The organism is Zunongwangia sp. HGR-M22 (assembly GCF_027594425.1).
Classification (GTDB): domain Bacteria; phylum Bacteroidota; class Bacteroidia; order Flavobacteriales; family Flavobacteriaceae; genus Zunongwangia.
In genome coordinates this window covers 1,256,374-1,314,044 of sequence record NZ_CP115159.1, presented here as the reverse complement: position 1 = coordinate 1,314,044, position 57,671 = coordinate 1,256,374, and the positions used below count along the sequence as shown (strand labels likewise).

Genomic DNA, 57,671 nt, shown 5'->3' with positions numbered 1-57,671 from the left:
GTTTTGCATAATCTAAACTATCTTCTGAATTTGATAGAAGACTGGAAATAGCATTTTCAATTGCATTTTTCTCAACATAGAGCACTTCTCTTTCATTTTCTAATTGAGCTAGTTTAGTAAATGATTTTGTTTGGTCTGTGAGTATTTTTGGCGGAATAGGTAGATTAAGACCTATCTTTTTTAATTCTCGTAATGAAAGTCCTTCTTCTAATGTAAGATCTAACATTGTATAATAAATTTGTATTTGGTCTCTAATATTATCTATTTGATTTGATTTTTTTTCTTGAAGTCGAGCTAGGATTTTTTCTTCAGCTTTTATTTTCCTTTCAGTTTCTTTAATTAGTTTTACTAGCTGATAATATTCGCTATCTACTATACCTAATAAGACAGGTAAGGCTTGAATAACTCTTTTACGTTTGGCTATTTCATCAAATCTATAGAATAGTGAATGTTTATTTGCAATTAAGTTTTGATGTTGAAAAAGGAAAGAAACTGTGTCTCTAATCGATAATTTACCGAAATTCTCGTAATCTGATTCCAAATTTTTTAATGATAAACCAAGTATTTCTTCAAATTCAGTTTGAACATCATTTTTAATTGGTTTTAATGATATGTCATTAAAATAATCATACTTAATATCTTCAATTGTTTTATAGTCAGTTTCAATTTTTAAGTATGCACTTCTCATATTCCCTGTATTTGATCCGGGACGACCAATAACAATGTAGAATTCATTTACTTTATAAACAACTACAAATAAATTTGCAAAATCAGTTATCTTACCAACAGGAACACTTGACCTTGATGAAAATAAACAATAATCAATTATTTCAATAAGTGCACTTTTGCCAGTTTTAGAATCGCCAGTTATGATGTTTAGCCCATCATTGAAAGGAATGTGACGCTTATTCCCAGTATCATTAAAAATGACTATTTGTTTTATAGTTGTACTCATATTTCTATAATTCTAAGTTTTTTAAATACTGATAAATACTGTTCCTTTCCTAAAATAACACCTAAATTATAAGCTGATTTATAAATAGGCTTTAAGTAAATATCATTTTCTTCTCTATAGTGAATTTCAGTCTTTGGAATCAAAAATTCATTTATATCTAAATCGATTTCATTAGCAAGAAGAATAATAGAGGTGTTTGTAGTTTTACGATAGTCATTTATTCTTTGATTTAGAGAGCTAATGAAAATATCAAAATCTGCGTTGACAATAAAAGCATTGAATTTAGAATTTGCTTTTAAATTTTTTAGTTTACTTTGAATTTGATTATTGTAAATAAATGGTAATAAAAGATATACTAATTCGGTCTTTATACATTTTGAATTAACAGATTTTGCACCACTTAAAAAGTGATGTAAAATTTTACTAGTATGAAACGGTGAAAATACTAACCTTTCTATATCACTTGCTCTCATCTTCTGATTTTAGATTAATATCAATAGATTTAATTTCTACATTATGTAGTAATCGACCTTTAGGGTAATATGATCTTATATTTCTTACACCTTCTATTGTTGTTTTTGAAGAAATTTGACTAATACTATCATCAAAAAAACGTCTTGATTTTTCATTGGTGTCGCACTTATCAGTTAGTTGGTCTAAGTGACTATCTTTAAGTTCAAGAATAACATCTTTAATATCATCATCGTAGTTATCAAGATTTTCAGACAAACTGGTTCTTGCTTCAATCATTTTCATTTGGCTTTCAGAAGCCTTTAAATAATTACTCATTGAGTTACCAATTTTTATATCATATTGGATTTTTTCTAAAATTTTTACAAAATGAAAATTATCTTTTGTTGAAATGTCAGTAGTAGCTTTTGAAATTGGAAAATTCAAATCTGCAATTTTGTAGTTATTAGCAAACGCTCTTGAATTTTCTCTGAAGGAGTCTATTACAATTTCCCAAATGTAATCTGTTGAATTGATTAGCTGAAGAGAAATATAACCAAATAGAAAACATATAAATTCTTCTCTGTTTTTTGATTCTATATGACTTGTAACTGCTGGATGTTCTAATAAAATATCTTTGTAATATTCTTTTGCTGACTCTTGATTTGCTTTTATTTCAAATTTACTAAGAATGCTTTCTAACTTTTTTTTATCAAACGCATTTACAATGTCGAAATATGATTTTATGCTGTCATTTGATTTTACCGTAATAATTTTATTGATCTTTTCAGATTTGTTTAAATCATTCCATTTTTCAAAGATTGATCCTTGTTTTACTTCTGCTGTAGTGTGTAAAATGAATTTATCATAAAAACGAAACGTATCATATTCTGTTAATATATTAGATAGAGTTTTCCAGAAGTCAGTATGTGTGTCAATTAATTTTTTATCATCTTTAATCGAATGTTTAACTTCTAGAGATGTCGTTCCATCTGAAACATCTCCCAAACATTCTAAATAAATTTTAGTACCGTCTTTAGCTTCAAAACATTCTTTTAAAGCAACCATTTCTTGATATTTAAATCCTAATATTTTAGTAGAAGCATCAGATTTTGAACTCATATTGTGATTGGTTTCTTAAAATGTATACTACGGTTACGCAAGTTACGGGAGTAGGGATGTGAACTTGTCGGATTAACCATTTTCTTGCCTGGTTTCTAAAATTACACTTTTTATATAACACCTGTTATTTGTGATGAACCGACTTATGCAAAGTGCTTATTCCATTGTTCCACAGCATCATTGTAATCTTGGACATCATATTGAATTAAATCTCCCATATACTGTACTATCTCCTTTTGTTGTTTAGAAGCGTTTGTCATTGTTTCGGTGATTTTGGTTTCAAATATTTTATTCTTTTCAAGTTCCTCGTAAAAATCCAATACACTTTTAAAAACTTTATTGATGTTTATATCAATGCCCATCTTTTTAAAAAACTCACTTTGATTTAGATAATTTATAATATTTAGGTTTACAGTAAACAATCGAAGAAATGGATGCGGATGCTTATGTTCTTTGTAGTAAATATTTGGAAGGTCCTCATAAAAATTTGCTATATGGTTGAGTAGACAAGAGCATAGAATAATGATCGTAAGTTCTACATTTTCCTCACTAATATTATCTCCAAAGCTTTTTTTAATATATTGCTGGATATGGCTAGCTATTGCAATAGAAGCAAGAGTATCCGCATTTGTTTCCATATGTTGTTTAACTTGGTCATAAGTAGACGTTTCTACAAAACGTTCTTGTAATGATATATTCTCTCTCTTTTTTTCAAATTGAATCAAGTGAGCAAATTCGTGGTAATATGTAAATTGTGTCGCAATTTGAAAAGCTAATCCAGTTATTGGATTATCAAAATGCTTAATTATATCAGAATGATGTTTCTCTAGATATTCATCAAATTCCTTATTCTGTAAATAATTGTCTTGGCATTTTTTTATTAAGCCTACATTAATCTGTATTGAAAAAGCATCATTTTTATATTGCGCGCAAGCATTAGAGTCATAAAATCCAGTATAGACAAAAACTGTTGGTTCAATATTATATATTTCTATATTGTCGTTTAGATGTTGTCTGCAAAATTTATAATAGTCAGTGCATAAATCTTCAAACGGAGTTTCTCTAAAATCAAATATATCTCCGGATTTGATAGCGTCTTTTTCTTTTGCTAATTTTATTTCATTATCGTAATTCATAGTATTTTGAATAACAGTCATTATAAATAAAAAAGTGCCGATTTACCGGAGTATTAATCCGATTATCGACACTTTTTTCAAATCTTATATATTTTGTTCTTCACTATTTCTTATCTAAAAGTTTCTCTAAATAAGCCACTTTCTCCTTTTCAGCTTCAAGTAAACGCTCGTAAAGCTTTTCTTTTTCTTCATATGCGCTAACTAGTTTATCGATCGGATTGAATGTACAACCATAATTTACTGCGGAGGAATTATCTACATGGTATGTATTGCCAATAATATTTAAAATAGCTTCTTCACTAAAATTATCGATAGCTTCTTTACTTACCCCTAAAGCTTTAGCCACTTTTTCAAGCTTTTCATCTTCAATATGCTCGCTTTGTTCCAAACTGGATACACTTTGTTGACTAATCCCTAATTCTGCGGCAAGGGCTTCTTGCTTCATTCCTCGAAGTTCTCTGATTCGGCTGATTTTTCTACCGATATGACTGTTTTTTGTTGCTGTGCTCATAATCTCAAAGATAAACATTCTTTTTAAAAGTTTCGCTCATCACCCTTTGGAGTAAAAAACAAGCTCTCTATTGTTTTTTACTGGTCATTTTGGTTCGCTACGGTCGCTTCTTTTTAAAACTTGAAGGCTCATTGACCATCGTTGAAGTTTCACTTTAAAACCTTTTGATCTATGCGTACCAACTTGCATCCACCCAAAGTTATCGAATTTGCGTTAGCCCAAATTACGGAAATCCTCATTATCAACTTTAAAATTTACCGCTATGAAAAATTTACAGTCCTTAGATATTAAAAAGATCGTTACTGCAATTACCAGTATCGTTGAAACTTTATTTATCTATCAATATAGAGATTTCTTGATTATTATTTGCTCCTACAGTTATCAAGGTACCTGGTCAAAGAAAAAAAAGGCTTTATTGAACCTCGTGGAAAAAGAAAATTTTACATTCCAACTATTTTCGTTAGAGTATTATCAAGAGCAAATAAAACTAAACAATCCGTTTTTTCTTTTGCGCTGTATAAGCGAACAGCTTGTTTTAAAAAATGACACTAATCCTGAAGCAACTGTAGACCAACCATATTATTCAGCGGAGCTATTGGAATCTATAAAACTAAATTTCAAAATGGAATTAGAAAAGGCAATTTCCTTTAATAAGGGAGTTCCTTTTTATAAGGAGCAATCAAATTTAAAACAAGCCTGTTTTATGCTCCACCAATACATCGAATTACTTTATAGATCCGCTGGCTTATTTTTATTGGGAAAGGCTAAGGTATGTCATTCTATCGCTCAGCAACAGCAATATGTACTAAGATTCTATAGAGAGCTCCGTATTTTCAATATAGAAGATGAGAATGATAACAGAATCCTTACCCTATTGGACAAATCATATATAGCGGCACGTTATGAAGAATTCACTATTTCTTTAGAGGATTTAGAAGTGATTCAAACTAAAGCAGCAGAATTGGAGCAAAAGCTTCGAAAATCCCTTAATAATTGCTTTCATGAAATACAGGTGAAAAGTTTGACGTCGCCGGTTTTAAATAGCACTAATCACCCGACTTCAAGTGAACCGAAATTAGTGGCTGTACTCGAAACATTAAAACATGAACTTGATTTGCATACAGCCTACTTGATGGGAAGTCGCATGACGAAGATCGACAAACAAAATCATTTCAAACAAAAGAATAGTCAAATATCAGAAAAATCAATATTTACGCTGGTGGTAATTACCAATAATGATCTTGAAGATAGTATTTCAACTATTATGGATCGTATGAATTGCCAATTACAAGATTGTAAAGTTTTCCTTATTCAATACACTGTAATGGATGTATCCATTTTGCTTGATCGTGGCTATTATTTTTTACAACATTGTTTGGATAAAGCTTTACCAGTATATAGTGAGTGTAGCTCATCTTTTAAGAGGTATGAAATAACTTATTATAAAAAAACATTTGAAAAGATTCTGAAGGTTTGGCAAACACATTATGATCGCGCTTCTTACTTCATGGAAACTTTAGTGGATGCTTACGGTGAAATGCCGGAAGGAACAATTACAAAGCTTCAAATACTCCATACGGCAATCGAACAATTATGTTTAGGGATGCTTTATGTGTTCTGGGAATATAAGCCTGTCCATTACTCTTTAGATTATCTACTTCATTTATGCAGTAATTTTTCATCGGCTCCGGATGTATTCATATTCTCAGAGTCATTTTCAAATCAGTATTCGTATGAATTATTAAGAACTGCACCCAGACTATTAAAACGGACTACAAGCGAAATATTAAAAAAAGAGGATATAGAAACTGCCTTCAAAGTCACAGAAAATTTCATGGCTAAAGCGCATAGAGATGTAGCCATAGAACTAGAGCGTTTACGGAAAATTCACTGCGTAGAAGTAATTGTATAATTTTTTAATGTGAACTCTATGAAAAAGTCAGATAAAAAGGAGCTTATGAGATTACGAAAAATATCCAAAACAGCATTTGATAAGCTTCAAGTTTCGAATAAACATAAACATTACAAAACAGAAATTGAGTTTTTCAGTTACAACGAACTATTTAATACCATTCAGGACTTGCTCAAACTATCTATTAATGCCTTATATTATAACCCGAAAGATTCATCACCCTATATCCATCACGAACCAGATATTCAATTAATGCTGGAATTAATTTTACAATTGATTCCTTCGAAAGAAGGAGCTTTATTAGATGAAGTTCGAAGTTTTTTAGAAAAGAAGAAGTGTTGATTTAGAGGTTTTTAAATCTCAAATATTTTTGAAAACAAACAAATTGAGTGCTAATTCAAGATGTGTGTCTGTGGACACAATCTTGATTGCTCCCCCTGGTCGCAATTAAAAAAAAGAGATGTTTAAGGGAAAGGATTATTTGATTCCATTTACTTTTTTTATCCAGAGCATTTGCCTTTTTAGTTCCCTTGAAGCATTACCAAAGATTAAATGAAATAGGCTTTAGGATTATTTCATTTACTTCTTTTAGAGCCGTCACATTACCTTTTTGATATGGATTCTTCTACAGGATTTAGGATTAGGAAAAGGGCTATAAATAGGAAAGCGAAGCTGACCGGTTTATGCGCCCGCTAGTCCTAAATCCTGTTCTTTTGAGATCAAAAAGGTAAGGCTGCAAATTTCAAAGTAATCTTCTAGCTGTGAAATTTAGATCGGTCAACCATACCGAAATGTTGCTAAAGCGAACGTGAGCCAAAAGCAAATATTCCGCTTCAATCCAATAAAATTTTTGTTTGCTTTTGGCTTATGTTCAAGACCATTTCGACGAACCGTTTTGACTGCAACATGGTGAAGGGAAATAGGGTGAGGACTACCCAAATTATAGCTGAATTTTCCTTTTACGTCAAATTCGCTGCACCAAACTCTTTATTTATCGGACTTCCGAGAGCCTCTGTCGAAATTTGCGTCAAATATGTCGAAAGAGATATTTTTTAAATATCTAAATATGAGTATGTTATAAAACAACAACACCGCTTTGCGTGTTAGCCTCTTGCTATTCATTTTTTCGATTTTATCTCTCAAATGAATACGGAGGGTCAATTATAATTTATTAAATTCAAATCGTAGTTTACTCACCAAAGATATCAAATGACTATCGAGAATCTTTTAATCATTTATGATACTGATTTCAAGAAAAGAAATTGGTTGGATTGGATAATTTCGCATAGCATGTTTTCTCCTCCTATACATCGATATTCTGGAAGAGCAGAAATTCTCTCAGATCATTTCATCTTTAGAGGCTTTGATAAACAGAAAGATGAAAATGTAGAAATAGTATTATATAGGCATCTAATTACACAACTCTATTTAGGTTATGATAAAATCTATTCTCGTTTTCAAGTTCGGTCTTCTTTTTTTTGGCAGCCAATCAGAATACAATACCAAAATGGAAGCCAAGAAAAACCTGAATATATTTATCTGATAAGTAACTATAATCATTTCTCCACATCGAATAAAGAACTATTTGAAGCATTAAAAATTTGGCTTTCATAATAAATTAGATCGTGAGTTTCTTCAATTAAATCAGAATGCTGCTCAGGCGAACGTGAGCCAAAAGTAAATATTCCGCTTCAATCTATTAGCATTTTTGTTTGCTTTTGGCTTATGTTCAAGACCATTTCGACGAATCGTTTTGACTGCAACAGAGTGAAAGGAAATATGGTGAGGATTGTTCAATAGATACATACAATTTCATTTTTTACTAATTTTTACTGTAAAAAATTGCCTGTTTATAGGGCTTCCCAGAGTTTTTACTGGAAATTTAGTAAAAAACATTTAACGAATAAATCATAAAGTATTAAAAATCAGTATCATGAATAGTTATAACATCGCTCTGCGTGTTATCCTCTTGCTATTCATTTTTCATATTTTTTAAATGCCAATATATAAATTGCTTAGAATGATCTAGACCTGAATTATCTTTATAATCGTCCCATTCCAAATCAATATCATCCAATGAGTTTATATTATTCAATTCAGGAATAATACTTTTTATTTTATGATAAAATCTTTGACCATTTTGCTTTAATCTCTTAGTTAGATAAATGTAATTATCTTGTCTAAAAGCACCATATATTTTTTCATTCCAGAAATGAGGAAAAATTTTGAAAAATGAATAAATATTATCTTTATTGAAAAAGCTACTTATTAAATAGTCTTCTAACTCTTTATGATTATTTTCCGACCAAATTTTTAAAATTAAATGAGCAACATATTTTCTTTTATAAAACTGTTCACCTTCCTTTTTAATATCATGGATTAAGTTTATTTCTAGCTTTTTAAGTAGTGATATATTTCCACCCTGCTTAATAATATCGATAAAATATGTCAACTGGGAGCTATTGAAATAACTGGCAATTTTTAAAATATAATTTTCGTCTTGTGTTGGATCTGTAATTAACCTTTTAGCTATTGATCTAACTATTTCAATATCAAAACCGCCTTCACTATTTTCTATTGATGAAAACGTATTAATATTTTTAGCTAAGAATATTAGTAATTTATTATTGCTTTTATCAGCAACTTTTTCAATTTCTGTTTTGAATCTATAAACAACTTTTCTCTCCTCAACATTCGACTTTAAATTTTTAAAGAGAGATAGGCTTTTTTCTGTAAAATCTTGGTTTATATCTGAAAGTAATTTTGAAAAAGTAATTTCTGATATTTTACCTTTAGTGTGAAAAGAAAAGTATTTTTCAAAATGATCAACATGGTTGATACGTAATTCAGAATCTAATATGTGTAATGGTTTTAACCTCTGATTTTGAAATGATATTATTGTTCCATTTCTATTCATGGGAAATAAAAAATCAATCACTTTATATGCTTTACGCATTTTAGACAGCTCCATTCTTAAGCCTGATTCATTTTTGTTTTCAGATAAAAAATCATTAAAGTCTATAGTTTCCACAAATGGAAAATTCGATTCCAGATTATGAGCATAATTTTTGATCATCTGATATGCCTTAAAATATTTGATTTTTAAATATTCAATCCAGAATAAATCGTGCAAATTTACCTCTTCTCCAATCGCAAAATATGATACTGCAAATGAATTCAAAATTCTTATAATTTCACGAGGCGAGTTGAAATAGTCTCCTCTGAGACTATATATCAATTCATTCTTATTATCTTCATCAATAAATTTATTATCTAATATAGATTTCACTTTTTCTTTAACAAAGTAATCCAAATCAGATTTTTCTATTAAAGGTAGTTCTAATGGTATATTAATTATTTTTTCAAGAAAATCTATTCCAGATTGTTTTTTGCTTCCATATCTACTGTGAATCGCCTTTGCCACATAGTCGGGATCTAAGCATACTAAAAAAACTAAATTTTTAAAATCCGCATTGACTTTAATTAATTTGAATAAAGTGAAAATTTCATCCTTATCTAGGCGATCTACATCATCAATGAAAATTATAATTTTTTTTGATGACTGATCTAAAGAATGATTGACCTCATTTTTTAGATCATCTAAACTTTTCTCATTTCCTTCTAAGTCCTCACCTAATCTTTGTAATATTTCATAAGGTTCAATTGAAATTCCTGCGTTAAAAACTTTAGGAATACCAACAGAGGCTGATAATTTTACAGCCTTTAAATATCTACTATACTTTTTTATTAATTTACCTGCTTTTTTTAATTGCTCATCATCAGTATAATTAAGTTTTCTACTTAATGTATCGAAAAAATCGAACAACATTTCTTCTTTAGATTGATATAGCCAAGGATTATAATGAAATTTTATAAATGGCTTATCATCTTTATTTTTCTTGAAAAGTTCAATATCTTTTTCAATTAGTCTTAAGAGAGAAGTCTTTCCCGAACCCCACTTTCCGTATATTCCGATGGTGAGAGGTTCTGAATTGTAAGAATATCCTTGAATGATTTTCTTAATTTTTTGGGCAAAATGCTCAAAATTAAAAAAATCTTCTTCTGGATTATTTATTGGGTTGTTACTATTAAATGATATTTTCTTATTCAAAGTTGAGATATATTATTTTTTCAGAAAGTTGATCTTAAATTTTTAAAATAATTAATTTAACTTTTATTTCCGATCTATCAATGCTTCATATACTAGATATCTTAAATATTCTTTTCCGTCAATTTCTAACCCCTCTAACATTATTAATTTATTGAAGGTCTCCAATAACTCCGCAGTATTTTTTATTTGAACCATCAATAACTTTTTTAATTCTTCCTTGTTCTTTTTTATTTCCTCCGTATTTGAGTTCTCAATTTTAATTCTGATTAGGTGTAAAATCTGTCCATGGTCCTTTATTTTAGAGATAACTTTAACATCATCATATAAAGTTTCAAAAACTTCCTTTGATTTTGCGAAGTCATTTAAGTTATAAAAAGCCTTTTCAGGACCAGTTCCATGATTTATTGTTAGAACTTTTGTTTTTATATCCTTAGGTTTTATATAGATGTTATTATCCTCATTATTTTTATTTTTAAATGAAATAGATGCTACTGTTGAAAATTTGAGTGCTTCTTTTTTTGTTTCATCATTAGAGACCTGAATTGTATTTTGTAGATAACCAACACCTTGAATTTCCTTTAACTCAGTTGTTTTAAAGAATATTCTTATCGCAGATTCATTAAATTCACAAAATGCGATTTCATATTTAACATCAGAAATTAAACTTTCATAGTGGAGTTTAAGTAAAGCAATTACGAAGGCTATATCATTATTGTAATCAAAATATCTATCTTCAGATATAATCGCTCTTAAATAAAAATTATCCTCTTTGGTATCATGAATAAGTCTATATCTTTTAATATGCTCAGCTTTGGATTTTAAACGTTCTAAATTTTCGCTTAAAATGTCATTATAACCATTTCTGAGAAGACTTGAGGCATATCTATCAATATTATAAAGGTGCGAAAAAAAATCTCTTTCTCCTGAATGAATAGGGATAACTTTAATTGATTCTTTGCTAATCTCTTCAAAGTACTCATTCGTATTTAAATTGTTAAATAAGAGTCCAAATTGATCTTTGTAATCAAACTCAATATTTTTCAAATTACTTTTTAAATCGATTTTTGTAAATCTAGAGTTTAATGATTTGAGAATAGTAAAAAGAGTAGATGATCCTTTAATATTGATGAATTTTTCATCAAGGTTATTTAAATCAAAATATTCGTTTAAGTGGCTAATATATTCACTTTCGGATATTAATGTTAAAAGCCTATTTACATCAATCCCACTATCATCAGTATGAAAATCACTTGGGTTCAGTGTTCTTTTTTTAAAATTATCCATAATATCTAATTTATTTTTTTCCATTACTATCTTTTCTATTACTTCTTACGTGTTCTGAAACTTTTATAGTTTTTCCGTTTACAGTTTTCGTATAAGCCGGAATTCTATTGTACTTTCTTCCTTTTGAATCTTGAGCCATGCTTTTATTTTTTAAAAAATTTCACTTAATTTACATCAGACCCTACCGTTATAGAATTTAATTTGATATCATTTGATGTAAAATGAGGAACTTCCTCATCTATATACTGATAGTGATATATCCTTTTTGGTATATAAATGGAGACGTCTAAAAAAACTAAAATTGATTTTACAGCTATCAATAGTATAGAGCTGTTAGAGTATATTGGAATGAAGAAAGATTTTCCAACAGAAGCAGCTCAGGCATTTGTTGAATTTTGTGCTAGGTTTGAAAGAGATATATTAGAAAAATCAGAAATTTATTGTTCTAAATTTAATTATAACGAAGTTGTAGCTTTGAGAATTGCAAATTGCTGTTTTAGTAGAGTTTGGAAATATCCAACTTTTAATTCTAAAATAGCTAAATCTCGCAATCCAGAAAAAGCAATACTTATATGGATGTATCCAATTATATTTAGGCAGATAATTAAATTCGGAAATGAAAACAAATGTGAGGAAGATGAAATCGAACAGGAATACAAAATCATAACTTCCGTAGATGATTATATAGAATCTTGGGGAGTGACTGATATAGAAAGTAAAAGAGAGTTGAAAGCCAAATTAAGGACAATTGAAAGAACTTTAGATGGACTAAGTCATAAACATAAAGTAATTTATTTTACTTATAAGTTATATGAAAAAGATAACAAAAAACTTCCCCGTTTGCTTTTAGAAAAGTTGAGAGATAATCTTAATATTACCCAAAAATCAATCAACACCTATAAAAATCAGGCTGAAAAAAGAATTGAGTTTTATCTAAATTTTTTAAACAATGACTAAGTCTAAGCACATTGAAAAGATTAAACTTGATGACTTAGAGAGCTGGTTCCGTTCAACAGGGTATTTATGTCCCTTTAATGAACTTGAATTAAGAAGATTCAATAAATTATATGAAGATTATGATTTTAAATTAAAATCTGAAAAAATTGATCCGGCAGCTATTATTGAGCAATCCTTTTTAGATAAATTTATTGATAATAAAGGAAGAATAGTTCGGTTAGATTCTGAAATTGAAGAACTGAAAATGGTCGCAAGAAAAGGAACAAAAAATATACCTCAAAGTATCATCGATAAGATGCGCAAAAAGCATAAAAAAGATGATAATAAATAATCAAGAGATAAAGCAATTTGCTGAGGAAATTGCTCTCGAATATCCTGAAATTGAAACTAATCTAGAAAGAATTGTCGAAGAAGAGGGTATTAAGGTTTTTTATGATTGTTATGATACAGCTACATTTGATGGGATGACTATTTACGAGTATAGCCAGTTCTTTATTCATATTAATTTGGATAGAGGAAATAAACCTTCTACAGCTAGAGCAAGGTTTACCTTAGCACATGAACTGGGGCATTATTTCATTGATACTCATAGAATTGGATTAAAAGAAGGTATTCTCGAACCTCATCCGTCTAAATTAAACAATCACCAATTTACTCGAATTGAAAGAGAAGCCGATTATTTTGCATCTAATCTTTTAATGCCAGAGACTAGATTTAAGAAGTTTATAAATAAAAAACATTTTAATCCAGAACTGTTAAATGATCTTAAGCTGAATTTCAATGTTAGTTTAACTGCTTGTGCTATTCGTTATGCAGACATTGGGAATTGTCCCTTAATGATAGTTTATTCTGAAAATGGCAATGTAAAATGGAAATATTATAGTCTTGATTTTCCTTACAAATATTTATTATATGAAAAGAAAGTTCCTGAGAATACCGTTATGGGAGAATATTTTAATAAGGTTCATAACGACTCTTATAAGATAGAAAAAATTTGGGCAGTTGATATTTTTAATCATGTGTCCCAAAAAGATTTTAATTTATTGGTTAACGAGTACTGCATCTCATATAAAAGTAAAACTTTGAGTATCATTTGGTTTTAATTTTAGAGTTTCAATTTATAACTATTAATTTATTTAAATTCGAAAAGTGTGAAATTGTTTTCATTTAGTCAAGTCAATTGATATTAAATTAAATCATAATGTTTCTGTGACCTATTGATAGCAAATTTCGAAACATCCCGATTGGTAAGAAAAGGGATGAATAGCGTTATGCCAACTACATCACAATTTTCCCCTCAACTTGTCCATATCATTTGAAATTTTAGAATCAATCACTCGTGCATAAATTTGGGTAGTAGATAATTTGGTATGTCCTAAAAGCTTGGAGACTGTTTCTATGGGTACACCATTAGCTAAGGTTACCGTTGTGGCAAAAGTATGCCTTGCTGCATGAAAACTAAGTGCTTTATTGATCTTGACCGCTTTTGTTATCTCTCTTAAGTATTGATTTGTTTTTTGGTTGGAATACACCGGAAGCAAAATATCACTATTACTTACCCGTGGATGTTCTTTATACTTTTCTAGGATGCGTTCGGCTTCTTCCAAAAGTGGAATTCTAAGCAAGGTATTTGTTTTCATTCGCCTTGTATAAATCCATTTTTTCCCATCAATTCCGATTTGAATATGCTTTTTCTTTAGTTCCAATACATCACCATAAGGCAATCCGGTATAGCAGCAAAACACAAAAATATCACGGTTAATGCTAAGGGTAGAGCGCTTGAACTTCTTTTCCTTGATCTTCTGTAACTCTGCTTTCGATAAATACACCATATCGACATGATGAAAACGAAGCTTAAAACGTTTAGTAGGGTTCTTTTCAATCCAATCCAGATCTTCAGCAAGTCGCATAAGCTTTTTAAAACGTTCCATATGTTTCATGACGCCATTGTTACTTAGTGATGGTAGATCACGCAGAAATCGCTCGAAACCAAGCGTAAATTGGTAATCGATCTGTTTTAAATAAAGATCTGAGATGTTACGTTTTTCTTTTAGGTAATTCTTTAGATAAGTTTCTGTAGTCGTATAATTCTTTAATGTTCCATATTTCAAAACACCTTTCATTTTAGTGGAGTGGTAATCCAGTAATTGGATTAAGGTGTAATGTTTTTTATCAATGCCCAAATACCGTGACTTCACTGCACTGGCGGTAATCACCTGATCTTCCTTTTGCAGGCTATCATATGACTTATATAATAGTGCCTTGGTTTCGTCTATCTTTTTGTTGAGTTGTTGGCTTTCCATACTGCTGCCATTTAACTTGCAGGCTGATTGGTTCCAACGGCTTACTTCCAAGCTACGTTTTAGGCTCATTTCAATATAAATGCCGTTAACTGATATTCGGGCATAAAGGAGGGCTTCCTCCGGCTTGTTTTTTTTCTTGCGGATGAAAAAGGAAATCATAAATGTTTGAGTGGTACGCATCGTTTTGTTTTTTAAATGAAACAATAATTAAGGGTTGAAAGCCAAAACGATCAATATGTACTAAGGGGCATGAGGCTAATCAATATACAAAAAATAAGCTCACGATTAACTCACGAAAAAGCCCAAAACTCACGAATAACTCACATTATAGTTGGTGAAGTTTGGTAGAATTTAACGTATTAAAAAGGGTAACTAAATGAAAACCATATAATTACCCTTAATTAACCAAAATTTGGTAGTTTAAAAAGTCGGGATGACAGGACGATCCCCATCTCTCGTATGCCTTGCCAATCGGGAGTTTTCAAACTAAGTTTTTAAAAGGTCACCGAATCGGAATCATTTTTTCAAAATTAATTGACTTGTTTCGTCAATTTCACGGATTACTAAAATAAAAAATTAAATTTCATTAATGGAACAAATCATAAATTATTCCGCTGTATTATTCCATCTTGTAATACAACTGCAATACCATTATTTTCCTTATTATTATATTCTACTTCTACAAAAAATCTGAAAAGCGCGTAAACAGCAAATCGGGAATTCCCCTCTATAACCATATCCAAGAAATCCCCCTGGGTAAATAATAACTCGTATTGCTCATGATCCGATAATAGTTTATATTGGTAAAGCGTCAAAACCTTCATAATCAAAATCTATTAAAAGTAAAAGTAATGAAGCATGTTAATATCTGTTGCTATTAGCAAAATTTTCTAGCATTAATCCAAATCCAGGAGTGTAATGATTTGGTTATAATAAGCTATTTACGCATATATTCCTGCCATTGTACAATCAGATATTTATTTTTACCTGATTTTTTTAAATCTAGAAAACCATAATCATAAACAAAAAAGTATACATCCCCTCTGGAATTTTTCCAATAATGAGTGAAAAAACCGGGATTAAAACCGTCGTTTAGGAGTGCTGATTTCCTTACCGTAGTATACCCTTTGTAATTATAGGTTTTTAAAATCTTTCGGTTTATTTTTAGTTGACGATCGATCTCGATATAAAAAGCCTCTGTTTTTTGTCGTGTTTCATACTGGTGAACGGATTTACATTTGGTCGAACAAAATTTCTTATCCGACCTACCAATAATACGTGATTCACAAACCGGGCACCTCTTCATAGCAATAAACGTATATTATACGACTAATATACCGCTAATATTTTTAAAATGCTGTAATATTGAACAATGGGTTCGATTAAAAATATTACACTGTATAATCTGATGATCAATAATCAGAAGGTGATTGGTATCAGGTTCGCTCCAGATAAGGTTATACAGGCACTTATAAAAAGTCTGGATAGCCCAAAATGGAGCCCTAAGTACCATTTGGTCTATATTCCCAATAGCAAAGAAAATCTGGCACAATTGGATAATACGTTTAAAGGAGTTGCCTGGATCAATTATAATCGTTTCTTAACCAACAGGCCTATAAACACCGGTAATGAAAAGGTAGATGCGGATTGGTTTCGTCACAGAAGCCTCCCCGATAATTATCGCCGTTGTCCTGAAGATTACCTGCTTAAATTAGAACTGAAACGTTATGCCGTAAATACAGTACGAACCTATGTGACTTTTTTTGAACAGTTTATCAATTACTATCCCGATAAAGACCCATATACACTAAATGAAACGCATATACGCGCTTACCTGCAAAGGCTCATTCGCCAGGAAAAGTCAAACTCCTATCTCAACCAGGCCATCAATGCTATAAAATTTTATTATGAAGTGGTATTGGGTATGCCCAACCGTTTTTATGAAATCGAACGTCCCAGAAAAGCATATAGACTCCCACAGGTTATTTCGAGGGAGGAAGTGCTATCCATAATAGCCCATACCAACAATCTGAAACATAAATGCATAGTCCAGCTTATCTATGGTTCCGGCTTACGAAGAAGTGAATTACTGAATTTAAAAATTAATGATATCGATAGCAAGAGAATGCTGGTAAGGATAAAACAGGCCAAAGGGAATAAGGATCGACTAAGCCTATTATCCCATAATGCATTATTAAATTTACGCAGCTATTATAAAATCTGGAAACCCAAAGACTATCTCTTTGAAGGTCAAAAGGGGGATCGATATTCTGGCCAGGCCGTAGTAAATATCATAAAGAACGCGGCTCTAAAAGCTAAAATTGCTGTTCCAGTAACCCCGCATATGTTAAGGCATAGTTTTGCGACGCACTTGTTGGAGGCAGGGGTCGATTTGAGACAAATACAAGTTATACTGGGGCATCAATCCACAAAAACCACAGAAATTTATACGCACGTGGCTACAAATACTTTTAAAACAATAAAAAATCCACTAGATTAGTACTTTAACTAAAATGGATATAACACAACTTGTTGTGTTATCCGTACGTTGTGTGCAAGCTGAAAAAATGAAACCGATAATAAAAATATTGACCTTAGTTCTGCTATTCGGACTTCATAGTTGTGAATTCAACAATGAACGACAAGAATATGCTGAAATGCTAATTGAAAAGGTTGAGACATTTAAAAAGGAAAATAATCGACTTCCAAAAGATGTTTCAGAGCTTGGACTGACTGAAAAAATGGATAGTCCATCGTTTTATCAAATACAGACTGACTCAACTTATATGGTTTGGTATGGTCTAAGTGTTGGAGAATCGAAAGTTTACAGGTCGTCAACAAAAAAATGGACAGAAGAAGGATGAAAAAACTGTACATAATATTTGGCCTTTGTTTTTTAGGTTCTTGTGGGGCTGAACAACTCGATTTTGAGAAATCCAGATGGAATGAAAGCGTTGATGGATTTTATAAGTATAGAGAATCTATGGCAAAAGACCTGATGGAAAATCACTTGGAAAAAGGAATGACCTTTCACCAATTAACTGACTTAATCGGACAACCTGAAAACTTTGCCAACTTAAAAGAGAATACCATCGGTTACACTTTAATGGAAGATTACGGTTGGGACATTGACCCAGTTGAAACAAAGACATTAATGATTGAGTTGACCGCAGATTCTTTAGTTCAAAATTTTAAAGTAGAACATTGGGAAAAATAAAGCCAGCACACAACACGGTATATAGCAAATAGGGCGTTCAGTGGTTTACGAAAGTTCAGTGCTATCTACCAACACCGCCAAATCGTTGATTTGGCTTTTAAAAAATGAATAAGTTAAAAACAAAATACAACGCTTTGGCTCAGAGCAAACTCGAAAGTTTATCTCTTTCTACTGCCCTACTTGCCATATACTAAACGTTGCCCACAATATGAGAAAACTGCTTGCCTTAACATTAATTATTTCTTTAAACTCGTGTTTTTTCTATAAAAAAGACGGAATAGAAGTTAATATTAAAAATAATTCAAGCGAAACAATATCTAAAATTGAATTTACTACAAGCGAAAAAGTCAAGTTTTTAAATTTTGACAGTATAGAACCAAATAAATCTGTTAGAGAATTTTTACCAATGAGTAAGAACGAATCTGATGGAGCTTATTTGTTAACCTTTGAAAGAGCAGATGGAAAAAATGAAACATGCGGTGGCGGATATTATACGAATGGAAGTTCGCTTGACCATTGGGTAGATTTTTTTGTAGAAAATGATACGACTATTGTGAAATTCGATGCGCCAATTTATTAAACAAAATGAGAAAAATATTTTATACAGTACTAACAATTCTGATATTTCAAACTGGCATTTCACAAGAAATAACTGAATCTGATTTACTCGGAGAATGGACATTTATTGAATTGCAGGATGAGAATGGAGATAAACAAACAAAAATTCCTTTGACAAGATTTGGACGTGATATGGGAATTGAAAACGTAAATCGAGATAGTTATATTTTCAATGATGATGGAACTTATAAAAGTTTTAATCCTCTGAATATTTCATACGGAACATGGTTCTTAGACAAAGAAACAAATGAAATTAATCTCGAATTGCGAATTGAACCAGAAAGTCCTTATCTGCCTTCACTAAAAAAAGCTAAAATTGTAACTAAAAGAAAAGATGGCTTTTATTATCAAAAGCCAGTCAAGAAAAGAATTTTAATTTTTGAAATTGACTCAATGACAATTGCTGACAGGGAAAAATACGTATTGATTTATGAACGGAAATAAATACTGTGGGCAACAATGCGTATAGCCAATTGCGGCTAAATACTTAATCGATATTCGATCTTTTTAGCTATATTTATTTTAAGCGGATAAAACCTGGATAATCAACCCGCAACTGTCCATACTCAAAACCGTTGGCAACAAGCTGAAGAAAATCACGAATGAAAAAAATTTTTATACTTAAAGGAAAGTCTGAAACAGGAAAAACAACAAAAATTAATCAAATTGTTGATTGGATAATTTCTAATTATGGTTGTTCAAACACAGTAGGTTTTGACTCAACAAATCTTTTGAAAGACACTCACGGAGTTTTAAAAATTAAAAAACTATCGATAGGTATTAATTCATCTGGAGATACTGAATGGGAAGTTAAAAAAATTGATAACTTAAAAGTTGAAAGCTCTGAATTAATAAATTCACCTGATATAATTATTTGTTCGTGTAGAACTAAAGGAAAAGGAAGAAAGCATTTGATTGACAATTATAATTATTCTAAAGGCTGGTTGAGAGTTTTTATCAATGTTGAGGAATTCAACAAACTAGATTTAAAAAATCAAAAAGCCAGAGATACAAGGATATTGAAAGAAATAAAAACTTGGTTGACAGGATTAGAAAAATTATAACCTATGGAAAGAGAGATAAGAAATAAATTAATCGAACTTGCTAGAAATAAAACACCTTGGAGCTATTCTCAACTTAATGAACAACTATTATTAGGTCTAAACTTCAACAATGGTTACGACAGAGAAATTATTGGAGAATTTCTTGGAAATATATCTATACACGAATATCATAAAGGTAGACCGTTATTAAGTTCGCTAATAATTCATAAATCAAAAGATAGAGAACAAGGAGATGGATTTTATAAACTTTGTAGTGAAATCTACGGAAAAGACTGGGAAGAGTTGAAATCAGATAAAGATTTTGAATTGGAACGTATGAAAGAGTGTTATTCGTTTTGGAAAGACAATGACAATTACAAAAAATATAAAAATGATTATTAAAGCCAGTTGCCAACAATGGCTATAAGTAATTGCTTGTTCTCGCCTACTTCTGAAAATCCTCGCGGATTTTCAGTTTGGTGTGTACTTGCAAAGTTAAGTGCTAAACCACGCAACTACTCATAGCCGAGACCGTCAGACTGTCTCAAAACCTAAGAATTTTGTATTTTTAGGATATGGAATACCAACAAGGACAAGACCGCGAACAGCTCAGCCTTTATTCGACCTGTTTGGATGATATGATCCCAGAGGATAACAGCGTACGGCTTATTGATCAATTCGTCAACTTGATCGATTTATCACAGATGGGCTTTCAAACTATAGGAACTCAAGGGAGGCCGCCTTATGACCCCGCAGATCTGCTCAAACTCTTTATCTATGGCTATATGAACCAGATGCGATCGTCCCGAAGATTGGAGAAAGAGGCTTATCGTAACATTGAAGTGATCTGGCTGATTAAAAACTTAAAACCCGATCACAATACCATTGCCCGGTTTAGAAAAGAAAACCCAAAAGCCATCCGAAAGGTGTTCCGGCAAAGCGTGGCTATCGCCCGTAACTTCAACCTGATCGGGGGAACACTTATTGCCGGGGATTCTACCAAGCTAAGGGCGCAAAACAGCAAAAAAAATAACTACAACAAAAAGAAAATACAGCGGCACTTAGAGTACATCGATAGAAAGCTCGAAGAGCATAACCAAGAACTGGCCAAGGCTGATGGCGATCAGAAAAAAACCGAAGAAATTAAAGAACAAATTAAAGGGCGCAAACAGCAACAGACCAAATACCGGGCAATACAAAAACAATTAGACAAGGATGCTTCTTCTGAAAACCCACAACGATCGACCTCTGATCCTGATAGCAGACATCAAATTGTAAGGGGAACCGTTACCGAGGTCTGCTACACCGCGCAAACGACCGTAGATGCCAAACATAAGTTACTGATCGATTATAAACTCACCAATCAGAATGATAAAAAAGCAATGGGCTTCATGCTCAGAAGGGCCAAGTCCATTTTACGATCAAATTCCTTTACTGCACTCTATGATAAAGGCTATCATACCGGGAGCGAGTTCCATATTGCCGATAGTCTGGGTATCGATACCCTGGTGGCCATTCCGGCCATTGGACGTAAAAGTCAGGCGCCAGATCCTAAATACAATGCTAAAAACTTCATTTATAATCCTGATGATGACGCCTATACTTGCCCCCAGGGAAATACTTTATACAGCAATGGCTCCTGGTACAAAGCCCGAAACTATACGTTTAAACAATACAAGACCAAGGCCTGTAAGGAATGCCCGGTACGCAGCAAGTGTACCACGGCCAAAGCTAACGGTAAGATTATACAGCGCACTCAATTTACCCAGAACATCCAAGGCAACGCCAAGCGGGTCGAACAAAGCGGAGAGCTTTATAAAGAGAGGCAGGCGCTGGTCGAGCATCCCTATGGCACTATGAAGCGCCAATGGGGTTTTGATCATATCATGACCAAAAGGGGCATCAAAGCAGCTGCTGCAGATTTTGGACTCATCGCTCTGGCTTATAATTTAAGAAGATTATTCAATAGTAAAATCGCCTTACAGCAACTCATCGTAGCCCTGTTTTTAACCTTCAAGAAGTGTATAAAAGCCTCTATAAGACGGAATAAAGCTTTTACCGAATGCACAACAAAAAATACTGATCAGAGTATAAATTTTGTTTTCAATACTAATTTCAACTATTTTTAAAACCAAATATGGTAGTTTTGAGACAGACTGCCGTTGGCACCAATTATGAAAAAAATCCTGCAAATAACAATCTTTCTATTTTCAATTGGAGTTTTTGCTTGCGATTGCGATCCGCCGAAAATAACTGAAAAATATACTCAATCTGATTTTGTTGCTAATGTGACAATAATTAAAATCTATCCAAATCAAAAGAACGAACACGGATATAGAGCAGATATTAAAATTAATGAGCTGTATAAAGGCGACCGATTAAAATCAATTTATGTATATGGGAGAAGTGACAATGGAATTGGAACTTCTTGTGATATTTACATTCCAGAAAACACAAATTTAATTGCCTATGCAAGTAAAAACAAAGATGGAAATTACGGAATTGGAATGTGTTCTGGTTTACTTTATTTGAACAAAACAAATCAGAAACGACAGAAAAGAGAATTAGACATTCTAAAAACTTTCAAGTCAAAAAACATAAATTTTACGGACAAAATAAGTTATCGAGAAAAAGCGAAACTTCATAAAGAATTACAGCAGTTCAAAGGAATTGAACTTGAGAAAAAATATGGGATTTATGAAATAACTTTTGCATCTGACTTGAGTATTAAAAACGTGATTGAAATAAGTGGATTTCAAAACCCAATCGACAAAAAATTAATTGAGATAATTAAAAAAACAGAATGGACAAGTTTTGACAAAGGGGTAAATGACAAAGTTCCTGGTAACAGTAAATTATTAATAGGAATTTATTTTTACCCAAAAGAAAAAGAAAATCCGAGTTTTTTAAGTCAATACTATCTTTGAAAATAACTGGTGGCAACAACGCGTATGGTCAATTGTGGCTAAATACTTAATCGATATTCGATGCTTTTAGCTATATTTATTTTAAGCGGACACAACCTGGCAAACCAAACCACAACTGTCCATACTCGGAACCGTCAGACTGTCTCAAAACCTAAGAATTTTGTATTTTTAGGATATGGAATACCAACAAGGACAAGACCGCGAACAGCTCAGCCTTTATTCGACCTGTTTGGATGATATGATCCCAGAGGATAACAGCGTACGGCTTATTGATCAATTCGTCAACTTGATCGATTTATCACAGATGGGCTTTCAAACTATAGGAACTCAAGGGAGGCCGCCTTATGACCCCGCAGATCTGCTCAAACTCTTTATCTATGGCTATATGAACCAGATGCGATCGTCCCGAAGATTGGAGAAAGAGGCTTATCGTAACATTGAAGTGATCTGGCTGATTAAAAACTTAAAACCCGATCACAATACCATTGCCCGGTTTAGAAAAGAAAACCCAAAAGCCATCCGAAAGGTGTTCCGGCAAAGCGTGGCTATCGCCCGTAACTTCAACCTGATCGGGGGAACACTTATTGCCGGGGATTCTACCAAGCTAAGGGCGCAAAACAGCAAAAAAAATAACTACAACAAAAAGAAAATACAGCGGCACTTAGAGTACATCGATAGAAAGCTCGAAGAGCATAACCAAGAACTGGCCAAGGCTGATGGCGATCAGAAAAAAACCGAAGAAATTAAAGAACAAATTAAAGGGCGCAAACAGCAACAGACCAAATACCGGGCAATACAAAAACAATTAGACAAGGATGCTTCTTCTGAAAACCCACAACGATCGACCTCTGATCCTGATAGCAGACATCAAATTGTAAGGGGAACCGTTACCGAGGTCTGCTACACCGCGCAAACGACCGTAGATGCCAAACATAAGTTACTGATCGATTATAAACTCACCAATCAGAATGATAAAAAAGCAATGGGCTTCATGCTCAGAAGGGCCAAGTCCATTTTACGATCAAATTCCTTTACTGCACTCTATGATAAAGGCTATCATACCGGGAGCGAGTTCCATATTGCCGATAGTCTGGGTATCGATACCCTGGTGGCCATTCCGGCCATTGGACGTAAAAGTCAGGCGCCAGATCCTAAATACAATGCTAAAAACTTCATTTATAATCCTGATGATGACGCCTATACTTGCCCCCAGGGAAATACTTTATACAGCAATGGCTCCTGGTACAAAGCCCGAAACTATACGTTTAAACAATACAAGACCAAGGCCTGTAAGGAATGCCCGGTACGCAGCAAGTGTACCACGGCCAAAGCTAACGGTAAGATTATACAGCGCACTCAATTTACCCAGAACATCCAAGGCAACGCCAAGCGGGTCGAACAAAGCGGAGAGCTTTATAAAGAGAGGCAGGCGCTGGTCGAGCATCCCTATGGCACTATGAAGCGCCAATGGGGTTTTGATCATATCATGACCAAAAGGGGCATCAAAGCAGCTGCTGCAGATTTTGGACTCATCGCTCTGGCTTATAATTTAAGAAGATTATTCAATAGTAAAATCGCCTTACAGCAACTCATCGTAGCCCTGTTTTTAACCTTCAAGAAGTGTATAAAAGCCTCTATAAGACGGAATAAAGCTTTTACCGAATGCAAAACAAAAAATACTGATCAGAGTATAAATTTTGTTTTCAATACTAATTTCAACTATTTTTAAAACCAAATATGGTAGTTTTGAGACAGACTGCCGTTGTGAGCAATAAGCGCGGCTTTTACACCGATAAAGGAGTATTTTCTAGAATCAAAAAAGGACGTAGCCTTTCGGAAGTGTGAGAGTTGGGGAATACAATTCCTCAACCCAGGCTTTTCGATGAGATCGTATGAAAGTGCACTTTCAAATACGAGCGAACTCGTATAAAAGCCTGAGTTAAGGTAGTGGATTTTTTTGACAAAATCAAGTACCTTAATCACAGTGGAGAAAGGCTACGGACTCCCCTATTTCCCTTTGATCCTAGAATTTTGACAATAACAGCACATATCAGTCCCGACCTTGATAATGAGCAATTATTGTCAAAAACATACTCTTTAATGATTGCGCCGCGCTTACTCCGTAATTTTTTGAATAAAGAACTTTAAAATATTTAAAAAGGCTACTGCTAAGGTCGGTTCAAAAAATTACTGCACACAACAGCGGATCATCGAAAATAGCCAAGTAGAGGCCTATTCGAAAAGTTTTACTATTTTTACTCTTAACGGTGATAACAAACTAGCCAGTAATGTAATGTCTACTTTCGATATCCGCAGACGTTGGCAGCAAGCTGAAATTCCACATAAAAAATAAATGTGCCTAAAGATAATATCTTAACATATATAAATTACAATCCGATTATCCAAGTTTTTGGCCTTTTCCTCTTATTAGTATTTCTTCAAATTTCGTTATTTTTAGTGGTGAATACGACTATTGGCACTTATGATCATACTAGATTCGCAATGGCTATTAGTATTGATCTAGGATTGTTAATTGTGGTTTGTTTTTATACGTATTATTATAAACATAATCCTTTTGAAAATGTAAAAATTCCTAATTTAAGGAATATTATGGTTTGTATTTTTGTAACAATTTTAATTGTTGTTATCTGGCCATTTCTGGATTTACCTGACCTTATAGATAAAATTATAAACAAAGAAAAAATTTACAACTATTCTTTACAAAAGATAACTTGGGATATAACAGGTTTCGAACAATTCTATTATTATTTAAGGACTCTTTTGTTAATGCCTATATTAGAAGAAACTTTTTATAGAAAAATAATCTTTGAAAAAATCAATGAAAAATATAAAACTATTACTGCTGTATTAATTTCAAGTTTTTTGTTCAGTTTGGGACACTTGGATTATTCGTTTTTTTCAACAGCATTTTTTATAGGAATAATTTTAAGTTTGGTTTATATTAAAACAAGAAATCTAGCAATACCCGTACTAATACATTCACTAATAAATTTATCTAATAATTTCTTTAGTTAAGTAAAGTAATTTTAATTATTTTCTAAAATAGAAAGAAAAAAGCCAGCTGCCAATAACTAAGTATTCGGCCCGCCGATAGGCCAGGGCTGAATATCTTGTTGACGGATCCGTTTCCTCCTTTATGGGGAATACCTTTTTACCCTGTATTATTCTGGAATTTTATTGGGGCAGATGAGCCACAATTTTTGTTGAGTTTTTTAGGCTCCAACATTTTTCTAGTTACTTAAATCTAGTTACGTATCGATTAGCCTCCTTTTCCGGTCCCTTTTTGAATAAATCCTTGGCTTTAGGACATAACTCTCCCGCCCCGCATGGTGCAGGCCAGTTTTTAAAAGCTATTAATGGATAAAAGTAGTTTTCTCCATTTATCTGGCGGTCCACGCTTATCGAAAGTTAGAGCGGTGACTAGTTTTCCCTTTTTGCAACTTGGACATTTGCCCAAGAGCAATGGAGGCTTTTTTTCGACAGGTTTTACTGGCACCCCTGCAAGGATATTTTGTAGGGCCGGTAGTTTATGCTTTTTCCAACTGCTGCTTAGGATGCCGTAATGCCTTATCCTTGTAAAACCTTTGGGCAGTACGTGCAGTGCAAATCGGCGCACGAACTCACGGGTATCCAGTATTAGTTGTCCTTTTTGGCCCGCTTTCCTGTAGTCCTTAATCTGGAAGGTTACCCTCCTTTGGGAGTTGTTTATTTGTTTTATCCGGTGATTGCTTATTGCGATCTTATGGGTGTAACGGCCCAGATATTCTACTACATATTTTGGGGTGTGGAATTGCTGCTTTGCATAGACTACCCAGTTTTTAGCAAAGAGCTTATCATAGATTTCCTGTGGTATGGCTATCTTTTGCTCTCGAAGCAGTGCACTATATTTTGCGCGGAATACCTTCCCCATGGATTTCACGTTGAACAGGTATTTTCCCTTGTTCCTTGCAGGTTTCCATTTGCCTGACCTCTTTACCGCACCTCCAGGAACAATACAATGCAAGTGCGGGTGCAGGCTCAGGTTTTGGCCCCAGGTGTGCAGTATGGCTATCATGCCCATTTGCCCGCCCAGGTGCTTGGGGTTCTCCCCGAACTGTCTAAGGGTGGACCAGGCCGCTTTGAACAAGCTCCCATAAATTATTTTGGGATGGGATAAAGCAAACGCATTCAGTTCCGAAGGGAGTGTGAAGACTACATGAAAATAAGGAACATTGAGCAGTTCACTTTCCCGTGCCTGTATCCACTGTTCGCGTTTATGGCCTTGACAGGTAGGGCAATGCCGGTTCCTGCAACTGTTGTAACTGATGTGGAGTTTATCACAGCAATCGCACTTATCGATATGTCCGCCCATAGCAGGGGTGCGGCATTTACGGATGGCATGAAGGGTACGCCTGTGCCAGCTCGTAAATGCCCGTGAGGAGATATAATCCTGCTCCATCTCCAGCACATCGGCCACCTTAAGGTGACTGCGCATTATTGAAAAAGGGTATCCAGGGGGCTAAACTTGCGTGAACTCCCAGTGTTGGCAACGTGTAAATATACCAGCGTTGTCTCGATAAAGGCATGTCCTAAAAGTTCTTTCAGGCTCATAATATTGAGTCCTGCCTCCAGCAAGTGCGTGGCGTAAGTGTGACGCAGGCAATGGGCGGTAATAGTCTTGTGGGTATTTACTTTACTTCGGTTCTCTTTGATGACCCATTGTATTGCGGTGGGGGTTATGGGCCGGGGGGCGCCATCATCGGTTACCTGGCTGTTGAAGAGGAAGGTTTTTGGAGATTCCGTTGCAATGTATTTTTTAAGTCCACGTGCCAAGTGCTCGCTAAGTGGCACATAACGGTCTACTTTGCCCTTCTGCTTTTTTACAAAAACAGTCTGTCGGTCAAAGTCTACATCGCAGAGCCGTAGGGCACAGAGTTCATAGCTCCTTAGTCCACACCCATACAGCATCCCCAGGATCAATCGGTGTTTGAGATATTTGGGTGCTTTGAGCAAGGTACGTACTTCAGCTTTGCTAAGCACTACAGGGAGTTGGTTCTGTCGCTTTATTTGGGGAAGCTTGACCTGCTTATCATTCAAGCCCAGGATCTTGTAGATGGCCCGCAGGCCGAAAATAGTGTGCTTGAAAAAACTTTCGGATGGGGTTTTGTGCAGGTTTTGGCAATGAAAAAGATAATCATTGATCATTTCAGTAGAGAGGGTCTCCGGGCTTTGCTTGTAGTGCAGGCCCAGGTGAGCCAGGCATCGCTTGTAGTTGTTCAGGGTACTTGCGGCTTTCCCATTGATCGAAAAGCTCTTACCAAGTTGTAAGCATAGGTTTTCAAAGCCAGGAACTTCTGCGATAGCGGTCTCTACTATCGTTTTACTTTTTTTTATACATAACGGTAAATTTTAGTTTATCTTAAATATAAGAATTGTTGTATTTTGGCTTAGTAAGCTTCCGACCGGTAGGGAGGATTCGTTCAACAACGCGTATGGACAATTGCGGCAAAATACTTAATCGATATTCAATGTTTTTAGCTATATTTATTGTAAGCGGAAAAAATCTAGCATATCAACCCGCAACAGGCCATACTCAAAACCGTTAGCATTAATTTTTCAACTAAACTATGACCAAAACTTTTCACGTAATTGCAGACGAAGCAAAATTCACAAAAGATATGCTTGCTAGTGGTGTGACGCAACTAGGAAAAGCTAATTATGGACAAAAGGGTATCTACTTTCAAGCTTTTACGAGTCTTTCAACAGGACTTGAAAGATTAGGAAAGTTATGTTTAATCCTTGACTATTATATAATTAATAATGGTGATTTTCCTTCAGAGAATTATGTGAAAAATAAAATTGGTCATGAACTATCGTTGTTATTTGATAAGTCAGAATCCATCATAATAAATCACGATATTGTTTTCGAATTCCAGAAAGAGCTTGACGATGTAATACATTCTAGAATTATTTCTATACTTACTAAATTTGCAATGGGTGATAGATACTCTAATATTAATTATTTAGTTAAGAGTAAATTTCAGAGTGACCCAATAAAACAATGGAGCGAAAATGTTGATAAACTAATATTTGATAAGAGGGTTTCTACTAAAAAAAAAGAACAAATAAGAGAAAATGCAAAAATTTCAGATATACTAATTGGTCAATTTTCATTAGTAAAACATTTCGATGAATCAAGAAACGAAATATCAGATATCGAAACAGCAAGTTATTTAACTGGTATGACTGAATCAATTACAAAATATCGTCAATTATACGTTCTACAAATTATAAGATATTGGGTTGAAATTTTATTCAAATTACAATACAAAGCTATGGCATTGAACAAAGGTGATATTCCATATATGTCAGAGATATTTGCAATATTCTATAGTTCGGATTCTTACTTTAAAACAAGGAAAACCTACGAGAAAAACTAATGCTAACAACGCGTATGGTCAATTACGGCTAAATACTTAATAGATATTCGATGTTTTTAGCTATATTTATTTTAAGCGGACAAAACCTGGCAAACCAACCCGCAACTGTCCATACTCGAAACCGTTACCTGCAAGCTAAAAAATGAACTCAATTGACACATTAGTAAAAGAGATTGAAAATCAGAACTTATGGGAGAAAGATTTGGCTCTCACCCGAAATGAATATTTGAAAGTTCAAGGTAGTATAGACACCAATCTTTATTTTATCTTAAAAGGTAGTTTACGTATTTTTATTATTGATGAATACGAAGAGCATACGATAAGGTTTGGCTATAAAAACAATCTTATTGCCTCTCTTGACTCATATATTACAAGTAAACCATCAGATTTGTATATTCAGGCTATTAAAAAAACCGAATTAAAAGTTATTTCAAAAGAGAGCTTTACGAACTTCATCTGGAGTTCAGAAGAATATTTAAAAATATGGCTGGATATGGTAAATGGACTTGTTTACCAACAAATGGAGCGTGAACGAGACATTTTAACAACATCTCCATTGGAAAGGTATAAACGTGTTTTAAAAAGAAGTCCTCAGTTATTTCAAGAAATACCCAATAAATATATTGCTTCATACTTGAGAATGACACCAGAAACTCTTTCAAGACTAAAAAAATCTTGATTTCAATCAAGATTTCATAATTAATTTGTTTTCAATTTTGTAGAAAAACGAGTAATGAAGATAAAAACAGAATTCCTGATATTAGACTTAATTGAACGAACAAGAAAAAATATCAATCAAGTAGAAAAATTATACCAATTAACAGAAAAAGAACTCAACAAAAAGAAAAACCAAGAAACTTGGAGCGTTCTCGAATGCATTGAACATCTAAATTTATACGGTGAATTTTACATTTCCGAAATAGAGCAAAAAATAAATAAAAGTAAGACAAATCCCGAAACATTTTTTAAATCTGGAATCATAGGTAATTATTTCGCTAAGAGTATGCTGCCTTCAGAAAAGATGAAAAAAATAAAAACATTCAAAGATAAAGATCCAAACGGCACCAATTTAAACAAAAAAACGATAGATAAGTTTTTGGAACAGCAGAGACAAATTCTCGGACTTTTAAATAAATCAAAAAAAATAAGTTTAAGCAAAACGAAAACATCAATTAGCATATCAAAACTTATAAAATTAAAATTAGGAAACACTTTGAGAGTTTTAATTTATCATAATGAAAGACATATTGAACAGGCGAAAACAGCATTGGAATAAAGCCAGCAGGTAACAACGTATAACAACAATTGCGGCTTTTTGTCCTTCGGACACAGCCGCGCAAGCATAAAAGTCGAGAATTTTAGCTATCTTAGTTTTCAACCAACCCGCAACTGATTGTTATACAAGACCGTTACCTGTAATGTCGAAAATAATATGAGAGTAAAATATCGTAATCAACTTTATCGGATAATAACTGAAAACAATTTTGAACCTCAAGATTTTGAAATTTTAGAAAAAAGTATTGATAATTTACCTTCAATCATTTTAAAGTATAAAAATTCGCCATTCGAATTTGTTATAAGAAATTCAATGAATAGCTACGAATTGTTTGATTATCAATATACAGAATACGGTCCACAATATAATTTATCTGCTATTTATCCGAATTCAGAATTTACTGAATTTGAAACTGTTTTATCAGAATTTGAAGATTGGTTATATACTACATTAAAAGAATATATTGAAGACCAAAATGAAATTGATTTATGGTCACAAATAAAATTTAATAGAGAGTCTCTTGATATTAATTCAATTAATTTTGAAAATAAAGAGCGATTTTTAATCGAGGAAAGAAAACAAATTAGCCTAGCTATTAATGAACTTAAATTTTTAATCAATGAAAGATTTGAAACTAATGAGAATGAACAAAAAATAATAAATGACCGATTGGAGTATTTAATTGAAGCCACTGAAAGGTTAAATAAATATGATTGGAAAAGTTTAGTCATATCTACACTTCTAAGTATTTCAATTGCCTTATCATTAGATACTAATAAAGGAAAGTTGCTTTTTGAATTATTTCGGAAAGTATTTTTACAAATTCAAACTATAGGACAATAACACTACAGGTAACAACGTATATAACAAATAGCTACGTCTTTTCTAAACCGAAAATTTTGGTATATTTGGTAAGTCGCCAAATCTTTTGATTTGGCTTTTGAAAAGTAAAGATAAAAGCAAAATACAAAAGATTTGACTTGTTGCGTTGCGGAAAAATACTTGCTTATTTGTACGCTACTTGTCATATACAAACACGTTGTAAAACATTTTATGAAAAGTACATTTAGACTAATACTGAAAATACTAAAGTGGATTGGTAAAATTTTAGCTGGTCTAGTTATTTTATTATTAATATCAGGCCTGTGTTTTCGCTTATTTGGTAGAAAACCAGTTCCTCCAGGAAAATTAGTTGATGTAAATGGAACTAAACTTCATATAATAGCAGAAGGCCAAAAGAATGAATTACCAACTATTATACTTGAAGCTGGCGCAGGCAGTAATACAGATATGGCACACTGGATTGCAAAAGGATTAAAAAAGAAGATGAGAGTTATCCGTTATGATAGAGAAGGAAAATGGTTTAGCGAAAATAGTAAAAACAGTATTTCACCAGAATTCTATGCCAAGCAACTTCATCAGTTACTTGAAAATAATGGAGAAAATCCGCCGTATATTTTGGCCGGTCATTCTATGGGTGGGCCATATAATCTAATATTTAAAGATCTTTATCCTAATGAAGTAAAAGGAATGGTCTTAATAGATTCAAGCCATCCCGATCAATGGGAGCGATTAGAACAAGATGAATTGTTTAATGATACTCAAATTGCTTTAGTTAAAACTATTTCTTTTCTTGCTGATATTGGTATTGTAGGAGCTTTCAATTCAGTATTTAAGTCTGAACCAAAGAATGATGGCTTACCAAAAAATCTTCATATTCGATCGCATAATTTAACTGCTTATTCTGGAAAAGTCTTTAATAGGTATATCAAAGAAAATGAAATTAATGAAATGATTCTTAATAGAGCTAGTCAAATTAAAAGTTTAGATTCCTTACCTTTATTAGTGTTCACAGCAACTGAACAATATGAAGAATCGCAAAAAGAAAAATATAGAAACGAAGGTATCGATCCTAATGAGGAATTGCAAATATGGTATGAAATGCAAAAGGAACTTAAAGAACTATCTAGTAACGGTAAACAATTTATACTAGATGCCAATCACGGCTCTATAATAACAAGAAAAGAAAATGCTGAGATAATTAATAATCAAATACTTTTGATGACAGAAACAATTGATTAGAATAGTAAAAAACGTTTTACAACAACGCGTATGGTCAATTGCGGCTAAATACTTATTCGATATTCGATGTTTTTAGCTATATTTATTTTAAGCGGACACAATCTGGCAATCCAGCCCGCAACTGTCCATACTCGAAGCCGTTAGCATACATTACGAACGAATGAAAAGATTTCCAGTTTTAATAATTACAAATTCTGCAAGTGATTTAAGTAAACTTGAATTTCCTGAATTTAGAATAGTAAACACAAAATCTGAGTATTTCAAGAAGTTTTTAGCAGACACGGAAGTCCCTGAATTTAGTTTTGCTTTAGAAATAGAAGAAAGTTTCGAGGAAGATGGAAAAGAACGATATGCAATAATACACAAGGACTTATCTCAAAAATTTGGAAATAAAAAAATCTATGATGCATTTAATTTTCTAGTATTACTATTTCCAAGCAATCTAGCGGTAGACCATATTGTTGACTTTAATTTTATAAATGGAAAACTGGTACATCGAAGCAGTTTTAAAACTGACATTTTTAATGAAGAAGATGAGGGATTTTTAAAATTTAATGAAGACAAAAGTCATACTATCAACGAGTTCATCAAAAACTATGCTCAGACTTATAATGAAATTGGCTATTTAAAATCATCTGCTCAGAATTATATGAACGCTTTTGATAATACTCATTATTATCATTTCTCATATATAGCACTTTGCATAAGTCTTGAAAGTATTACAAATGGAAACACCGAATTATTATATCGGATTAGAAGAAATGTGGCTGTAATTTGTGGAAAAGATTCTGAAACAAGTCAAATAATATTTGACAACATAAATACCATTTATAAACTAAGAAGTAAAATTGTTCACGGTTCGGATTTTTCAGATGAGAAGGTTTATGAATATCTAAATTATCTTCAATCAATAGTTTCTAAAACTATAATTGAATTAATAATTCATAACATTCCTAACTTAGAGTTACTTAATAAAAAGATAACCTCTTTAGGTTTCGGAAATAGAGACAAGTTATCTGAGAATTGGACAGAAATCTTATTGAATGATAATATTGAGAAAATTATTTACGAAAAAATATAACGTATGCTAACAATGGCTATAAGTAATTGCTTGTTCTCGCCTACTTCCGAAAATCCTTGCGGATTTTCAGTTTGGTGTGTACTTGCAAAGATGAGTGCTAAACCACGCAACTACTCATAGCCGAGACGTTGTACGCAATAAGCGCGGCTTTTACACCGATAAAGGAGTATTTTCTAGAATCAAAAAAGGACGTAGCCTTTCGGAAGTGTGAGAGTTGGGGAATGCAATTCCTCAACCCAGGCTTTTCGATGAGATCGTATGAAAGTGCACTTTCAAATACGAGCGAACTCGTATAAAAGCCTGAGTTAAGGTAGTGGATTTTTTTGACAAAATCAAGTACCTTAATCACAGTGGAGAAAGGCTACGGACTCCCCTATTTCCCTTTGATCCTAGAATTTTGACAATAACAGCACATATCAGTCCCGACCTTGATAATGAGCAATTATTGTCAAAAACATTCCCTTTAATGATTGCGCCGACCTTACTCCGTAATTTTTTGAATAGTTGAAATAGAAGAACTTTAAAATATTTAAAAAGGCTACTGCTAAGGTCGGTTCAAAAAATTACTGCACACAACAGCGGATCATCGAAAATAGCCAAGTAGAGGCCTATTCGAAAAGTTTTACTATTTTTACTCAAAACGGTGATAACAAACTAGCCAGTAATGTAATGGCTACTTTCGATATCCGCAGACGTTACCTACAAGATGAAAGCAAAATTTTTCTTCCTATTCTTTTTAGTTATCCAACAATCATTTTCACAAAATAGATTAGAGGGAATTGTACTTGACCAAGAAACAAACAAGCCAATTGAATACGTGGACATTTACAATGATCAAGATTATACTTCGACCAACGAAGAAGGAAAATTTTTATTCGTTTCCAAAGGAGATTCTTTGAAAATAGGCGTTTTAGGTTATGATCCAATATTCACAACTTTTGAAATGCTAAAAAGTGATACGATTTTATTGAGCAAAAAAATTCAAAATCTTGATGAAGTTCTAATTAATTCAGATTCTAACCTTTTCACATCTGTACTAAAAAAATTAGATGAAAATTATCCTTTAGAATCCTATAAAGAAAAGTTCTTTTTGAGGAGTGTGCTAAAACGAAATGATGAAATAATCAAATTAGTAGATTTTAGTGGAAGAATAGAACGAAAGACACTTTTCTCTACTAAGAGCAATCCAATGCCAAAAAAGAACTATTTCATTGAAATTGAAAACTTGAGAAAAGCAGGAATTAAAGAAAAAAACATAAATTTTACACTTTCATCATTTGAAGAGCTTCTTAATAATTTCATTTCAATATATATGAGTCCTGAAATTTATGATTTTAAGTATATTCCTTATGATGATTCAAGATTGGTAAAACTTGAATTCTATCCAAATAGTACGAAAAAGGCAAATTCATACGGATATTATTTAGTGAATTTAGAGGATAAAGCTTTTAATGAAGTACAGATTTCAAATTCTCAGAATACAGATTACACTGAAAAAAGAAATATTAAGTACAGAACTACTGATTATGATATAAAAATAACTTTTAAAAAAGATCCACACGCAAAAAAATATTTTATAGATAAAGCTAGTATGTCGGCAACGGTAGAAGTTGTTCCTCAAGATGCAGAGAAAATAGTTTATACAGTAAGTTACAAATTATTAACTTTTGATAATTTTCAAAATTTTGAAATAGATAACAATATCAATTTAACCAAAGATATTTTTGATCTAAAAGAAGATTACGATCAATCATTTTGGGAAGCACAAGAATTTTTACTCTTAACAGAAGAAATGAAAGAATTTCTGAACAGTTTAAGCAACGAAAATAATGATTTTAAAAGTACCACCAACATTAAATCGTAATCCATACTGTAGGTAACATCGGTTCATCGCAAATAACGGGTATTGTAGAAAAAGTGTAATAATTTTATTAATCAAGAACAAAAATGGTTAAGCCGACAAGTTCTCGTCCCTACTCCCGCAACTTGCGATAACCGGAGCAGTTACCTACAATATGAAAAAATGTCAACTTTGTGGACAACAAAAAAATTTAATAAAAGCTCATATTATTCCTGAATTTATGTACAAGGAATTGTATAACGAAGAACATAGATTTTATGAATTTGCAAAAAAAGATATTTTAGAAGGGAAAAAACTAAAACCATTTGTACAAATTGGAGAATTTGACAAAAATATATTATGCTCTGAATGTGATAATGAAAGGTTAGGAAGTCTTGAAAAATATGCTCAAAAAGTATTATTTGGAGAAAAGCTAAAGGAAGCTGAAACTCCTAAATGCAAAAATTACAAAACAGGTGATTACGAATTTTCAGAATGTAAAAATGTTGATTATGGAAAAATTAAACTCTTTCTTTTATCAATTTTATGGCGTTCTGATATTACTACCAGACCGACTTTTGAATCAGTAAATTTAGGACCTCATTCTGATAAAATAAAAGATATGATTTGGAATTCTAATCCTGGAGACGAAAACGAATATCCAATAACGATTACAAGTTTTATTAGAGCAAATTATCACTATAAAGATTTAATACTTTCGCCAAGACGTATGAAGTCTAAAGATGGAATTAATTCTTATATATTCTCTATTGGTTCGTTTCAATTCCATTTTTATGTTAATTCATCTCAGCATAAACTGCCAGAATTTGTTTCTGAATTTACTTTAAAGAAGAACAACACTATGAAAACAGTCCATTTAAAAGACGGAATGGAAAAAGCATTAATTAATAAATTATCAGAATAAATACTGTAGGTAACACCGTATAACAACAATTGCGGCTTTGTGTCCTGCGGACACAATCGCGAAAGCATAAAAGTCGATAATTTTAGCTATCTTAGTTTTTAACCAATCCGCAACTGATTGTTATACAAGACCGTTGCCAGTAATTTGAAAAAGACCGTTTACATATTAATATTTCTAATAAATCTGACTTCATTTTCTCAAGAAAAAGATAGTCCTGACCGAATTTTGACTTATGGTACGCCAAACTATTCACATCAAAAAGCTAAAGAATTTGTTGGAAAAAGATGGGGAATTGAACTCTATCCTGTTGCCGCTTGTATCGTCTCAAGACAATTAGTAGATAGTGCAAATACGGCTAATTCCCAGCTTTGGAAAAAAATGGACAGTATTCACGGATTTGACTCTGAAAAAAAGTTTCGGGATGAAACAATAGCCGAAATGAAAAAGGTACTTGCAGTTGAAAAAATTTTTGAATCTGACAGACAAGTTAAAAAGCGGAAAAGAAAAATAGAGCGAATAAAAGAACAAACCAGCTCGAATCTTGAGGAGGTTTCTGCCGACGGAAATATATATTATTGGACCGTATACAGTTTTGAAAGTTACAATAATCCAGAATTTAAATGGAAACCCGAATTTAAAGTCGGAGTGAATTTAATTGAGAAGAAAACTGAAATAATTGAACTGGAATAAAAACTACTGGCAATAACTAAGTATTCGGCCCGCCGATAGGCCAGGGCTGAATATCTTGTTGACGGATCCGTTTCCTCCTTTATGGGGAATACCTTTTTACCCTGTATTATTCTGGAATTTTATTGGGGCAGATGAGCCACAATTTTTGTTGAGTTTTTTAGGCTCCAACATTTTTCTAGTTACTTAAATCTAGTTACGTATCGATTAGCCTCCTTTTCCGGTCCCTTTTTGAATAAATCCTTGGCTTTAGGACATAACTCTCCCGCCCCGCATGGTGCAGGCCAGTTTTTAAAAGCTATTAATGGATAAAAGTAGTTTTCTCCATTTATCTGGCGGTCCACGCTTATCGAAAGTTAGAGCGGTGACTAGTTTTCCCTTTTTGCAACTTGGACATTTGCCCAAGAGCAATGGAGGCTTTTTTTCGACAGGTTTTACTGGCACCCCTGCAAGGATATTTTGTAGGGCCGGTAGTTTATGCTTTTTCCAACTGCTGCTTAGGATGCCGTAATGCCTTATCCTTGTAAAACCTTTGGGCAGTACGTGCAGTGCAAATCGGCGCACGAACTCACGGGTATCCAGTATTAGTTGTCCTTTTTGGCCCGCTTTCCTGTAGTCCTTAATCTGGAAGGTTACCCTCCTTTGGGAGTTGTTTATTTGTTTTATCCGGTGATTGCTTATTGCGATCTTATGGGTGTAACGGCCCAGATATTCTACTACATATTTTGGGGTGTGGAATTGCTGCTTTGCATAGACTACCCAGTTTTTAGCAAAGAGCTTATCATAGATTTCCTGTGGTATGGCTATCTTTTGCTCTCGAAGCAGTGCACTATATTTTGCGCGGAATACCTTCCCCATGGATTTCACGTTGAACAGGTATTTTCCCTTGTTCCTTGCAGGTTTCCATTTGCCTGACCTCTTTACCGCACCTCCAGGAACAATACAATGCAAGTGCGGGTGCAGGCTCAGGTTTTGGCCCCAGGTGTGCAGTATGGCTATCATGCCCATTTGCCCGCCCAGGTGCTTGGGGTTCTCCCCGAACTGTCTAAGGGTGGACCAGGCCGCTTTGAACAAGCTCCCATAAATTATTTTGGGATGGGATAAAGCAAACGCATTCAGTTCCGAAGGGAGTGTGAAGACTACATGAAAATAAGGAACATTGAGCAGTTCACTTTCCCGTGCCTGTATCCACTGTTCGCGTTTATGGCCTTGACAGGTAGGGCAATGCCGGTTCCTGCAACTGTTGTAACTGATGTGGAGTTTATCACAGCAATCGCACTTATCGATATGTCCGCCCATAGCAGGGGTGCGGCATTTACGGATGGCATGAAGGGTACGCCTGTGCCAGCTCGTAAATGCCCGTGAGGAGATATAATCCTGCTCCATCTCCAGCACATCGGCCACCTTAAGGTGACTGCGCATTATTGAAAAAGGGTATCCAGGGGGCTAAACTTGCGTGAACTCCCAGTGTTGGCAACGTGTAAATATACCAGCGTTGTCTCGATAAAGGCATGTCCTAAAAGTTCTTTCAGGCTCATAATATTGAGTCCTGCCTCCAGCAAGTGCGTGGCGTAAGTGTGACGCAGGCAATGGGCGGTAATAGTCTTGTGGGTATTTACTTTACTTCGGTTCTCTTTGATGACCCATTGTATTGCGGTGGGGGTTATGGGCCGGGGGGCGCCATCATCGGTTACCTGGCTGTTGAAGAGGAAGGTTTTTGGAGATTCCGTTGCAATGTATTTTTTAAGTCCACGTGCCAAGTGCTCGCTAAGTGGCACATAACGGTCTACTTTGCCCTTCTGCTTTTTTACAAAAACAGTCTGTCGGTCAAAGTCTACATCGCAGAGCCGTAGGGCACAGAGTTCATAGCTCCTTAGTCCACACCCATACAGCATCCCCAGGATCAATCGGTGTTTGAGATATTTGGGTGCTTTGAGCAAGGTACGTACTTCAGCTTTGCTAAGCACTACAGGGAGTTGGTTCTGTCGCTTTATTTGGGGAAGCTTGACCTGCTTATCATTCAAGCCCAGGATCTTGTAGATGGCCCGCAGGCCGAAAATAGTGTGCTTGAAAAAACTTTCGGATGGGGTTTTGTGCAGGTTTTGGCAATGAAAAAGATAATCATTGATCATTTCAGTAGAGAGGGTCTCCGGGCTTTGCTTGTAGTGCAGGCCCAGGTGAGCCAGGCATCGCTTGTAGTTGTTCAGGGTACTTGCGGCTTTCCCATTGATCGAAAAGCTCTTACCAAGTTGTAAGCATAGGTTTTCAAAGCCAGGAACTTCTGCGATAGCGGTCTCTACTATCGTTTTACTTTTTTTTATACATAACGGTAAATTTTAGTTTATCTTAAATATAAGAATTGTTGTATTTTGGCTTAGTAAGCTTCCGACCGGTAGGGAGGATTCGTTCAACACCGTATATAAGCTATGGCTTGGTCAGTCCACACTTGGAAAATCCTGCGGATTTTCCAAAGCCAGTTTTTATCAGGAAAGGTCTGTGCCGAGACACGCCACAGCTCATATACAAAAACGTTGGCAACAAGCTAAAAAAACAATTGATCTATTTTCACATATCTAGATTTATAGATATATTTGTAATATGAATTTGAAGTCAGCAACTGAAATAGGAAAATGTTTATCTAATGAAACTAGGGTTCAAATAATGGAATGGTTGAAAGAACCCGAAAAAAATTTTCCGCCGCACGAAACATTAAAACATTTTAACGACGGTGTTTGTGTAACTTACATAAAAGAAAAATCGGGACTGTCTCAATCCACAATTTCCACTTATTTAACAAATATGGAAAAATGCGGGCTTTTAATTTCTTCAAGACACGGAAAATGGTCCTATCTAAAAAGAAATGAGGAAGTAATCAAACAATATTTAGATTTTATAAAATAAAAAAAATTAAAACAACATATCTATATTTCTAGAAATAAGGAAGTATAAAATTAATGATGTTTACCTAAAATGACCTATTAGTCACAAAATCTGATAATTATGGAATATAAAATTTTTCAAATAGACGCATTCGCTGATAAGGTTTTTTCAGGAAATCCGGCAGCGGTCTGTCCACTTGACCAGTGGTTGAATGATGACACATTGCAAAAAATAGCAATGGAAAATAATTTGGCTGCAACCGCTTTCTTTATAAAAGTAAACGAAAAATATGAAATAAGGTGGTTTACCCCCACGGCTGAACTTGAACTTTGCGGACACGGCACGTTGGCAGCAGCTTTTGTATTATTTAACTATGAAAACTACGACGGAAATACGATTAATTTTTATTCAAACAGAAGTGGGTCCTTAACGGTGACTAAGGAAGGGGAATTGATATCCTTGAATTTTCCGGCCAAAAATATCGAAAAAATAAAAATTTCAGAAGAAATAATAGCTGGATTTAATATAAGGCCCAAGGCTGCCTATAAAGGCAAAACAGACTTCCTGCTCGAATTTGAAAATGAAGATGAAATAAGAGGAATAATTCCTGTATTCAGCGCTATTTCAGAATTAAATGGCCGGGGTGTTATTATAACTGCTAAAGGCGATAAGGTTGACTTCGTATCTCGTTTTTTTGCCCCACAATCTGGCATTAATGAAGACCCGGCAACAGGTTCGGCACATACTACATTAATCCCCTACTGGGCAAAACAGCTTAATAAAAATGTTCTAACAGCAAGACAACTTTCAACTCGTAAAGGATATTTACAGTGTAAATATTTAAACGACCGAGTTGAAATACAAGGTCGGGGAAGATTGTATTTAACCGGTAGAATATCATTAACATAAAAACCAATAACTTAAAATATGAAAATTTTAATAATAGGAGGAAACGGAACCATAGGAAAAAAAGTAGTTTCTCATTTTGAAAAAGATAATGAGGTTTTAATCGCAGGTCGCACAAACGGAGATGTAACTTTGGAGATTTCCAACAGTAAATCGATTGGGGAAATGTTCGAGAAAACGGGAAAGTTAGATGCAATTATTTGCATTGCAGGAGAAGCAAAATGGGCTGATTTCAACGAACTGACCGAGGAAGATTACTATATTGGTTTAAAAAGTAAACTAATGGGTCAGGTAAATCTTGTGAGAATTGGTAAAGAGTTTTTAAACCCAAAAGGTTCAATTACGCTTACAACAGGTATTTTAGCTGATGAGCCGGTAGTTCAGACATCAAGTGCTGCAATGGTAAATGGTGCTGTTCACAGTTTTGTAAAAGCAGTAGTTCTGGAAATGGAGCATAATTTGAGAGTAAATGTTGTTTCTCCAGATATGGTAGAAGACGCTTATGAAAAATACAAGGATGTTTTTCCGGGTCATAACCCTGTACCGATGAGCAAAGTAATTAATGCTTATGTAAAAAGTGTAATGGGAAAAGTAAACGGAAAAATTATTCGGGTTAGTGCATAAAAAGCCAGTTGCCAATAACTAAGTATTCGGCCCGCCGATAGGCCAGGGCTGAATATCTTGTTGACGGATCCGTTTCCTCCTTTATGGGGAATACCTTTTTACCCTGTATTATTCTGGAATTTTATTGGGGCAGATGAGCCACAATTTTTGTTGAGTTTTTTAGGCTCCAACATTTTTCTAGTTACTTAAATCTAGTTACGTATCGATTAGCCTCCTTTTCCGGTCCCTTTTTGAATAAATCCTTGGCTTTAGGACATAACTCTCCCGCCCCGCATGGTGCAGGCCAGTTTTTAAAAGCTATTAATGGATAAAAGTAGTTTTCTCCATTTATCTGGCGGTCCACGCTTATCGAAAGTTAGAGCGGTGACTAGTTTTCCCTTTTTGCAACTTGGACATTTGCCCAAGAGCAATGGAGGCTTTTTTTCGACAGGTTTTACTGGCACCCCTGCAAGGATATTTTGTAGGGCCGGTAGTTTATGCTTTTTCCAACTGCTGCTTAGGATGCCGTAATGCCTTATCCTTGTAAAACCTTTGGGCAGTACGTGCAGTGCAAATCGGCGCACGAACTCACGGGTATCCAGTATTAGTTGTCCTTTTTGGCTCGCTTTCCTGTAGTCCTTAATCTGGAAGGTTACCCTCCTTTGGGAGTTGTTTATTTGTTTTATCCGGTGATTGCTTATTGCGATCTTATGGGTGTAACGGCCCAGATATTCTACTACATATTTTGGGATGTGGAATTGCTGCTTTGCATAGACTACCCAGTTTTTAGCAAAGAGCTTATCATAGATTTCCTGTGGTATGGCTATCTTTTGCTCTCGAAGCAGTGCACTATATTTTGCGCGGAATACCTGGACTTGCAATAAAAAACAGGACTTTAAGTTGAGTGACTATGCTGCTAGTTTTTGATTATACATATCTATTTCAAATTCTTTAATGGTTCTATTTCCTAAGTAGGAATGTCTTCTTCTGGTATTGTACCAGGTTTCTATCCACTGAAAGATAGATAACTCTGCCTGTGATCTAAGCTTGTACTTATGCCAATATACCCACTCTACTTTTAGAGATTTAAAAAAGGATTCCGCCACGGCATTGTCCCAGCAGTTTCCTTTCCGACTCATAGATTGTTTTACCAGGCCATTATAGCTTTTAAGTAGATTAGTAAATCTTTGGCTGGCATACTGAATACCTTGGTCTGAATGGAATATCAAAGGTTGTGTGAGTGTGGTATTTTTAATAGCCATCTGCCAAGCTTTTATAATAGTATCTTCGGTATTTAGGGTATCACTTAAAGCCCATCCTATAACTTTTCTGTTAAATAGATCAATGATCACTGTTAGGTAACTCCAACCTTGTTTGGTTTGAACATAAGTAATATCGCTTACCCATACTTGATTAGCCCTAGCTACATTAAAGCATTGGTTCAACAAGTTTGGAGCTGTGGGGTATTTATGATTACTATTAGTGGTCGTCTTAAACTTACGTTTCCTCTTTGCGTATAAATAGTTTGCCTTCATTATGCGAGCTATCCGTGGCTTTGACACCTTAAAACCTAAAGCTTCCAGTTCCGCTTTTATTCTAGGAGCTCCATAGCTTTGGTAACTATCTTCAAAAATATCTTTGATTAATGAAGAGAGCTTCTGATTATCTTTCCAGAGGTTGCTGGGACCAGATTTCAACCAGTGGTGGACTTGCAATAAAAAACAGGACTTTAAGTTGAGTGACTATGCTGCTAGTTTTTGATTATACATATCTATTTCAAATTCTTTAATGGTTCTATTTCCTAAGTAGGAATGTCTTCTTCTGGTATTGTACCAGGTTTCTATCCACTGAAAGATAGATAACTCTGCCTGTGATCTAAGCTTGTACTTATGCCAATATACCCATTCTACTTTTAGAGATTTAAAAAAGGATTCCGCCACGGCATTGTCCCAGCAGTTTCCTTTCCGACTCATAGATTGTTTTACCAGGCCATTATAGCTTTTAAGTAGATTAGTAAATCTTTGGCTGGCATACTGAATACCTTGGTCTGAATGGAATATCAAAGGTTGTGTGAGTGTGGTATTTTTAATAGCCATCTGCCAAGCTTTTATAACAGTATCTTCGGTATTTAGGGTATCACTTAAAGCCCATCCTATAACTTTTCTGTTAAATAGATCAATGATCACTGTTAGGTAACTCCAACCTTGTTTGGTTTGAACATAAGTAATATCGCTTACCCATACTTGATTAGCTCTGGCTACATTAAAGCATTGGTTCAACAAGTTTGGTGCTGTGGGATATTTATGGTTACTATTGGTGGTTGTTTTAAACTTTTGCTTTCTCTTTACATATAAGTAGTTTGCCTTCATTATGCGAGCTACCCGTGGCTTTGACACCTTAAAACCTAAAGCTTTCAATTCAACTTTTATTCTAGGAGCTCCATAGCTCTGGTGACTGTCTTCAAATATACCTTTGATTAATGAAGAGAGCTTCTGGTTTTCTTTCCAAAGGGTGCTGGGACCAGATTTCAACCAGTGGTAATAACCACTTTTACTTACTGCTAACATAATGCACATCTTACGGGCAGGAAATTTCATACGATGCTGTTTTATGAACCTGTATTTTTCTTGTCGCTCGCGGAAATGCGTAGCATTCACGAATACTTAAAATTTAAAATAATAAATGGTGAGCTAAAAGATGCCAATCGCCTTTTTTAAGATATCACGTTCTAATTCAGTCTCTTTAAGCTGTTTCTTTAAACGAGCTATCTCTTTTTGTTCATCAGTCATTTTAGGATTACCACGGCCGGGAAAACTATTCTTGCCATAATTCTTTTGCTCTTTACGCCAACGGTAAAGAACAGCAGGTAATATATCTAAGTCTTCACAAACCTGTGCTACATTGCCTTTGGCATAACTTAGTTCTACTGCTTTTTGCTTAAACTCTAAGGTGTAATGTTTGGCTTTACGTCTCATAATTGCTAAGTTAACAACTTGCAATAATATTCATTCAACTCTATGTCCAGTCTAATGTAGTAATTCCACTTGGCATAGCCTACATTTTACAATTCTACAATTGTTAAATCGAAGAGGTTGAGTACCTGCTTCAATCAATAGGCAATCAAAATTTATCTAATAAAAGTAAACATAATAATAAACCGATCGGTTTATTATTATATATTTGCATTGCAATGGCAAGAAAAAAAGAATTTGAATACGAAGAGAAATTAGATGTAGCAATGCATCTGTTTTGGGAACAGGGTTATCATGTAACTTCACTTTCCGATCTTGAAAATCGTATGAAGATAAATAGAAGCAGTATTTACCCTACTTATGGCGATAAAAAAGATCTTTTGCTCAAATGTCTTGATCGCTATCAAAAATCTAAGTTGTTAGAATACCAAACTTTTCTCCAAGACCATAGTGGCAATGCACTTAACGATTTAGAGGAAATATTAAATCTGTCTGTGGCGCAGAGTATTATTGATGATAAGGTTTGTTTGGCTATAAGAATGATTTTTGAAATTGCGCTAATTGACAATGAGATCAATCAAATGCTGGTTGCAAATGAGAAAAAAATAAAATATATATATGCAGAAATCTTAGATAGAGGTAGGAAGCAAAATTTGATTAAAGAGGGATTAGATATAAAAACTACCGCTTTATTTTTTTCAAGTTCATCTACATCACTACTTAAGAATTATGTATTGTACAGAAACAAAAGAGAAGTTACCGCAATGATTAAGTTTCTTATTCAATTGATTAAGAAATAACAATAGTAAAAAATTAACCTATTTTTTTTACCCTATTTTAAACCGATCAGTTTATTATGAAGATAAATTTAAATAAAAAAATTGCCTACATAGCATGCCTTGGTGTCATTGGAATTATTAGTACGGAATTTGGTATTATTGGGGTCTTACCTCAAATTGCAACACATTATCAAGTTACTATTAGTACTGCCGGTTATCTCCTCAGTGCATTTGCATTATTTATAGCTGTTACCGGACCCTTTACGGTATTATATGCTTCCAGTTTCGATAAGAAAACAATAATGCTATGCGCCTTAGGATTATTTTTTATATCTAATTTTTTCTCAATGTTTAGTCCGCCATTTTGGCTTTTAATGATCCTAAGGATATTACCAACAGTGCTTCATCCTGCATTTTTCGCGATGGCCATCGCAGCCGCCGTAAAAGGAACATCGCAAAATGATCAAATGAAATTGACCTCGATCATCATTGGAGGTATTGCACTTGCACAGGTGACGCTTATTCCTTTGACCACATTTCTTGCAAGTATATATACCTGGCAGATCACTTATGCGATTCAAGGGTTTATTATATTGGTAACCATATTTGTAATGCTTAAGCATATTCCTTCGATGCCGAATGAACAACCTACATCATTTAAAAATCAACTTTCTATTTTGATACAACCAAGATTTATTGCGGGAACTCTTTTAAATTTATTTTTGATCACTGCTTGGTTTTGTTCTTACAGTTATTTCGCAGATTATCTTGCTAAGGAAAAACACATGAGTGAAAAAGAAATAAGTCTATTATTATTATTGTTTGGCGCTATGGGTGTATTATCAAATCTCTTAGCGGGTAAATTATTGGGGAAATATATGTTTTGGACAACCTTAAGCTTTATACTTGGAGTGTTTTTGGTACCATTAGCCTTTGCCAATACAGGCGACACATTTATTATTGTAGCCATTGTTACTAGCTTTTGGGGAATTATGCACGGCCCGTGTTTTCTGATTGGAGTAGGGTATATGATTTCGGCAGCACCCAATGCTAAAGAGTTCGCAAACAGTTTACAAACTTCATTTGGAAATTTAGGAGTTTCATTAGGAACTGCTATTGGTGGTTTTTTTATTACGCAATACAGTATCTCTATTACGCCTTGGGTTGGTGTTGTTTTTGCATTTTTAGCAATTATAACTATTCTTTGGAGAGCTTATCTGGACAGAACAAATGAAAATGAATCTCTTTAAATGAAGATGTCATATTTATTAATCTTACTAAAAATAGTTGATGGAATATTTGCGCTTCTTGTGGTATTTCTTGTTGCTTCATCTAATTCTATTCTTAAGTCGTCAATTTTGTCTTCTACTAAGTTAATCGCATTTCTCAATGATTGTCGTATAGTATTTTGATTCGTAGATTTTTGTAAATCTGACTGCCAAGAATAAAATATAGTTTGATTTTTTATCATTTTAAAAATTAAATACAACGATCTCGCATAACTGAAGTGATTAGGTGACCTCCTCCCATATTTAGGTACTGGTCATAACTAGAGAATCTGGGCTATTTTCATTGATTTCTATGTACTCATTGGGTGACATGTCACCCAATGAACTGTGTGGTCTAAACCCGTTATAGTCTTCCCTCCAAATATCGAACTTTTCCTGAGCATCTTCCAAAGAGAAGAACCAGTTTGTATTTAAACATTCATCTCTGAAAGACCCATTGAAGCTTTCTATAAATGGGTTATCAGTGGGTTTTCCGGGTCGTGAGAAGTCTAATTCAACATTGTTTTCATAAGCCCATTTATCCAATACTTTACTGATAAATTCACTTCCATTATCGACTTTTATGCGTTTAGGGTAAACTCTTGCACTAGTAACTAAATTATCCATCACCCCAACAAAATCACTTCCTTTAAGGGATTTTCCTGCATATATAGCTAAACATTTACGACTATAATTATCTACTACAGTTAAGGCTCTGAAACGGCTTCCATCGTAGAGTTGATCTGTCACAAAATCCATACTCCAGCACTCATGTAAACTAGAGGCATTACCAAGAACAGGTTATCTATGGGCTGCACACCGACTTCTTTTAGGTCTCTTAGATCTGAGGTTTAAACCTTCTTCGCAATACACTCTATAAACGCGTTTATGATTATCCATAAAGCCTTCCCGACGAAGCAGGATATAGATCCTCCAAAACCCATAGCGTACCCGTGTTGCTGCTATTTCTTTCATTCTCATACGCAGCAATTCATCCCCACGTTCTTTAGGGGTATAATAAAAAACGCTTTTGTGCAGCAATATTAGGCGTACACAACGGGTGATGGAAATATTATATTCCATACGAATATTGCTGACCATCTCCCGTTTTCGAGACGGCCTCAAAACTTTTTTTTCAACACGTCCTGAAGAATCTGCTTGTCAAGACTTAAATCAGCTACAAGCTTTTTAAGCTGAGCATTCTCCTCCTCCAAGTTTTTCAGCCTTCTCAGTTCAGAGACACCTAGACCACCGTATTTTTTCTTCCAATTATAAAAGGTAACCTCGCTGATTCCCATCTTGCGACAGACCTCAGATAGGCGTGTTCCAGTCTCAACCTGTTTAATCGCAAACACGATCTGAGACTCTGTAAATTTTGAACGTTTCATAAGCAAATAATCTATTTAAAGTTAAACATTTATTTGCCCGAAATCCTCTAGTTTTAATCTGTCCGATTTAATGGGAGGAGGTCATGATATAAAATATCTTGAAATCTATATTTTTTTATGTCAAACTAAGAAACAAGATGTGGTTTTTATATTTTTGGAAAAAAAAGTGAGTCTTAAGCCCAAAAAAAAGTTAATCACATATTTAAATATTTTAGATCAACCTATAAAATTTAATCCATTCGTTTTTAATAGAACTTTTTTGTTGTGGGCTATTTTAGGATTGATTGGAGGTCTAATTGCAGGTATATATTGGATATTTTTAGAATTTCTCACCCATCAGATTGCATACTTCGATGGATGGTTAGTTATCCCATCAATGGCTATTTGTGGGTTTCTAGCTGGAATCATTATTCATGTCATTGGTGATCCTGGAGAAATACACCTTATAGTAGATAATATTCGATTTAATAATGGAAAGTTGAATCCAAAGAACAACCCGTCCATGATTTTATCGTCTCTACTTTGTGTTGGCTCTGGCGGAAGTCTCGGTCCTGAAGCACCTCTGGTTCAAGTAACAGGTTCTACGGGAACTTGGCTAGGAAAAGTATTTAGACTCAAAGGGGAAGAATTGAGATCATTAAGTATAGCAGGTATGGCTTCCGGATTTACAGCTTTATTTGGTGCTCCCTTAGGAGGAAGTTTATTTTCTCTCGAAATTTTACACCACAAACATGCGGTGGAATATTATAAAGCAATTATTCCTGCATTAGTAGCAAGTAGTTTCAGTTACATTATTTTTGCCATAATCATTCATCTTGGACTTGGAGCTGTTTGGGATTTACCAAGTTATGAATATTCAGGAACATTTGATTTTGGTCTTGCAGTTTTATTTGCCATGGCAGCAACTGCTATTGGTTGGAGCTTTATTTATTGCACTAAAGTTTTCAAATTCCTATTTGAAAAGAAACCAATCCCTATTTATATCAAAACATTGATTGGTGGAATTTTATTAGGAGTAATTTCTTATTATTTACCAATAACCAGATATTTTGGACATCATGAAATCAATGAATTATTCACTCAAAATTTTTCATTTACTCTTTTACTATCAATTCTTTTATTTAAAATCATTGCTATTTCTATCACAGTAACTTCAGGTTGGAGAGGAGGTTTTATAATTCCATTATTTTTCGTTGGTGCTACATTGGGATTGTTGATACATCGATTGTTTCCAAGCACTAATCTCACATTGGCTATAATAAGTTGTATGGCCGGAATTAATGCCTGTGTTACTAGAACTCCTATGAGTACAACAATATTATTAGCAACACTTACGGGCTTTTCATACTTTATACCCATTTTATTTGCAAGTCTCACTGGCTATTTTTTTGCCCCCAAAATTCCATTTATTCGTTCTCAAATGGCCAATTGAAAAAAGTATCGCTTACAGCGACGGAACCAAACGTACTTCAAAGTATATTACCTTAATTTGGAATTACTACATTAGACTGGACATAGAGTTGTAGGTTAAAATATGATTAGTGAACTCTTTGAAATACTCCCTAATCATTGATAGTCTACCATCCAGGTATTTTTTATTTCACTCTAAGCATTATATTACCGGAAATGCTGAGATTCATATGCGCTTCTAATTGAACCAATATTCCAAATAATGTGTAAAAAATAATCTATCACTATTAATAAGACCTGCCTATTTTGATTCGACCATACTCAATCGGTTTAAAATATTTCATATATCTCATTATATGTTTGAAATAAGAACTTTTATACAAAAGGTATGTTTTAGCGACATCATCATTCAAAATTTTCTTAAGACCTTTAAAATTTAAGGCATGTAAACGTAGAAACTGAGCTTTCTTCACGCTTATTAATTTCTAAAGAAAAAAAATGGTCTACCATTGATTAGATAATTCTTTAAAGAATTTGTTCATATTGGAACCTAAATTAGCGTAGAGAACCAGAACATTGAAAAATGAATGGAACTGGATTCCTAGCTTTAAAAAGGTATCTTCTATTCTGGTAAGCTTTAAACCATGCATTAATATTTTCTTAATCAAAAAGCTTATCCAAATCTTCCCTAATTGACTGATATTGTCTATGGTATAATAATTCTTCACCTGCAATATTTTTAAAAGTGTTACGAGCGAATTTCTGCGAATTAAAGCATATAAACTGTGTATTGCCATCCGCAAGGATAACGAATTGACCCGGTTTTAATTTAAAAAAACTACTAGCACGTATTCTTGCAACCTCGCGCTCTCCTCTGGTAATTCGGGTATCAAAATCCAAACCATCACTCCGACTCACGCTGGTTGTTTTTTGGAGTACTAATTCAAAAAAGCGTTCATAGTATTTAGCGGTATCGGGATCATTGGCTTTCCCAAAGAACTGGTAAGAAAGGTTACTAAGAATAGATTTCGAACCTTTATCACCATACATCATATCATTTTGAATCTTATCCTGCATGACATAAATCGTTGCAATATCATAGCTTCTAAGGGTTGCCGGAATACGGTGCATATTGAGTAGTCGAATTGTTGGTGCTTCTTCCAACATGATAAACGACGACTCTCGATTTCGCACACTCATTTGCTTAACCATGGTATGGATGATGGTGGCGATCACCGGGGAAAATGAAGCATCGTATTTCGGGTTATTCACTATAGACACTACGGCAGGATGCTCCGGATTATTTACATCAAGAGGTACATCATCTCCGGAAAGCACATGAAATATTTTCTCAGAAGTAATTTTTTTAAACGCATTAGCCAGGGTGCTTTTCACCCCTGCGGTTTGTTTCGCCGAATCCTTTCCCTGAATAAAGGCGCTGGCCATGGCCTTAGAGATTGGATTAGCTGACAGAAAATGAATCAAGCTATCGGTATCCAACTTTTGATATAAGTTGATTAAATGCGGAAGCGTGCAGCAATGCGGATAATCAGTTTTCAATCGCCAAATCAATCCCGCAATAAGCCCTTCCACAGCATCATTAAAAAATTTACTCGTTCCATGAGTACCCGATTCTTTAAGTTCCAGCAGGTTTTCTAATAAAACACGGGACACTTCATTAACGCTTTCTTCATTAGGTAGATAACGCGGGGCAATAGGATTTACCCGGTGTACAATCGTATCAAAGGATATAATATAGAATGGAATATCACTATCCTTATAGAGAGGATATACCATCTCTGTTAATTCAAAATCCTTATAATCATGGATCACACCAGAAAAATTATATTTTCTAAAATGCTGTAAAAAGGGATAAACGACACTTTCTGTTTTTCCGGATCCAGCCGCACCGGTTATTGATACCCCGCGTCGAACATTATCTATGTAAAAGTCACCCGTGGTCGTTTTAAACCGTACCTTATATTTTTTAGGCGCGCTAGTATCAAGTTCGCCAGAACCAAAGAATACATATAAAACAATATTAATGAGTAACAAAGGGCAGGCATAAAACAATATAATTCTGATGCGCTGGCTATCGAGGTTGAAATAATACATAAGCACTCCAATACTTATAATAAGCAATCCGAGGTTCATCCAAAAGCCTTCGCTATAGAATTTCAGTAAACCATAAAAAGAGCCACCAACAATAAGGCAGCTAGCCAGAATAATTAGGGGGTGAAATAATTCAATCATGAGGATAATATTTAATTAATGAAAATTGTTTAATAGCCAATAGAAGAAGACTTAATGGTTACTTTTAATCCTTTACGCAAGTGATTAAAGGTCTTTAAGGCCAGTTGAACTTTATTCGTAGGAATAGCCGGAACTTTCAGTCCAGATTGTCGTAGCAATTGAAACGCCAGTTTCTTTTGAGGAACAGATAATTTGGAGAGCTGTTGGAAATAAGCTTTTGGTCTTTGGTTGAATAATTTTCGGGAAGCATACGACTCCACGAAATTTCGTTGAAACTGGAACTTTTGATCAAAGATCTTTTCAGCAGCGGTAAAAAAGCGATCCCTGTCGAATCCTCGTTTAATCATTTTACCGTTCATCATCACCTGGGAAGCTTTGTATTTACTTCCTGGTGAAAGGCTATAACGGTTAGACGCATCTTTTCTCGAAACGATGATATGAACATGGGATTGATTCCCCGGTTTTAGCATTCCCTGAGTAATACGAACGCCATTAACTTTATGCGGTGCCTGTTCTTCTAATTTAAGTATTTGCTGTTGCAATTTTTGGATACTCCCCTGCTCTTCTCCACGACTTATACGTTGCTGTTGACTTTTTAATTGAATAATCTGAGTCGCGAAGGGCTGATTTTCTTTTATCTGCCAGTCGGTACCTTTGAAATGACGCTGAGTCTCCAGTTTCGCATAGTATTTAATATCATTCAGCTGTACCGGTCGACCATCGATTTCACGGTTAAAGCAATGTGCATAAGTTTTCATAAGCTCCCGGGTATACTCTTTTAACTGCTCCTTTGATGTTAATTTGTCCAGTTCCCGTGCACTGGGATTAATAGTAATGGAATAAAATCGGGCTTCTGTTTTTTTAAGCTTTGCAGTATTCTGATCGATTTCTGCAGTGACAGTTTCCGGTGAAATAGCATCGGACTCAGAATCAAAGAACAGTTCTTTTTCCTGATCATGCAATTGCTTGTTTTCTTTCTCCAGGTAGTTCACATAATCGGCACTGGAAGTCGCGAAATGTCCTCCTGATTTTTGTGGGCTTATAGTTACATACATAATAAAAAACGGATTACGGATGATACTTTTTTTCCCGAAACTGAACTTTCGGCTGCTGCTTCTTTTGAAATTTTCGTTCCACAAATTTCGGAGTATCCGATAGCGACTCTTCCGGAGTTTGATCATTTTCAAAAAGGGTTTGTAGCATCAGTGCGGTAGGCTTCGTTTGATGTTTTTCAATATCCCGAACAATGGCAATGAGCGCACTAATTCTTTTTTTTACCAGGCGTTCCAGAGTTTGCATATGCGGTCCCATTTGTTCTTTGGGAGAAAGCCTGTTGGTCTCAAAAAATTCCAACATTAATAGCAGACACATAGATTGAGAACAACCAAGATGCCTGGCATACTTTCGGAATTTTTTGGCCACGGGCGCTTTAATACTCAAATTGGTAAAATGCTCTTTTTTAAAATCTTCATCCATTTTTTCGTGAAAAGTTGACCGAAAATTGGGGGCTGCGCGCATTTTTCATGGAAAAATCACATTTTAAAAAACCGCATCCTTTTTTAAAAACACCGTAAACACTGGCTTCAATTAAACAAAAGGAGCTATAACACCGCGTAGCGTGTTACCCTCTTGCTTTTCCTTTTTTCCAGCGTATGGCTGAAAAATTCGGTCAACCTGATCCTGGATCAGGCCTTTGAATTATGTACGATTCATTAAAAAGCAGCCTCCTGTTCGGAGGTTAAACCATGACTGCCGGAAAGTCTAAAAGCAGTTATATTTCAAAAATCAGCAGTGAAGATCTGATTAAAAGTCTACTTAAATATACACAAAAAAAAGGAGCTAAAAAAGCCCCTTTATATTTGTGCATTAAAAATCAAAGCATGCCTTCATCCGCAAAACTCAGATAGTTCCCTTCACTGGTTATAATCAAATGATCAAGGAGTTTAATATCTAAAAGTTCACAAGCCTTTTTTATTTTACTGGTAAGTCGTTTATCGACTTCACTCGCTTGTAACTTTCCTGAGGGATGATTATGGCAAACGATGATAGCAGTCGAAAGACTTTTTAAGATCAGTGCAAATAAGATACGCATATCCACTAAAGTAGCCGTGAGTCCACCCGAGGAAATCTGGCAAATTCCTTTTACGATATTAGAATTATTCAGTAGCATCACTTTAAAAGATTCCTGCAACTGAATTTCGTTTTTATCCCAATTTTGATAATAGATATTAGCCGCATCTTTAGAGCAGGAAATTTTTGGACATTTGGACATGCTGACCCGATCTTTGTAGCATAGTTTTATTTCATTTATCTTAGTAGTCATAATAAATATTATTTAAGTTTTTTAAAGGGGTGAATTTTTGGTTAGGGTTCCCCCCTATTTTTCATTTATTTACTTCCTAGAAGTTGGATCTCATGCACCAGTATTTCGGTGATATACTTGGTATTGCCTTCTTTATCCTCATAGGATCTGGAAATCAGTTTTCCTTCAATAGCAATTTCTTTTCCCTTAGGCACGTAATTTTCGATTAGTTCCGCTTTTTTATTCCAGGCTACAAGGTTGTGCCATTGCGTATCCTTTAGCGATTCTCCCTTTTGATTGCGGTAATAATCATTAGTAGCCAGACTAAAGCGTGCTACTTTTTTACTGGTATCAAGAATTTTGATTTCGGGAGTATTTCCCACATTTCCGATTAACTGAACTTTGTTTTTTAGTGTACTCATAATTAAAAAATTTATAGATTAAACATTGATTACATTCCTTGTACTTTTATTACAGAAACCATTTGAAAAGCCTGATTTACTTTTTATATCCGAAGCGTTTTCTTTTTTTTGATTTTTTCCCTGGCTTCCGAGTATGTTGTTTAGAGATGATTTCATAAGTGTATTATTTTGATTTACTTCCTATAGTGCCGTGAGCTGTTCCCTTTTTTGATGCCGATACATTTTCAGCATTTAGAATTAGGGAGCATTTATAAAAAGGAAGCATGACTGGCTTATGCAATGTGGACTAACTTCTAAATGCTGGTATTTTGCATAGTAAAAAAGGGAGAGAACAGCCACGGTCGGGAAGGAAATAACTACACTGAAATCGAAAAACAACCGGAAGCCAGGGAAATGCAGAAATTTAAATCGAAACCATATTTTATTTAATATCTCTTACGGTCTAACAGACATTCGAAATTGAATAGAAAATCAAGAGATTTAAGTATGGCGTAAATAATTAATGGGCGGGATGCTAATTCATTGATCAAATATTAGCTCAAAATTTGGCCTCGAAAAGCTAATGAAGCACTATCTTATCCTTAATGCGTCTAACAACAAGATTCATATTAATATTAAAGAAATTACTTTTACAGCTTTATAAAAACAGCCATCAACATCATTTTTATACTCGGTATGGAAATAGAATTAAGATCTAAATTTTCAATATTATTTATATTGAAGTTGATATAAAGTGCAGTTCGGAATCCAACTTGAAATTAAAATTCAGTCAAATTCTGATTTTATCAATCAGGTTGGTAATTTTGAAAATCTTTAAACAAGGAGAAGATGGAAAAGTTTAAAATTTAAAGAAGTATAAATATCGCCTGCCACCACTCTTAATTTAAATTAAAAAGATCAACTTTGAATGATAATAATATAAAATAGCAGATTATACTATAGTAACATTTTAAGTATAATAAAATAATTGTAAAAGTGAATATTCCCATTTCTTTCCAGAATCTTTAGACAATTTCAAACCGTGAAAATATTAATCATTGAAGACGAGCAACAACTGCTAAAAAGTATCGAACAGTCACTAAAGAAGGAAAATTTTTTGGTAGAGACTGCCTCCGATTACGATCAGGCTATTGAAAAAGTTTTAATCTATAATTATGAGTGTATTTTATTAGATATCATGTTGCCTAAAGGCAATGGATTAGACCTTCTCAACCGATTAAAAAAAGAAGGAAAAAGTGAAAACGTAATAATTATATCTGCCAGAGATTCGCTTGATGATAAGCTTACGGGCTTAGAATTGGGCGCTGATGATTATCTAACAAAACCTTTTCATTTAGCGGAACTCAATGCGAGAATTAAAGCCGTGTTGCGAAGAAAAGAATTAAACGGAGGGAGTACACTTTCTATCGCCAACACCGAATTAGACTTCGATAAAAGACTATTCTTGGTTAATGGTGAATCAATTAGCCTAAACCGAAAAGAATTCGATATTTTAAGTTATTTTATGTTGAACAAAAACAGATTGGTTACCAAATCTGCATTGGCCGAGCACGTTTGGGGAGACCATGCTGATAATGCAGACAATTTTGATTTTGTCTATTATCAGATAAAAAACTTGCGAAAAAAGATTCAGTCGGCTGATATAACGATTGAATCTATTTACGGCATTGGGTATAAATTGGTAGAACTATGAAACTACTTAATCAGTCCTTAACCTATTTATCGGTTTCCATTTTAGCAATTATTACAATATGGGCGGTTATTTTCTATTTCAATATGCTTAAAGAAATAAAAAGCAGTATAGACGAAGGTCTTGAAAACTATAAACGCCTAATTATCGAAAATGCTCAGGAAGATGCTACTATTTTAACCAAGAAATATTTTGATGAAAGTTTTTTTACGATCAAAAAAATATCAAAGAAACAAGCCCTTCCTTTTAAGGATAAATTTTATGATACTATTCTTTACATGCAGGATGCAGACGATCAAGAACCCGAAGCCGAACCCGTGAGAATGTTGATTACTTCCTTCAAAATGAATGGACAATATTATGAGTTGAAGGTCGCCAATTCTATGGTTGAGGAAGATGATCTAATTGAAGAATTACTATTTGATATTATCTGGTTGTATGTTAGTTTGATCATTGGAATCATCATTATCAATAATATTATTCTCAAAAAACTCTGGAAACCTTTTTATCATTTGCTAGGCCAACTTAAAGACTTCCGGCTTGGAGCCGGAAAAACTCTTCCTCATACAAACACAAAAACCAAAGAATTTTTAGATTTACAACAAGCTGTCAATGCATTACTTCAACATACTACTGACACCTACGAACAGCAAAAACAATTTATTGGCAATGCATCTCACGAACTACAAACCCCTTTGGCTATATCGAGGAACAAACTGGAACTGCTTATAGAAAAAGGAAACCTTCAACATGAGCAAGCGCAAAGTATTGCAGAAGTGATGGACATTATAGAGCGTTTGGTTCGTTTAAACAAATCCCTGTTACTGCTTACAAAAATCGAAAATAAACAGTTTCTGGAGAAGCAGACCATATTAATAAATGAAATTGTAAAGAAAAACGTACAAAATTTAGGAGAGTTTGCAGCTTTCAAAAACATTAATATCACTATAGAAGAAACTACAGATTTACTGGTTTTCATGGATATTGCTCTTGCAAATGTCCTTATCTCAAATTTAATTCGAAATGCCATATTTCATAATATTTCACATGGAATCGTGTCTATTAAAATTAATAATGAACAAGTCGAAATATGTAATACTGGTAATCATCAAAAACTAACTAAAGAATTAATATTTACACGATTTTATAAGCCACAAAATTCATCCAATGGGACAGGCTTAGGTCTTGCAATCGTAAAAGCTATTTCAAAGGTATATGGTATTAATGTATCTTATTCCTTTAACAAAACTTTACACTGTTTCAAACTGGAATTTCCAAGAAAATAGAGGAAAGTTCCCAAGTCTTTCCAAATTCGGGTACTTCATTTGTCTTGTAATTTAAAAAATAAACAAGATGAAAAAGCAAATTTTAATTTTAGGTGCAGCTTTAACAATGGTTTCGAGCCTACAAGCCCAGGAAATTGCACAAAACAAGGTTCCTTCGGTTATTGTGAATGAGTTCAACAAATCCTTTCCGGCAGCAAGGGATGTAGAATGGAAATTAGAAGCCAATCAATATAACGTCGAATTTGAATTAGACAGGGACAACGACCATGAATTAAGTTATAACAAACAAGGAAAGTTAGTAAAACATAAAGAAGATATTGCCGAAAAAGATTTGCCCAATTCGGTAATTGAAAAGATAAAATCCGAATTTAATGGATATTCTATAGATGATTTAGAAAAAGTAAATGATAATGGAAAAATTTACTACCATTTAGATCTTGAAGCTTTATTTAAAGAAGACTGGGAGATTACTATTGATGATAAAGGAAGTATCATTAGTAAAAAAGCAGATTAATGCGCTTAGTTCTTTCATTTATTCTTGTGCTAGTGGTGAATGTATCACTACTAGCACAAAAATCAGGTAATACGAAAAAATGGTATGATAAAATTCACATCGGTGGATATATGCAGGTTCG

At 34.0% G+C, this 57,671-nt stretch carries 58 protein-coding genes and 4 pseudogenes (2 of these 62 only partly in view); 38 read left to right on the top strand and 24 right to left on the bottom strand.

The window, feature by feature from the left end; all coding sequences use genetic code 11:
- The 5 genes from PBT91_RS05845 to PBT91_RS05825 all read right to left on the bottom strand — a co-directional run.
- Positions 1-955, bottom strand: partial view of a DUF3732 domain-containing protein gene (locus PBT91_RS05845; protein WP_270060837.1) — the beginning only. 977 nt of this gene lie to the left of the window's left edge; 955 of the gene's 1,932 nt are visible here — the first part of the coding sequence; it begins with the start codon at positions 953-955; the stop codon falls past the left edge of the window.
- On the bottom strand, positions 952-1,428 hold the full coding sequence (locus tag PBT91_RS05840) for a three component ABC system middle component (RefSeq protein WP_270060836.1): 477 nt from the start codon (positions 1,426-1,428) through the stop codon (positions 952-954). The genes PBT91_RS05845 and PBT91_RS05840 overlap by 4 nt, the downstream gene beginning before the upstream one ends.
- A complete protein-coding gene (locus tag PBT91_RS05835) occupies positions 1,415-2,527 on the bottom strand; it encodes a hypothetical protein (protein ID WP_270060835.1) in 1,113 nt (370 codons plus the stop codon). The genes PBT91_RS05840 and PBT91_RS05835 overlap by 14 nt, the downstream gene beginning before the upstream one ends.
- A gap of 143 nt (positions 2,528-2,670) precedes the next feature.
- Positions 2,671-3,663 (bottom strand): hypothetical protein, encoded by a 993-nt coding sequence (locus PBT91_RS05830; RefSeq protein ID WP_270060834.1) that lies wholly within the window; start codon positions 3,661-3,663, stop codon positions 2,671-2,673.
- 103 nt (positions 3,664-3,766) lie between these two features.
- Positions 3,767-4,174 (bottom strand): helix-turn-helix domain-containing protein, encoded by a 408-nt coding sequence (locus PBT91_RS05825; RefSeq protein ID WP_270060833.1) that lies wholly within the window; start codon positions 4,172-4,174, stop codon positions 3,767-3,769.
- Positions 4,175-4,436: 262 nt separating this feature from the next.
- Here PBT91_RS05825 and PBT91_RS05820 point away from each other — a divergent pair, with 262 nt between their 5' ends.
- The 3 genes from PBT91_RS05820 to PBT91_RS05810 all read left to right on the top strand — a co-directional run bounded on the left by PBT91_RS05820 (position 4,437) and on the right by PBT91_RS05810 (position 7,700).
- Positions 4,437-6,086, top strand: coding sequence for a HEPN domain-containing protein (locus PBT91_RS05820; protein WP_270060832.1), 1,650 nt, complete (start codon positions 4,437-4,439; stop codon positions 6,084-6,086).
- 45 nt (positions 6,087-6,131) lie between these two features.
- Positions 6,132-6,428 carry a hypothetical protein gene (locus PBT91_RS05815; protein ID WP_270060831.1) on the top strand — a complete coding sequence of 99 codons (297 nt, stop codon included), beginning with the start codon at positions 6,132-6,134 and terminating at the stop codon, positions 6,426-6,428.
- A gap of 867 nt (positions 6,429-7,295) precedes the next feature.
- Positions 7,296-7,700, top strand: coding sequence for a hypothetical protein (locus PBT91_RS05810; protein WP_270060830.1), 405 nt, complete (start codon positions 7,296-7,298; stop codon positions 7,698-7,700).
- A 358-nt stretch (positions 7,701-8,058) separates the two neighbouring features.
- Here the strand turns inward: PBT91_RS05810 and PBT91_RS05805 are convergent, their stop codons facing one another.
- The 3 genes from PBT91_RS05805 to PBT91_RS05795 form a co-directional block, all read right to left on the bottom strand.
- Complete coding sequence (locus tag PBT91_RS05805) at positions 8,059-10,197, bottom strand: KAP family P-loop NTPase fold protein (RefSeq protein ID WP_270060829.1); 2,139 nt, start codon at positions 10,195-10,197, stop codon at positions 8,059-8,061.
- Between the two features lie 63 nt (positions 10,198-10,260).
- Positions 10,261-11,505: a hypothetical protein gene (locus PBT91_RS05800; protein ID WP_270060828.1), complete on the bottom strand. Its 1,245-nt coding sequence runs from the start codon at positions 11,503-11,505 to the stop codon at positions 10,261-10,263.
- Positions 11,492-11,620 carry a hypothetical protein gene (locus PBT91_RS05795; RefSeq protein ID WP_270060827.1) on the bottom strand — a complete coding sequence of 43 codons (129 nt, stop codon included), beginning with the start codon at positions 11,618-11,620 and terminating at the stop codon, positions 11,492-11,494. Before PBT91_RS05795 ends, PBT91_RS05800 begins: the two co-directional genes overlap by 14 nt.
- Positions 11,621-11,757: 137 nt before the next feature.
- On the opposite strand from PBT91_RS05795, the gene PBT91_RS05790 reads away from it, so the two are divergent.
- From PBT91_RS05790 to PBT91_RS05780, 3 genes are read left to right on the top strand one after another with little or no spacing between them, the layout of a single operon-like run.
- Positions 11,758-12,438, top strand: a complete 681-nt coding sequence (locus PBT91_RS05790) for an RNA polymerase subunit sigma (protein ID WP_270060826.1) — start codon at positions 11,758-11,760, stop codon at positions 12,436-12,438.
- Positions 12,431-12,769: a hypothetical protein gene (locus PBT91_RS05785; protein ID WP_270060825.1), complete on the top strand. Its 339-nt coding sequence runs from the start codon at positions 12,431-12,433 to the stop codon at positions 12,767-12,769. The genes PBT91_RS05790 and PBT91_RS05785 overlap by 8 nt, the downstream gene beginning before the upstream one ends.
- Positions 12,756-13,541 (top strand): ImmA/IrrE family metallo-endopeptidase, encoded by a 786-nt coding sequence (locus PBT91_RS05780; protein WP_270060824.1) that lies wholly within the window; start codon positions 12,756-12,758, stop codon positions 13,539-13,541. Before PBT91_RS05785 ends, PBT91_RS05780 begins: the two co-directional genes overlap by 14 nt.
- Before the next feature lie 180 nt (positions 13,542-13,721).
- Here the strand turns inward: PBT91_RS05780 and PBT91_RS05775 are convergent, their stop codons facing one another.
- The 3 genes from PBT91_RS05775 to PBT91_RS05765 all read right to left on the bottom strand — a co-directional run bounded on the left by PBT91_RS05775 (position 13,722) and on the right by PBT91_RS05765 (position 16,047).
- Positions 13,722-14,921, bottom strand: coding sequence for a site-specific integrase (locus PBT91_RS05775; protein ID WP_270060823.1), 1,200 nt, complete (start codon positions 14,919-14,921; stop codon positions 13,722-13,724).
- 419 nt (positions 14,922-15,340) lie between these two features.
- Complete coding sequence (locus PBT91_RS05770) at positions 15,341-15,565, bottom strand: hypothetical protein (protein ID WP_270060822.1); 225 nt, start codon at positions 15,563-15,565, stop codon at positions 15,341-15,343.
- 113 nt (positions 15,566-15,678) lie between these two features.
- The gene (locus PBT91_RS05765) at positions 15,679-16,047 is read right to left on the bottom strand and encodes a hypothetical protein (RefSeq protein ID WP_270060821.1); all 369 of its coding nucleotides are present in this window, start codon (positions 16,045-16,047) and stop codon (positions 15,679-15,681) included.
- A 66-nt stretch (positions 16,048-16,113) separates the two neighbouring features.
- Here PBT91_RS05765 and xerA point away from each other — a divergent pair, with 66 nt between their 5' ends.
- The 11 genes from xerA to PBT91_RS05710 all read left to right on the top strand — a co-directional run bounded on the left by xerA (position 16,114) and on the right by PBT91_RS05710 (position 25,582).
- On the top strand, positions 16,114-17,241 hold the full coding sequence (xerA, locus tag PBT91_RS05760) for a site-specific tyrosine recombinase/integron integrase (RefSeq protein WP_270060820.1): 1,128 nt from the start codon (positions 16,114-16,116) through the stop codon (positions 17,239-17,241).
- An 88-nt stretch (positions 17,242-17,329) separates the two neighbouring features.
- A complete protein-coding gene (locus PBT91_RS05755; RefSeq protein WP_270060819.1) occupies positions 17,330-17,605 on the top strand; it encodes a hypothetical protein in 276 nt (91 codons plus the stop codon).
- A complete protein-coding gene (locus PBT91_RS05750) occupies positions 17,602-17,958 on the top strand; it encodes a hypothetical protein (RefSeq protein WP_270060818.1) in 357 nt (118 codons plus the stop codon). Before PBT91_RS05755 ends, PBT91_RS05750 begins: the two co-directional genes overlap by 4 nt.
- Before the next feature lie 208 nt (positions 17,959-18,166).
- Complete coding sequence (locus tag PBT91_RS05745; RefSeq protein WP_270060817.1) at positions 18,167-18,538, top strand: hypothetical protein; 372 nt, start codon at positions 18,167-18,169, stop codon at positions 18,536-18,538.
- Positions 18,539-18,543: 5 nt separating this feature from the next.
- A complete protein-coding gene (locus PBT91_RS05740; RefSeq protein WP_270060816.1) occupies positions 18,544-19,020 on the top strand; it encodes a hypothetical protein in 477 nt (158 codons plus the stop codon).
- A gap of 158 nt (positions 19,021-19,178) precedes the next feature.
- Positions 19,179-19,640, top strand: a complete 462-nt coding sequence (locus tag PBT91_RS05735; RefSeq protein ID WP_270060815.1) for a hypothetical protein — start codon at positions 19,179-19,181, stop codon at positions 19,638-19,640.
- 3 nt (positions 19,641-19,643) lie between these two features.
- The gene (locus PBT91_RS05730; RefSeq protein WP_270060814.1) at positions 19,644-20,021 is read left to right on the top strand and encodes a hypothetical protein; all 378 of its coding nucleotides are present in this window, start codon (positions 19,644-19,646) and stop codon (positions 20,019-20,021) included.
- Positions 20,022-20,194: 173 nt separating this feature from the next.
- Positions 20,195-21,748, top strand: a complete 1,554-nt coding sequence (locus PBT91_RS05725; protein WP_270060813.1) for an IS1182 family transposase — start codon at positions 20,195-20,197, stop codon at positions 21,746-21,748.
- Positions 21,749-21,793: 45 nt separating this feature from the next.
- A complete protein-coding gene (locus PBT91_RS05720) occupies positions 21,794-22,546 on the top strand; it encodes a hypothetical protein (RefSeq protein ID WP_270060812.1) in 753 nt (250 codons plus the stop codon).
- 175 nt (positions 22,547-22,721) lie between these two features.
- Positions 22,722-24,275 (top strand): IS1182 family transposase, encoded by a 1,554-nt coding sequence (locus PBT91_RS05715; protein ID WP_270058335.1) that lies wholly within the window; start codon positions 22,722-22,724, stop codon positions 24,273-24,275.
- Between the two features lie 626 nt (positions 24,276-24,901).
- Positions 24,902-25,582: a CPBP family intramembrane glutamic endopeptidase gene (locus tag PBT91_RS05710; RefSeq protein WP_270060811.1), complete on the top strand. Its 681-nt coding sequence runs from the start codon at positions 24,902-24,904 to the stop codon at positions 25,580-25,582.
- A 328-nt stretch (positions 25,583-25,910) separates the two neighbouring features.
- Here PBT91_RS05710 and PBT91_RS05705 read toward each other — a convergent pair whose 3' ends face one another.
- Both PBT91_RS05705 and PBT91_RS05700 read right to left on the bottom strand, forming a co-directional pair.
- A complete protein-coding gene (locus PBT91_RS05705; RefSeq protein ID WP_443089621.1) occupies positions 25,911-27,041 on the bottom strand; it encodes an IS91 family transposase in 1,131 nt (376 codons plus the stop codon).
- Positions 27,041-27,586, bottom strand: coding sequence for a tyrosine-type recombinase/integrase (locus tag PBT91_RS05700; RefSeq protein ID WP_270061433.1), 546 nt, complete (start codon positions 27,584-27,586; stop codon positions 27,041-27,043). The genes PBT91_RS05705 and PBT91_RS05700 overlap by 1 nt, the downstream gene beginning before the upstream one ends.
- A gap of 27 nt (positions 27,587-27,613) precedes the next feature.
- On the opposite strand from PBT91_RS05700, the gene PBT91_RS05695 reads away from it, so the two are divergent.
- The 10 genes from PBT91_RS05695 (at position 27,614) to PBT91_RS05650 (ending at position 36,880) form a co-directional block, all read left to right on the top strand.
- A complete protein-coding gene (locus PBT91_RS05695; protein WP_270061489.1) occupies positions 27,614-27,874 on the top strand; it encodes a hypothetical protein in 261 nt (86 codons plus the stop codon).
- Positions 27,875-28,173: 299 nt separating this feature from the next.
- Positions 28,174-28,986: a hypothetical protein gene (locus tag PBT91_RS05690; protein WP_270060810.1), complete on the top strand. Its 813-nt coding sequence runs from the start codon at positions 28,174-28,176 to the stop codon at positions 28,984-28,986.
- 142 nt (positions 28,987-29,128) lie between these two features.
- Positions 29,129-29,665 carry a Crp/Fnr family transcriptional regulator gene (locus tag PBT91_RS05685; RefSeq protein WP_270060809.1) on the top strand — a complete coding sequence of 179 codons (537 nt, stop codon included), beginning with the start codon at positions 29,129-29,131 and terminating at the stop codon, positions 29,663-29,665.
- Positions 29,666-29,719: 54 nt separating this feature from the next.
- Entirely contained in the window at positions 29,720-30,262 is a 543-nt protein-coding gene (locus PBT91_RS05680; protein ID WP_270060808.1) for a DinB family protein, read from the top strand.
- Positions 30,263-30,418: 156 nt separating this feature from the next.
- Complete coding sequence (locus PBT91_RS05675; RefSeq protein WP_270060807.1) at positions 30,419-31,105, top strand: hypothetical protein; 687 nt, start codon at positions 30,419-30,421, stop codon at positions 31,103-31,105.
- Between the two features lie 210 nt (positions 31,106-31,315).
- Positions 31,316-32,344 (top strand): alpha/beta fold hydrolase, encoded by a 1,029-nt coding sequence (locus PBT91_RS05670; RefSeq protein WP_270060806.1) that lies wholly within the window; start codon positions 31,316-31,318, stop codon positions 32,342-32,344.
- A gap of 160 nt (positions 32,345-32,504) precedes the next feature.
- The gene (locus PBT91_RS05665) at positions 32,505-33,425 is read left to right on the top strand and encodes a HEPN domain-containing protein (protein WP_270060805.1); all 921 of its coding nucleotides are present in this window, start codon (positions 32,505-32,507) and stop codon (positions 33,423-33,425) included.
- Between the two features lie 706 nt (positions 33,426-34,131).
- Positions 34,132-35,289: a hypothetical protein gene (locus PBT91_RS05660; protein WP_270060804.1), complete on the top strand. Its 1,158-nt coding sequence runs from the start codon at positions 34,132-34,134 to the stop codon at positions 35,287-35,289.
- Positions 35,290-35,440: 151 nt separating this feature from the next.
- Positions 35,441-36,190 (top strand): hypothetical protein, encoded by a 750-nt coding sequence (locus PBT91_RS05655; protein ID WP_270060803.1) that lies wholly within the window; start codon positions 35,441-35,443, stop codon positions 36,188-36,190.
- Between the two features lie 144 nt (positions 36,191-36,334).
- The gene (locus PBT91_RS05650) at positions 36,335-36,880 is read left to right on the top strand and encodes a hypothetical protein (RefSeq protein ID WP_270060802.1); all 546 of its coding nucleotides are present in this window, start codon (positions 36,335-36,337) and stop codon (positions 36,878-36,880) included.
- 288 nt (positions 36,881-37,168) lie between these two features.
- Here PBT91_RS05650 and PBT91_RS05645 read toward each other — a convergent pair whose 3' ends face one another.
- On the bottom strand, positions 37,169-38,299 hold the full coding sequence (locus tag PBT91_RS05645; protein WP_443089621.1) for an IS91 family transposase: 1,131 nt from the start codon (positions 38,297-38,299) through the stop codon (positions 37,169-37,171).
- Positions 38,299-38,844 (bottom strand): tyrosine-type recombinase/integrase, encoded by a 546-nt coding sequence (locus tag PBT91_RS05640; protein WP_270061433.1) that lies wholly within the window; start codon positions 38,842-38,844, stop codon positions 38,299-38,301. Before PBT91_RS05640 ends, PBT91_RS05645 begins: the two co-directional genes overlap by 1 nt.
- A gap of 27 nt (positions 38,845-38,871) precedes the next feature.
- On the opposite strand from PBT91_RS05640, the gene PBT91_RS05635 reads away from it, so the two are divergent.
- The 4 genes from PBT91_RS05635 (at position 38,872) to PBT91_RS05620 (ending at position 41,287) form a co-directional block, all read left to right on the top strand.
- A complete protein-coding gene (locus tag PBT91_RS05635) occupies positions 38,872-39,132 on the top strand; it encodes a hypothetical protein (RefSeq protein ID WP_270061489.1) in 261 nt (86 codons plus the stop codon).
- Between the two features lie 406 nt (positions 39,133-39,538).
- The gene (locus tag PBT91_RS05630) at positions 39,539-39,778 is read left to right on the top strand and encodes an ArsR/SmtB family transcription factor (protein ID WP_443089636.1); all 240 of its coding nucleotides are present in this window, start codon (positions 39,539-39,541) and stop codon (positions 39,776-39,778) included.
- Between the two features lie 99 nt (positions 39,779-39,877).
- On the top strand, positions 39,878-40,666 hold the full coding sequence (locus PBT91_RS05625; RefSeq protein WP_270060800.1) for a PhzF family phenazine biosynthesis protein: 789 nt from the start codon (positions 39,878-39,880) through the stop codon (positions 40,664-40,666).
- Between the two features lie 18 nt (positions 40,667-40,684).
- On the top strand, positions 40,685-41,287 hold the full coding sequence (locus PBT91_RS05620; RefSeq protein WP_270060799.1) for a short chain dehydrogenase: 603 nt from the start codon (positions 40,685-40,687) through the stop codon (positions 41,285-41,287).
- A 290-nt stretch (positions 41,288-41,577) separates the two neighbouring features.
- On the opposite strand, the pseudogene PBT91_RS05615 reads toward PBT91_RS05620, so the two are convergent.
- From PBT91_RS05615 to PBT91_RS05605, 3 pseudogenes are all read right to left on the bottom strand, one after another.
- Positions 41,578-42,138: pseudogene (locus PBT91_RS05615) on the bottom strand (IS91 family transposase); the annotation flags it as partial.
- Between the two features lie 36 nt (positions 42,139-42,174).
- Positions 42,175-42,972 (bottom strand): annotated as a pseudogene (locus tag PBT91_RS05610) (IS3 family transposase); the annotation flags it as partial.
- Between the two features lie 36 nt (positions 42,973-43,008).
- A pseudogene (locus PBT91_RS05605) lies at positions 43,009-44,265 on the bottom strand (IS3 family transposase).
- A gap of 191 nt (positions 44,266-44,456) precedes the next feature.
- Between PBT91_RS05605 and PBT91_RS05600 the strand changes: the two are divergent.
- Entirely contained in the window at positions 44,457-45,038 is a 582-nt protein-coding gene (locus PBT91_RS05600; RefSeq protein WP_270060797.1) for a TetR/AcrR family transcriptional regulator, read from the top strand.
- 56 nt (positions 45,039-45,094) lie between these two features.
- Entirely contained in the window at positions 45,095-46,267 is a 1,173-nt protein-coding gene (locus tag PBT91_RS05595) for an MFS transporter (RefSeq protein WP_270060796.1), read from the top strand.
- 282 nt (positions 46,268-46,549) lie between these two features.
- On the opposite strand, the pseudogene PBT91_RS05590 reads toward PBT91_RS05595, so the two are convergent.
- Positions 46,550-47,673, bottom strand: a pseudogene (locus PBT91_RS05590) (IS3 family transposase).
- A 166-nt stretch (positions 47,674-47,839) separates the two neighbouring features.
- Between PBT91_RS05590 and PBT91_RS05585 the strand changes: the two are divergent.
- The gene (locus tag PBT91_RS05585) at positions 47,840-49,105 is read left to right on the top strand and encodes a chloride channel protein (RefSeq protein ID WP_270061432.1); all 1,266 of its coding nucleotides are present in this window, start codon (positions 47,840-47,842) and stop codon (positions 49,103-49,105) included.
- Positions 49,106-49,743: 638 nt separating this feature from the next.
- Here PBT91_RS05585 and PBT91_RS05580 read toward each other — a convergent pair.
- The 5 genes from PBT91_RS05580 to PBT91_RS05560 form a co-directional block, all read right to left on the bottom strand.
- Positions 49,744-51,336, bottom strand: coding sequence for a type IV secretory system conjugative DNA transfer family protein (locus tag PBT91_RS05580; RefSeq protein WP_443089635.1), 1,593 nt, complete (start codon positions 51,334-51,336; stop codon positions 49,744-49,746).
- Between the two features lie 29 nt (positions 51,337-51,365).
- Positions 51,366-52,391 carry a MobB family relaxase gene (mobB, locus tag PBT91_RS05575; protein WP_270060795.1) on the bottom strand — a complete coding sequence of 342 codons (1,026 nt, stop codon included), beginning with the start codon at positions 52,389-52,391 and terminating at the stop codon, positions 51,366-51,368.
- Positions 52,392-52,404: 13 nt separating this feature from the next.
- The gene (locus PBT91_RS05570) at positions 52,405-52,812 is read right to left on the bottom strand and encodes a BfmA/BtgA family mobilization protein (protein ID WP_270060794.1); all 408 of its coding nucleotides are present in this window, start codon (positions 52,810-52,812) and stop codon (positions 52,405-52,407) included.
- A 397-nt stretch (positions 52,813-53,209) separates the two neighbouring features.
- Positions 53,210-53,659 (bottom strand): JAB domain-containing protein, encoded by a 450-nt coding sequence (locus PBT91_RS05565; RefSeq protein ID WP_270060793.1) that lies wholly within the window; start codon positions 53,657-53,659, stop codon positions 53,210-53,212.
- 65 nt (positions 53,660-53,724) lie between these two features.
- Entirely contained in the window at positions 53,725-54,060 is a 336-nt protein-coding gene (locus PBT91_RS05560; protein ID WP_270060792.1) for a single-stranded DNA-binding protein, read from the bottom strand.
- 1,021 nt (positions 54,061-55,081) lie between these two features.
- On the opposite strand from PBT91_RS05560, the gene PBT91_RS05555 reads away from it, so the two are divergent.
- The 4 genes from PBT91_RS05555 to PBT91_RS05540 all read left to right on the top strand — a co-directional run.
- Positions 55,082-55,753: a response regulator transcription factor gene (locus PBT91_RS05555; protein WP_270060791.1), complete on the top strand. Its 672-nt coding sequence runs from the start codon at positions 55,082-55,084 to the stop codon at positions 55,751-55,753.
- Positions 55,750-57,036: a sensor histidine kinase gene (gene porY / locus PBT91_RS05550; RefSeq protein WP_270060790.1), complete on the top strand. Its 1,287-nt coding sequence runs from the start codon at positions 55,750-55,752 to the stop codon at positions 57,034-57,036. Before PBT91_RS05555 ends, porY begins: the two co-directional genes overlap by 4 nt.
- Before the next feature lie 67 nt (positions 57,037-57,103).
- Positions 57,104-57,550, top strand: a complete 447-nt coding sequence (locus PBT91_RS05545; protein ID WP_270060789.1) for a PepSY-like domain-containing protein — start codon at positions 57,104-57,106, stop codon at positions 57,548-57,550.
- Positions 57,550-57,671: the 5' portion of a porin gene (locus PBT91_RS05540; protein ID WP_270060788.1), read on the top strand. Its footprint extends 1,054 nt past the window's final position; 122 of the gene's 1,176 nt are visible here — the first part of the coding sequence; its start codon is at positions 57,550-57,552; its stop codon lies beyond the right edge, outside the window. Before PBT91_RS05545 ends, PBT91_RS05540 begins: the two co-directional genes overlap by 1 nt.

Coding starts and splice junctions, on each gene's coding strand:
- PBT91_RS05840 (WP_270060836.1), bottom strand. CDS start 1,428: ATGAGAGCAAGTGATATAGAAAGGTTAGTATTTTCACCGTTTCATACT.
- PBT91_RS05835 (WP_270060835.1), bottom strand. CDS start 2,527: ATGAGTTCAAAATCTGATGCTTCTACTAAAATATTAGGATTTAAATAT.
- PBT91_RS05830 (WP_270060834.1), bottom strand. CDS start 3,663: ATGAATTACGATAATGAAATAAAATTAGCAAAAGAAAAAGACGCTATC.
- PBT91_RS05825 (WP_270060833.1), bottom strand. CDS start 4,174: ATGAGCACAGCAACAAAAAACAGTCATATCGGTAGAAAAATCAGCCGA.
- PBT91_RS05820 (WP_270060832.1), top strand. CDS start 4,437: ATGAAAAATTTACAGTCCTTAGATATTAAAAAGATCGTTACTGCAATT.
- PBT91_RS05815 (WP_270060831.1), top strand. CDS start 6,132: ATGAGATTACGAAAAATATCCAAAACAGCATTTGATAAGCTTCAAGTT.
- PBT91_RS05810 (WP_270060830.1), top strand. CDS start 7,296: ATGACTATCGAGAATCTTTTAATCATTTATGATACTGATTTCAAGAAA.
- PBT91_RS05800 (WP_270060828.1), bottom strand. CDS start 11,505: ATGGAAAAAAATAAATTAGATATTATGGATAATTTTAAAAAAAGAACA.
- PBT91_RS05795 (WP_270060827.1), bottom strand. CDS start 11,620: ATGGCTCAAGATTCAAAAGGAAGAAAGTACAATAGAATTCCGGCTTAT.
- PBT91_RS05790 (WP_270060826.1), top strand. CDS start 11,758: ATGGAGACGTCTAAAAAAACTAAAATTGATTTTACAGCTATCAATAGT.
- PBT91_RS05785 (WP_270060825.1), top strand. CDS start 12,431: ATGACTAAGTCTAAGCACATTGAAAAGATTAAACTTGATGACTTAGAG.
- PBT91_RS05780 (WP_270060824.1), top strand. CDS start 12,756: ATGATAATAAATAATCAAGAGATAAAGCAATTTGCTGAGGAAATTGCT.
- PBT91_RS05775 (WP_270060823.1), bottom strand. CDS start 14,921: ATGCGTACCACTCAAACATTTATGATTTCCTTTTTCATCCGCAAGAAA.
- PBT91_RS05770 (WP_270060822.1), bottom strand. CDS start 15,565: ATGAAGGTTTTGACGCTTTACCAATATAAACTATTATCGGATCATGAG.
- PBT91_RS05765 (WP_270060821.1), bottom strand. CDS start 16,047: ATGAAGAGGTGCCCGGTTTGTGAATCACGTATTATTGGTAGGTCGGAT.
- xerA (WP_270060820.1), top strand. CDS start 16,114: ATGGGTTCGATTAAAAATATTACACTGTATAATCTGATGATCAATAAT.
- PBT91_RS05750 (WP_270060818.1), top strand. CDS start 17,602: ATGAAAAAACTGTACATAATATTTGGCCTTTGTTTTTTAGGTTCTTGT.
- PBT91_RS05745 (WP_270060817.1), top strand. CDS start 18,167: ATGAGAAAACTGCTTGCCTTAACATTAATTATTTCTTTAAACTCGTGT.
- PBT91_RS05740 (WP_270060816.1), top strand. CDS start 18,544: ATGAGAAAAATATTTTATACAGTACTAACAATTCTGATATTTCAAACT.
- PBT91_RS05735 (WP_270060815.1), top strand. CDS start 19,179: ATGAAAAAAATTTTTATACTTAAAGGAAAGTCTGAAACAGGAAAAACA.
- PBT91_RS05730 (WP_270060814.1), top strand. CDS start 19,644: ATGGAAAGAGAGATAAGAAATAAATTAATCGAACTTGCTAGAAATAAA.
- PBT91_RS05725 (WP_270060813.1), top strand. CDS start 20,195: ATGGAATACCAACAAGGACAAGACCGCGAACAGCTCAGCCTTTATTCG.
- PBT91_RS05720 (WP_270060812.1), top strand. CDS start 21,794: ATGAAAAAAATCCTGCAAATAACAATCTTTCTATTTTCAATTGGAGTT.
- PBT91_RS05715 (WP_270058335.1), top strand. CDS start 22,722: ATGGAATACCAACAAGGACAAGACCGCGAACAGCTCAGCCTTTATTCG.
- PBT91_RS05705 (WP_443089621.1), bottom strand. CDS start 27,041: ATGCGCAGTCACCTTAAGGTGGCCGATGTGCTGGAGATGGAGCAGGAT.
- PBT91_RS05690 (WP_270060810.1), top strand. CDS start 28,174: ATGACCAAAACTTTTCACGTAATTGCAGACGAAGCAAAATTCACAAAA.
- PBT91_RS05685 (WP_270060809.1), top strand. CDS start 29,129: ATGAACTCAATTGACACATTAGTAAAAGAGATTGAAAATCAGAACTTA.
- PBT91_RS05680 (WP_270060808.1), top strand. CDS start 29,720: ATGAAGATAAAAACAGAATTCCTGATATTAGACTTAATTGAACGAACA.
- PBT91_RS05675 (WP_270060807.1), top strand. CDS start 30,419: ATGAGAGTAAAATATCGTAATCAACTTTATCGGATAATAACTGAAAAC.
- PBT91_RS05670 (WP_270060806.1), top strand. CDS start 31,316: ATGAAAAGTACATTTAGACTAATACTGAAAATACTAAAGTGGATTGGT.
- PBT91_RS05665 (WP_270060805.1), top strand. CDS start 32,505: ATGAAAAGATTTCCAGTTTTAATAATTACAAATTCTGCAAGTGATTTA.
- PBT91_RS05660 (WP_270060804.1), top strand. CDS start 34,132: ATGAAAGCAAAATTTTTCTTCCTATTCTTTTTAGTTATCCAACAATCA.
- PBT91_RS05655 (WP_270060803.1), top strand. CDS start 35,441: ATGAAAAAATGTCAACTTTGTGGACAACAAAAAAATTTAATAAAAGCT.
- PBT91_RS05645 (WP_443089621.1), bottom strand. CDS start 38,299: ATGCGCAGTCACCTTAAGGTGGCCGATGTGCTGGAGATGGAGCAGGAT.
- PBT91_RS05630 (WP_443089636.1), top strand. CDS start 39,539: ATGGAATGGTTGAAAGAACCCGAAAAAAATTTTCCGCCGCACGAAACA.
- PBT91_RS05625 (WP_270060800.1), top strand. CDS start 39,878: ATGGAATATAAAATTTTTCAAATAGACGCATTCGCTGATAAGGTTTTT.
- PBT91_RS05620 (WP_270060799.1), top strand. CDS start 40,685: ATGAAAATTTTAATAATAGGAGGAAACGGAACCATAGGAAAAAAAGTA.
- PBT91_RS05600 (WP_270060797.1), top strand. CDS start 44,457: ATGGCAAGAAAAAAAGAATTTGAATACGAAGAGAAATTAGATGTAGCA.
- PBT91_RS05595 (WP_270060796.1), top strand. CDS start 45,095: ATGAAGATAAATTTAAATAAAAAAATTGCCTACATAGCATGCCTTGGT.
- PBT91_RS05580 (WP_443089635.1), bottom strand. CDS start 51,336: ATGATTGAATTATTTCACCCCCTAATTATTCTGGCTAGCTGCCTTATT.
- mobB (WP_270060795.1), bottom strand. CDS start 52,391: ATGTATGTAACTATAAGCCCACAAAAATCAGGAGGACATTTCGCGACT.
- PBT91_RS05570 (WP_270060794.1), bottom strand. CDS start 52,812: ATGGATGAAGATTTTAAAAAAGAGCATTTTACCAATTTGAGTATTAAA.
- PBT91_RS05565 (WP_270060793.1), bottom strand. CDS start 53,659: ATGACTACTAAGATAAATGAAATAAAACTATGCTACAAAGATCGGGTC.
- PBT91_RS05560 (WP_270060792.1), bottom strand. CDS start 54,060: ATGAGTACACTAAAAAACAAAGTTCAGTTAATCGGAAATGTGGGAAAT.
- porY (WP_270060790.1), top strand. CDS start 55,750: ATGAAACTACTTAATCAGTCCTTAACCTATTTATCGGTTTCCATTTTA.
- PBT91_RS05545 (WP_270060789.1), top strand. CDS start 57,104: ATGAAAAAGCAAATTTTAATTTTAGGTGCAGCTTTAACAATGGTTTCG.